Origin of the sequence: Thermoflexus sp., assembly GCF_034432235.1 — a bacterium.
Lineage (GTDB): Bacteria > Chloroflexota > Anaerolineae > Thermoflexales > Thermoflexaceae > Thermoflexus.
Window position 1 is genome coordinate 1 of the sequence record NZ_DAOUCJ010000106.1, and the last position, 52,565, is coordinate 52,565.

Annotated in this window: 45 protein-coding genes; 14 read left to right on the forward strand and 31 right to left on the reverse strand. The window is 66.2% G+C overall.

Annotated elements, in window-relative coordinates:
* Positions 1-267 precede the first annotated feature (267 nt).
* The gene (gene cax, locus VAE54_RS12525; protein WP_322802311.1) at positions 268-1,311 is read left to right on the forward strand and encodes a calcium/proton exchanger; all 1,044 of its coding nucleotides are present in this window, start codon (positions 268-270) and stop codon (positions 1,309-1,311) included.
* Between the two features lie 51 nt (positions 1,312-1,362).
* Here cax and VAE54_RS12530 read toward each other — a convergent pair whose 3' ends face one another.
* The 8 genes from VAE54_RS12530 to VAE54_RS12565 form a co-directional block, all read right to left on the reverse strand.
* On the reverse strand, positions 1,363-1,848 hold the full coding sequence (locus VAE54_RS12530; protein WP_322802312.1) for an OsmC family protein: 486 nt from the start codon (positions 1,846-1,848) through the stop codon (positions 1,363-1,365).
* Positions 1,849-1,930: 82 nt separating this feature from the next.
* On the reverse strand, positions 1,931-2,059 hold the full coding sequence (locus tag VAE54_RS12535; RefSeq protein WP_322802313.1) for a hypothetical protein: 129 nt from the start codon (positions 2,057-2,059) through the stop codon (positions 1,931-1,933).
* Positions 2,060-2,227: 168 nt separating this feature from the next.
* The gene (locus VAE54_RS12540) at positions 2,228-2,494 is read right to left on the reverse strand and encodes a metal-sensing transcriptional repressor (protein WP_322802314.1); all 267 of its coding nucleotides are present in this window, start codon (positions 2,492-2,494) and stop codon (positions 2,228-2,230) included.
* A 431-nt stretch (positions 2,495-2,925) separates the two neighbouring features.
* Positions 2,926-3,636: an ABC transporter ATP-binding protein gene (locus VAE54_RS12545; protein ID WP_322802315.1), complete on the reverse strand. Its 711-nt coding sequence runs from the start codon at positions 3,634-3,636 to the stop codon at positions 2,926-2,928.
* A gap of 2 nt (positions 3,637-3,638) precedes the next feature.
* Complete coding sequence (locus VAE54_RS12550) at positions 3,639-4,394, reverse strand: ABC transporter ATP-binding protein (RefSeq protein ID WP_322802316.1); 756 nt, start codon at positions 4,392-4,394, stop codon at positions 3,639-3,641.
* Positions 4,391-5,359: a branched-chain amino acid ABC transporter permease gene (locus VAE54_RS12555; protein ID WP_322802317.1), complete on the reverse strand. Its 969-nt coding sequence runs from the start codon at positions 5,357-5,359 to the stop codon at positions 4,391-4,393. Before VAE54_RS12555 ends, VAE54_RS12550 begins: the two co-directional genes overlap by 4 nt.
* A 112-nt stretch (positions 5,360-5,471) precedes the next feature.
* Positions 5,472-6,341: a branched-chain amino acid ABC transporter permease gene (locus VAE54_RS12560; RefSeq protein ID WP_322802318.1), complete on the reverse strand. Its 870-nt coding sequence runs from the start codon at positions 6,339-6,341 to the stop codon at positions 5,472-5,474.
* Positions 6,342-6,432: 91 nt separating this feature from the next.
* Positions 6,433-7,764, reverse strand: coding sequence for an amino acid ABC transporter substrate-binding protein (locus VAE54_RS12565; protein WP_322802319.1), 1,332 nt, complete (start codon positions 7,762-7,764; stop codon positions 6,433-6,435).
* Positions 7,765-7,913: 149 nt separating this feature from the next.
* On the opposite strand from VAE54_RS12565, the gene VAE54_RS12570 reads away from it, so the two are divergent.
* The 3 genes from VAE54_RS12570 to VAE54_RS12580 all read left to right on the forward strand — a co-directional run bounded on the left by VAE54_RS12570 (position 7,914) and on the right by VAE54_RS12580 (position 11,907).
* Positions 7,914-10,553: an ATP-binding protein gene (locus tag VAE54_RS12570; protein ID WP_322802320.1), complete on the forward strand. Its 2,640-nt coding sequence runs from the start codon at positions 7,914-7,916 to the stop codon at positions 10,551-10,553.
* Complete coding sequence (locus VAE54_RS12575) at positions 10,525-11,208, forward strand: response regulator transcription factor (RefSeq protein WP_322802321.1); 684 nt, start codon at positions 10,525-10,527, stop codon at positions 11,206-11,208. The genes VAE54_RS12570 and VAE54_RS12575 overlap by 29 nt, the downstream gene beginning before the upstream one ends.
* 126 nt (positions 11,209-11,334) lie before the next feature.
* Positions 11,335-11,907, forward strand: a complete 573-nt coding sequence (locus VAE54_RS12580) for an elongation factor P (protein WP_322802322.1) — start codon at positions 11,335-11,337, stop codon at positions 11,905-11,907.
* A 326-nt stretch (positions 11,908-12,233) separates the two neighbouring features.
* Here the strand turns inward: VAE54_RS12580 and VAE54_RS12585 are convergent, their stop codons facing one another.
* Positions 12,234-12,623 carry a metallopeptidase family protein gene (locus tag VAE54_RS12585; protein WP_322802323.1) on the reverse strand — a complete coding sequence of 130 codons (390 nt, stop codon included), beginning with the start codon at positions 12,621-12,623 and terminating at the stop codon, positions 12,234-12,236.
* Complete coding sequence (locus VAE54_RS12590) at positions 12,592-13,305, reverse strand: metal-dependent transcriptional regulator (protein WP_322802324.1); 714 nt, start codon at positions 13,303-13,305, stop codon at positions 12,592-12,594. The genes VAE54_RS12585 and VAE54_RS12590 overlap by 32 nt, the downstream gene beginning before the upstream one ends.
* A gap of 409 nt (positions 13,306-13,714) precedes the next feature.
* Here VAE54_RS12590 and VAE54_RS12595 point away from each other — a divergent pair, with 409 nt between their 5' ends.
* The 4 genes from VAE54_RS12595 (at position 13,715) to VAE54_RS12610 (ending at position 22,086) form a co-directional block, all read left to right on the forward strand.
* Positions 13,715-14,611, forward strand: coding sequence for a response regulator (locus VAE54_RS12595; RefSeq protein WP_322802325.1), 897 nt, complete (start codon positions 13,715-13,717; stop codon positions 14,609-14,611).
* A 179-nt stretch (positions 14,612-14,790) separates the two neighbouring features.
* Positions 14,791-20,676, forward strand: a complete 5,886-nt coding sequence (locus VAE54_RS12600) for a GAF domain-containing protein (protein WP_322802326.1) — start codon at positions 14,791-14,793, stop codon at positions 20,674-20,676.
* A gap of 71 nt (positions 20,677-20,747) precedes the next feature.
* Entirely contained in the window at positions 20,748-21,131 is a 384-nt protein-coding gene (locus VAE54_RS12605) for a response regulator transcription factor (protein ID WP_322802327.1), read from the forward strand.
* 160 nt (positions 21,132-21,291) lie between these two features.
* Positions 21,292-22,086 carry an alpha/beta hydrolase gene (locus tag VAE54_RS12610; RefSeq protein ID WP_322802328.1) on the forward strand — a complete coding sequence of 265 codons (795 nt, stop codon included), beginning with the start codon at positions 21,292-21,294 and terminating at the stop codon, positions 22,084-22,086.
* A 401-nt stretch (positions 22,087-22,487) separates the two neighbouring features.
* Here the strand turns inward: VAE54_RS12610 and VAE54_RS12615 are convergent, their stop codons facing one another.
* Both VAE54_RS12615 and VAE54_RS12620 read right to left on the reverse strand, forming a co-directional pair.
* On the reverse strand, positions 22,488-22,868 hold the full coding sequence (locus tag VAE54_RS12615) for a putative toxin-antitoxin system toxin component, PIN family (protein ID WP_322802354.1): 381 nt from the start codon (positions 22,866-22,868) through the stop codon (positions 22,488-22,490).
* 42 nt (positions 22,869-22,910) lie between these two features.
* The gene (locus tag VAE54_RS12620) at positions 22,911-23,165 is read right to left on the reverse strand and encodes a hypothetical protein (protein WP_322802329.1); all 255 of its coding nucleotides are present in this window, start codon (positions 23,163-23,165) and stop codon (positions 22,911-22,913) included.
* A 392-nt stretch (positions 23,166-23,557) separates the two neighbouring features.
* On the opposite strand from VAE54_RS12620, the gene VAE54_RS12625 reads away from it, so the two are divergent.
* Entirely contained in the window at positions 23,558-25,447 is a 1,890-nt protein-coding gene (locus VAE54_RS12625) for an aldehyde ferredoxin oxidoreductase family protein (RefSeq protein WP_322802330.1), read from the forward strand.
* A 313-nt stretch (positions 25,448-25,760) separates the two neighbouring features.
* Positions 25,761-26,219, forward strand: a complete 459-nt coding sequence (locus VAE54_RS12630; protein WP_322802331.1) for an Hsp20/alpha crystallin family protein — start codon at positions 25,761-25,763, stop codon at positions 26,217-26,219.
* A 45-nt stretch (positions 26,220-26,264) separates the two neighbouring features.
* On the opposite strand, the gene VAE54_RS12635 is transcribed toward VAE54_RS12630, so the two are convergent.
* The 5 genes from VAE54_RS12635 to VAE54_RS12655 form a co-directional block, all read right to left on the reverse strand.
* The gene (locus tag VAE54_RS12635; RefSeq protein ID WP_322802332.1) at positions 26,265-28,985 is read right to left on the reverse strand and encodes a valine--tRNA ligase; all 2,721 of its coding nucleotides are present in this window, start codon (positions 28,983-28,985) and stop codon (positions 26,265-26,267) included.
* A 379-nt stretch (positions 28,986-29,364) separates the two neighbouring features.
* Positions 29,365-29,676, reverse strand: coding sequence for a hypothetical protein (locus VAE54_RS12640; RefSeq protein WP_322802333.1), 312 nt, complete (start codon positions 29,674-29,676; stop codon positions 29,365-29,367).
* A 107-nt stretch (positions 29,677-29,783) separates the two neighbouring features.
* Positions 29,784-30,008 carry a hypothetical protein gene (locus VAE54_RS12645; protein WP_322802334.1) on the reverse strand — a complete coding sequence of 75 codons (225 nt, stop codon included), beginning with the start codon at positions 30,006-30,008 and terminating at the stop codon, positions 29,784-29,786.
* A 98-nt stretch (positions 30,009-30,106) separates the two neighbouring features.
* Positions 30,107-30,583 (reverse strand): NYN domain-containing protein, encoded by a 477-nt coding sequence (locus VAE54_RS12650; RefSeq protein WP_322802335.1) that lies wholly within the window; start codon positions 30,581-30,583, stop codon positions 30,107-30,109.
* 49 nt (positions 30,584-30,632) lie between these two features.
* Positions 30,633-33,104 carry an ATP-dependent Clp protease ATP-binding subunit gene (locus VAE54_RS12655; protein WP_416223810.1) on the reverse strand — a complete coding sequence of 824 codons (2,472 nt, stop codon included), beginning with the start codon at positions 33,102-33,104 and terminating at the stop codon, positions 30,633-30,635.
* Positions 33,105-33,676: 572 nt separating this feature from the next.
* Here VAE54_RS12655 and VAE54_RS12660 point away from each other — a divergent pair.
* Complete coding sequence (locus VAE54_RS12660) at positions 33,677-34,510, forward strand: hypothetical protein (RefSeq protein WP_322802337.1); 834 nt, start codon at positions 33,677-33,679, stop codon at positions 34,508-34,510.
* Here VAE54_RS12660 and plsX read toward each other — a convergent pair.
* The 3 genes from plsX to VAE54_RS12675 all read right to left on the reverse strand — a co-directional run bounded on the left by plsX (position 34,486) and on the right by VAE54_RS12675 (position 37,142).
* Positions 34,486-35,592, reverse strand: a complete 1,107-nt coding sequence (gene plsX, locus VAE54_RS12665; protein WP_322802338.1) for a phosphate acyltransferase PlsX — start codon at positions 35,590-35,592, stop codon at positions 34,486-34,488. The two genes, VAE54_RS12660 and plsX, sit on opposite strands and share 25 nt — an antisense overlap.
* A gap of 86 nt (positions 35,593-35,678) precedes the next feature.
* Positions 35,679-36,695 carry a methylmalonyl Co-A mutase-associated GTPase MeaB gene (gene meaB, locus VAE54_RS12670; protein WP_322802339.1) on the reverse strand — a complete coding sequence of 339 codons (1,017 nt, stop codon included), beginning with the start codon at positions 36,693-36,695 and terminating at the stop codon, positions 35,679-35,681.
* Positions 36,696-36,704: 9 nt separating this feature from the next.
* On the reverse strand, positions 36,705-37,142 hold the full coding sequence (locus VAE54_RS12675; protein WP_322802340.1) for a cobalamin B12-binding domain-containing protein: 438 nt from the start codon (positions 37,140-37,142) through the stop codon (positions 36,705-36,707).
* A 181-nt stretch (positions 37,143-37,323) separates the two neighbouring features.
* On the opposite strand from VAE54_RS12675, the gene VAE54_RS12680 reads away from it, so the two are divergent.
* Positions 37,324-38,271: a hypothetical protein gene (locus tag VAE54_RS12680; protein ID WP_322802341.1), complete on the forward strand. Its 948-nt coding sequence runs from the start codon at positions 37,324-37,326 to the stop codon at positions 38,269-38,271.
* The gene (locus VAE54_RS12685; protein WP_322802342.1) at positions 38,172-38,861 is read left to right on the forward strand and encodes a DNRLRE domain-containing protein; all 690 of its coding nucleotides are present in this window, start codon (positions 38,172-38,174) and stop codon (positions 38,859-38,861) included. The genes VAE54_RS12680 and VAE54_RS12685 overlap by 100 nt, the downstream gene beginning before the upstream one ends.
* Before the next feature lie 413 nt (positions 38,862-39,274).
* Here the strand turns inward: VAE54_RS12685 and acs are convergent, their stop codons facing one another.
* The 9 genes from acs to VAE54_RS12730 form a co-directional block, all read right to left on the reverse strand.
* Positions 39,275-41,188, reverse strand: a complete 1,914-nt coding sequence (gene acs / locus VAE54_RS12690) for an acetate--CoA ligase (protein ID WP_322802343.1) — start codon at positions 41,186-41,188, stop codon at positions 39,275-39,277.
* 81 nt (positions 41,189-41,269) lie between these two features.
* Complete coding sequence (locus VAE54_RS12695; protein ID WP_322802344.1) at positions 41,270-42,466, reverse strand: cyclase family protein; 1,197 nt, start codon at positions 42,464-42,466, stop codon at positions 41,270-41,272.
* 120 nt (positions 42,467-42,586) lie between these two features.
* The gene (gene dprA, locus VAE54_RS12700) at positions 42,587-43,666 is read right to left on the reverse strand and encodes a DNA-processing protein DprA (RefSeq protein ID WP_322802345.1); all 1,080 of its coding nucleotides are present in this window, start codon (positions 43,664-43,666) and stop codon (positions 42,587-42,589) included.
* A gap of 71 nt (positions 43,667-43,737) precedes the next feature.
* The gene (locus tag VAE54_RS12705; RefSeq protein WP_322802346.1) at positions 43,738-44,598 is read right to left on the reverse strand and encodes an NAD(+)/NADH kinase; all 861 of its coding nucleotides are present in this window, start codon (positions 44,596-44,598) and stop codon (positions 43,738-43,740) included.
* A 20-nt stretch (positions 44,599-44,618) separates the two neighbouring features.
* The gene (locus tag VAE54_RS12710; RefSeq protein ID WP_322802347.1) at positions 44,619-45,344 is read right to left on the reverse strand and encodes an SDR family NAD(P)-dependent oxidoreductase; all 726 of its coding nucleotides are present in this window, start codon (positions 45,342-45,344) and stop codon (positions 44,619-44,621) included.
* A gap of 169 nt (positions 45,345-45,513) precedes the next feature.
* Positions 45,514-46,131 (reverse strand): type II toxin-antitoxin system VapC family toxin, encoded by a 618-nt coding sequence (locus VAE54_RS12715; protein ID WP_322802348.1) that lies wholly within the window; start codon positions 46,129-46,131, stop codon positions 45,514-45,516.
* A gap of 302 nt (positions 46,132-46,433) precedes the next feature.
* On the reverse strand, positions 46,434-47,390 hold the full coding sequence (gene arcC, locus VAE54_RS12720; protein WP_322802349.1) for a carbamate kinase: 957 nt from the start codon (positions 47,388-47,390) through the stop codon (positions 46,434-46,436).
* Positions 47,391-47,410: 20 nt separating this feature from the next.
* Positions 47,411-48,391 carry an ornithine carbamoyltransferase gene (locus VAE54_RS12725; RefSeq protein WP_322802350.1) on the reverse strand — a complete coding sequence of 327 codons (981 nt, stop codon included), beginning with the start codon at positions 48,389-48,391 and terminating at the stop codon, positions 47,411-47,413.
* A 96-nt stretch (positions 48,392-48,487) separates the two neighbouring features.
* Positions 48,488-49,702 carry a YgeY family selenium metabolism-linked hydrolase gene (locus tag VAE54_RS12730; RefSeq protein WP_322802351.1) on the reverse strand — a complete coding sequence of 405 codons (1,215 nt, stop codon included), beginning with the start codon at positions 49,700-49,702 and terminating at the stop codon, positions 48,488-48,490.
* Positions 49,703-49,915: 213 nt separating this feature from the next.
* On the opposite strand from VAE54_RS12730, the gene mntA reads away from it, so the two are divergent.
* Complete coding sequence (gene mntA / locus VAE54_RS12735) at positions 49,916-50,389, forward strand: type VII toxin-antitoxin system MntA family adenylyltransferase antitoxin (protein WP_322802352.1); 474 nt, start codon at positions 49,916-49,918, stop codon at positions 50,387-50,389.
* Between the two features lie 276 nt (positions 50,390-50,665).
* On the opposite strand, the gene eno is transcribed toward mntA, so the two are convergent.
* Together eno and VAE54_RS12745 are read right to left on the reverse strand one after the other, a co-directional pair.
* Positions 50,666-51,985: a phosphopyruvate hydratase gene (gene eno / locus VAE54_RS12740; protein WP_416223809.1), complete on the reverse strand. Its 1,320-nt coding sequence runs from the start codon at positions 51,983-51,985 to the stop codon at positions 50,666-50,668.
* Positions 51,982-52,398 carry a hypothetical protein gene (locus VAE54_RS12745; protein ID WP_322802353.1) on the reverse strand — a complete coding sequence of 139 codons (417 nt, stop codon included), beginning with the start codon at positions 52,396-52,398 and terminating at the stop codon, positions 51,982-51,984. The genes eno and VAE54_RS12745 overlap by 4 nt, the downstream gene beginning before the upstream one ends.
* Positions 52,399-52,565 lie beyond the last annotated feature (167 nt).

Sequence of the window (52,565 nt, forward strand, 5' to 3'; positions counted from 1 at the left end):
GGCGGTCCTCATTCTGTATCTCCGGTAGAGCCGATGATGGCATCCCATCCGCCTCAGGCGTCGAAGGAAGTCGACCTTTAGAGGCCTCCGGCCGATGGCCGGCCTCCGCCGGCCGAAAGACCTCCCGCGTCGGGGCAGGCCGACGCGGGGCGCGAAGCGCCCAATGAGGCCGATTTCCATCGGCGCGCCCGCCAACGCCTGGCGCGGAGGGCGCGCCCTGCGTTCACCCACACCGGAGGTCAAACACCTATGTCCTGGAGTCCTGGAGTGCGGTGCCGAGGCACCGCAGTCCATCTGCTGATCGCGGTTCCGCTGGCCGTGCTGGCCGCCGTGGGGAACGCCGGGCCCATCCCCGTGCTGATCCTCAGCGCCCTGGCCCTGATCCCGCTGGCGGCCCTGATCGGGGAAGCCACGGAGGAGCTGGCGGCGCGAACGGGCCCGGTGGTGGGCGGCCTGCTGAACGCCACCCTGGGGAACGCCGCCGAACTGATCATCGCCCTGGCCGGCATCCGCGCCGGACTGCTGGATCTGGTGAAGGCCTCCATCACCGGATCCATCCTGGGGAACCTGCTCCTGGTGATGGGGCTCAGCCTGCTCGTCGGAGGATGGCGCCATGGGCTCCAGCGGTTCTCCCGCCAGCGAGCCGGGGTGCTGACCACCATGACCATCCTCGCCTTCATCGCCCTGGGGATCCCTTCCCTCTTCAGCCATACGATCGCGGTGCACCATCCCGAGGCCGTGGAAACCATGAGCCTGGGCGTGGCCGGGCTGATGCTGGCCCTCTATGGCCTGAGCGTGCTTTACACGCTTCGCGCCCGGGAGCCGCTGGCCGCCCATCCCCCCTCCCACACCCGCTGGACCCTCCCCCAGGCCCTTGGGGTCCTGGCGGTGGCCACGATCGGCGTGGTGGGGATGAGCGAGCTGCTGGTTCACGCGCTGGAGCCCACCCTTCACATCCTGGGCCTCACGGAGCTCTTCGTGGGGATCATCCTGATCCCCCTGGTGGGCAACGTCGCGGAGCACCTGGTGGCGGTCCAGATGGCCGCGGAAAACCAGATGGACCTCTCGCTGGAGATCGCCGTGGGCTCGAGCCTGCAGATCGCCCTGCTGGTCGCCCCCGCCCTGGTCTTCGCCAGCCTGGCCCTGGGACGGCCGATGGATCTGGTCTTCCATCCGCTGGAACTGGTGGCCATGATGATGGCGGGGGCGATCGCGGCCTTCATCGCGCTGGATGGGGAAACGAACTGGCTGGAGGGCGCGCAGCTCCTGGCCGTTTACGGGATGTTGGGGATCGCCTTCTTCTTTGTGTAGATCGATGGGGCCGCCGGGACCGGATCGGGGAATCCGGAGCGGCCCCCCGTTTCATGCGGAGGCGGGAACTTCCTCGATCCGGTATTCTCCCTCGATCGGCTCCGCCCCGGGCGCGACGGGCTCGATCCGATAGCGATACCGGATGCGAGCGGTCTTGCGCAGCATCGCGCTGACGGAGCAATACTTGGTCACCGAGAGCTCAACCGCCCGAACGACTGCCTGGGGATCCACATTCCCTTTCACGATGTAGAGCACATCGATATCCGTGTAGACCTTCGGGTGCTCCGGAGCCCGCTCCCCCCGGACCTCCATCGCGAACCCTTCCAGGGGTTGGCGCTTCTTTCGCAGGATGGAAAGCACATCCATCGCCGTGCAGCCCGCCAGGGCGACCAGCAGCAGCTCCATCGGGCGGGGCCCCTGATTCGTTCCCCCCACATCGGGAGCTGCGTCCATGATCACCGAATGCCCGCTCGGCGTGAGGGCTTCCATCTTCATGCCCTGGACGTCCAGTAAATTCAGGCGGATCTCTGTAGCCATGGGGACGCTCCTTCCGCATGGGTTCATCGCGCCGGTGGGCGATCGCGAGGGGCGCCGCCCCTCGTCCCTCCCGGGCGCCTTATCAGGTGCACACCCCACGGGCTCCCGTGCGGAACCCGCAGATCGGGCAATACACGTTGAAGTATCCATCGTATTCCAGACGAGCGAAGCCACAGATGGGGCAGAGATCCCCCGCCCGGTAGATCTCCACCGCGCCCTCCGCCTCTGCAGGGACATGAAGCTGAAAATCCAGAGAGGATCCCGGATCGGCAGAGACACGCCGCGAGGTCGTTTTCCGGCGAGGCTGCGGTTCGGATCGGGATTTCCGCCACCAGTATTCCATGCCCCCCACCCCAGCCCCCTCGCCTCAAGGAAATCCTCAGGAAAGCCGACCCAGGGTTTCCAGAAGGGTTCCCACGGCACGCGCGGATCGGACAGGATCCTGGTCCGCGCATGCCTGGAGGTAAGCCCGCGTCGCGAACAGGAGGGCATGATGGGCGGCCGCCCGCAGGGCGGCCAGCTGCTCCAGCACCTCCTCGCAATCCCGCCCCTCCTGGATCATCCGCTCCACCCCCCGGGCCTGCCCCTGGATCCGTCGGAGACGGCGGATCAAACGCTGTTCTGCATCCTGAGAAAGGCGAAGCATATGGCGGCTCCTCCGCGCAAGCTCTCCCCCATTCCCGTTCCCAGGGCCCCCGGCCCTGGATCAACGGACCCCTGGAAGGGTTCCCCCATGGTTCCCGGCCACCGGCTCCCACGGCGGCGAAGATTGAGAGCCGCTTCTCCGCCTCCCGACGGCCGCAGCGCGGGCATTCGATCTCCTCCACCGGGGTGTTCCATCGGACCAGCCGCTCGAACTCGGCGCCGCACCCACGGTGGAATGCGGCGCCTAGGCACCGCACCCCAGCCGTAAAGCGGCATGGCCTGGCTTCCACCTCCCGCGAGATCCCTAACGTCCACCAGGCGAGGGCGGAAATACCCAATACCCGTATAGAGGATAATCCGGATATCCCGGGCTGTCAAAATGGGGGATGGCCTGGGGAGGGTTCCCGCCTCATGAACGGGCAGCCGGCGGCCTCACAGCCCCAGGTAAGCCTTGCGCACCCGATCCTCCCGGGCCACCTCCTGGGCCGGGCCCTCCAGCTCGATCCGACCGCCGCTGAGCACATAGGCGTAGTCGCTGATGGCCAGCGCCAGATGCACGTTCTGTTCCACCAGCAGCATCGTCAGCCCCTCGGCCTTCAGGCGGCGGATGATCGCAAAGAGGCTCAGCACCAGAAGCGGCGAGAGGCCCAGCGACGGCTCGTCGAGGAAAAGGATCCGGGGCTCCGCCATCAACGCCCGGGCGATGGCGAGCATCTGCTGCTCGCCCCCGCTCAGGGTGCCCGCTTTCTGATTCCGGCGTTCCTTCAATCGGGGAAACAGATCGAAAACGCGCTCCAGGTTCTGGCGAAATCGGGGGCGCGCCCGCCCGGTCACGGCCCCCATCTCCAGGTTCTCCATCACCGTCATATCCGCGAACAGCTGCCGTCCCTCCGGGACCAGGATCAATCCCATGGCCGCTTTGCGATAGGGAGGGAGCATGGTGATGTCCTGGCCTTCCAGGAAAACGGCCCCACGCCATGGCCGGATCAGCCCCATCACGGCGCGCAGGGCGGTGGTTTTGCCCGAGCCGTTCGCTCCGATGAGGGTGGTGAGCCGCCCCGCCTCCAGCCGGAACGAAAGGTCCCACAGGATCTGCACTTCCCCATAGCCCGAGGACAGGTGATGGACTTCGAGCATGGCCATCCTCAACCTCCATGGGCCTCCAGCAGGCTCTGAGCGAGCCGGGGATCCCCCAGATACGCCTCGATCACCCGGGGGTGGTGGACGATCTCCGAAGGGGCGCCTTCCGCGATGACCTCCCCGTAGTCCAGCACCACGATACGGTCGGAGACGTTCATGATCGCATGCATCAGATGCTCGATCATCAGGACCGTGATCCCGCTGGCCCGGATGGCGCGGATCACCTCCAGCATCGTCGCCACTTCGGTGGGGTTCAAGCCCGCCAGGACTTCGTCCAGCAGGATCAGGTAAGGGCGCGCGGCCAGGGCGCGGGCCAGCTCCAATCGTTTTTTCTCCGCCACGTTCAACCGGGCGGCTTCCACGTCCCGCTTCCCGGCCAGCCCGACCTGCTCCAGGACGGCCAGGGCGATCTCCCGGGCTTCGCGGAGGGATCGGTTCTCTCGCCCGAAACAGGCCCCTACCATCACGTTCTCCAGCACCGTCAGCTCATTCAGGGGGCGCACGATCTGATGGGCGCGGGCGATCCCCAGCCGGGCGATGGCATACGGCGGCCGCCCGGTGACGTCCTGGCCCCGAAAGATCACCCGCCCTTCCTCCGGGCGATAGACCCCGCTGATCACATTGAACAGGGTGGTCTTGCCTGCCCCGTTCGGGCCGATCAGCCCCAGGATCTCCCCCTCGGACACATGGAGGGAAACCCGGTTCAAGGCCTGCAGGCCTCCAAAGCGCTTGGAAACCCCCCGCACCTCGAGCAGGCTCATGGGATCACCCTCCGGGTCGCCGGGAAGCGCGCCCGCAGCCAGCCGATCACGCCCGCCGGGACGAAGAGGATGATCAGAAGCAGGAGCACGCCGGCGAAGGTCAGATGCAGGCTCTTAAACAACGGGCTGGTCAGCAGATAACCCCGCAGGCGCTCATAGAGCGCCGCCCCCAGGATCGGCCCCCACACCGTCCCCTGGCCGCCCAGCATCACCATGACCAGGGTCTCGATGGACAGGTGCAGCCGGAAGGCATCCCCGGGCTCAATGTTCCCGTTCTTGAAGAAGAACAGCACGCCCACCATGCCCGGGAACAGCGCCGAAAGGGCATAGGCCATGGTCTTGGCCCACGGCCCCCGCACACCCAGGACCAGGGCGGCATCCTCGTCCTCCCGGATCGCCATCAGCCCCAGCCCGAACTTGGAGTGCTTGACCGCAAAGCTGACGCCCACGGTGAGCAGGGTGACGGTGAGCAGGGCACCATAAGCGATCCACAAAGCCTGAGCGGCCCCTCCATAGGCCTGGTATACGGCGAAATTCAAAGACATCCCGGTAGCGCCCCCGAAGGGCTCGAAGTTGGCCACGAAGGCGCGCACCGCTTCATGGATCCCAATCGTCGCCAGGGCGAAGTAAGCCCCCCGCAGCCGCAGGATGATGGCCCCCAGGGCCAGGGCCAGGGCGGCCGTCGCCAGCCCTCCCGCGATCATCGCCGTCCAGAGGGACCAGCCCTGGCGGTGCATCAGGTAGAAGCCGATGTATCCCCCCAGCCCGAAAAAGACGATGTGGCCGAAGTTGACATAGCCGGTGTAGCCCAGCAGGATGTTCAGGCTGGAGGCCAGGGTGACCAGCATCAGGATGAGGAACATATCCTCCCGCCCCATGGCGGATCCCGTTAGGATCGGCCACAGGCCGGCTCCGAGAAGCCCGACCAGCGTCACCCACCCGGAGATAGAACGCCCTATGCCCATCGCGCTTTCCCCTACCGAAGGGATGTTCCCGGCCTGACCCCCGGGCCTTCTCATCGGATCGTGCGAAAGAGGGTGAATCCGGCTCTTCGATCGGCCGGGGGGCCGGCACCGCTCAGCGCTCCCCCAGCAACCCCTGCGGGCGCAGCAAAAGGAGCAGGACGAACAGCAGGAACTCGATCACCGGCACCCAGCTCACCGGCAGCACAATGGGGATCAGCCCTTCCAGCGCCCCGAGGATCAGGCCCCCGAGCAGCGCTCCCGTGGGGTTCCCCAGCCCGCCCAGCACGCAGATCACAAAGCTCTTCAGCTCGTAGGCCCCCCCCGAGAGGATGGTGAACGGGAAAAAGGTGGCGATGAGCCCCCCGGCGACCGCTGCCAGCATGGTCCCCAGGCCGAAACTGAAGGCCAGCACCCGCGCGGAGGGGATCCCCATCAACTCCGCCGCCGCGCGGTGGCTGGCCACCGCCCGCACCATCTTCCCCGGGATGGTCCGATACAGGAAGAGGTAAAGCCCCGCGGCGATCAGGACGGCGGCCAGCGCCGCCAGCATACGGGTCCCCAGGAGAACAACCGGTCCAAAGGTCAGGCGGCCCAGCGAGATGTCGATGTTGCGGGGGGTAGTGGTGAAAAGGGCCGTGCCCGTCCCGATGATCATCATGTTGACCGAGAAGGTCGCCAGGAGGGTCGAGAGATGCGGGGCGTTCAGCACCCGATGGACCGCGACCTCGTAGATCAGGATCCCGACCAGCAGCCCGAGGAGGGCGACGGCGAACAACCCCAGGTAGGGATGCACCCCGGCGTAGGCGAAGAGCAGATAGACGCCGAACATCCCCAGGGCGATGATCGGCCCGTGGGCCAGATTGATCACCCGCATCACCCCCCAGATCAGGGTAAGCCCCATCGCCGCCAGGCCGTAGACAAACCCCAGCAACAGGCCATCGATCAATGAGGCGATCCATACGCCCGGGTTCACCATCGCCATCGCCCTCCCATGGAAAAGATCGGGTTGGTGACCAAGAGGCTCCTTGCGACGGTCGTCGGGCTCACGGACGCTCGGGGGAGGCCCCGGCGGCTCAGCGGCTCAGGGGATAGATCGGCTTCGCCGCCTGCGCGGCCTCCGGCCAGACGATCGGACGGATCAGGTTGCCCGAGGCGTCCTTCTGCCACTGGAGATAGACCATCTCATGGCCGATCTGCTTGCCGTGGGCCTTCCCCGTGTCGAATTTGATGCGGCCGTAGAAGGTCATCAGGTCCATCTTCTCCAGAGCCGCCTTCACCTTCTCGGTCTCGATGGATCCGGCATCCTCGATGGCCTTCTGCAGGACCAGGCCGGCGGCATAGCCCCCGGCGGCGTGATAGCCGGGCTCATAGCCGTATTTGGCCTTGTAGGCGCTGACGAACTGATCTACCGTCGGGCCATACCAGGGCAGCCCCGCCGCCTTCGCTGAATCCGGCGAGTATTTCGCGCCGGGCTCCCACTGGCTGGGGCCGATCACGCCCACCGCGGCGTCGCCCAGCTGGGCGAACTCCGGCACCGCGGGGGCGACCAGCAGGGCGATCATCTTCACCGGCACCTTCTTCTCGAACAGCTGCTTGGCCAGCGTGGAGCCATCCTGGAAGTGCCCGCCGCCGATAATGGCATCGGGCCTGGCGGCCGTGATCTTATTGATGAAGGGCCCGAAATCCGTGGTGCCGGTCTCATAGCCCTCGAAGAGCACGACCTCGAACCCCTGGCTCTCCGCATACGGCTTGGCCGCGTTCACCACATCGGTGGAGAACTTCTCGTTCTCATAAACGATGGCGATCCGCCTGGCGTTCGGGTCCATCTTCTTGAGGAAATCGATGGCGCCCGTCAGGTAGCGGCTGGCCGGCGTGTAGATCTGGAAGATATGCCGATAGCCTTTCTCATAGGTGCTGTCGGAGGCCGCGCCGATGGTGATCATGATCTTCCCGTATTGCTCGGCGATGACCGCCGCGGCGTCGGCGAGGCCGCTGCTGTAAGGACTGATCAGGAAATCGGCCTTGTCCTCGTTGATCAGCTTGACATAGAGTTGCTGCACTCGCTCCTTGGTGCTCTCATCGTCATAGAACTTGAGCTCCACCTGGATCACCGTGCCGTCCGGCAGCCGGATGCCCCCCGCCCGCTGGAGATCGTCCAGCCACAGCTGCAGCCCCTGGACCTGTTCTTTGGATTCCTTGGTCAGCTTGCCGGTCTGAGAGGCCGTGAAGCCCAGGATGATTTTCTTCACGGCGGGGGTGGGAGAGGCCGCCGGTGTCGGGCTGGGCTGGGCGGCCGGTTGAGCCGGCCCGGCCGGCGTCGCCGTGGGGGCTGGCGGCGCAGGCGCGGCGCACGCCGCCAGCATCGCCAGAACGACCAGGATCCCGCCCCATTTCATCCAGCGCATCATCCCGACCTCCTGATTCCCAGGATAGGGCAACGCCCTTCACCCACTCAGGTTAGCCGGATACGGTAAAATTTCCACAAACAGACGCTCGTCAGGCGTAAAAATCCCGTAAACGCCACGCTCTTCCCGTTCCTCGGGGGGAGGTTCGCATGGGGAAGCTCACCGGTTCCCGGGATCTGAGGACCACATTGCTCCTCGCTTACGGCCTGCTCATCGGGTGGATGCTGGCCATGGGCTTCTCCTTTAATTTGTGGAGCACAGATCGGCTGCTTCAGGATGTGGAATCCTCGAACCGGGCCCTGGCCCATGCGATCGGGCTGGAAACCGAAGCCTGGCTCCAGGATGCGATGCAGGCGGTGGAGACCCTGGCTCATATGGAAGCGGTGCGCCGGCATGACCTGCAGGCCCTCCCCGCCATTTTTATGCCGGCTTTCGCTGCCCGCCCGGATGCCCTGATGGTCTTCCTCCTGGATCGCCATGGGGTGATGCGCTATCACTATCCGGAGGGTCCCGGCAGCACCGTGGGCTGGGATTTCAGCTTCTGGAACTATTTCCAGGCCGCCGCTCAGGCGGATGGCCCGGTGCTCTCCAAGGGATGGCTTTCCCCCAAGACCGGGAAACCCGTGGTGACCATCGCCATGCCGTTAAAGGATGAAGGGGGACATTTTAATGGGCTGGTGGCCATCAATCTCTCGCTGGAACGCTTGAGCGACGTGTTGAGGACGGTGGCCGGGGAGCATCTGGATCTCCGCCTGTATGACGCCACCGGCCAGCTCATTGCCGCCTCCGGTCCGCTCATCCCCCTCGATCCCACCTTCCGCCTGGCCCCGGAGGAAGCGATCCCGCCGCGCCTGTCTTCGGATCCGCAGGGGCGGACCTGGCTGGTGACCTCGCTGTTCCTCCCGCGGACGGGATGGCGCATCCTGGTGCGTCGCCCAGCCGATGAGGCGCTGGCCACCCTCTATATGTTCCAGCGGGCGATGCTCCTGCTGCTATTGCTGGTGCTGGTCAGCGGCTTGGGTTTCTGGCATCTCCTCACCCATCAGGCCCTGCACCCCCTGGGGGCGATCGCCCGCTTCAGCCGGGAGCTCGGCGAGCGGCCCGCATCCGCCAGCGCCTCCGCCATCCTCCGCCTGACCGACCGGAGGGATCAGATCGGACACCTCGCCCGCTCGCTGCTCTGGATGCAAGGGGCGATCCAGCAGCGCCTGAATGAGCTCCGCACCCTTCTGGAGACCGGCCGCACGGTCCTGGGATCCCTGGAGACCGAAGAGGTCATCGCCACGATCCTGGAGCAGGTGCAGCGGCTCCTCCAGGTTCGCACATGCGCCCTTTTCACCCTGGATGAGCGGACCGGCTACTACCGTGTGCGCGCGGTGCAGGGGTTGAGCCCGGATTACGCGCGAGGGCTCTCCTTCCATCCCGATGATCCCCGCTCTCCCACCATGCAGGCCATTCGCACCGGCCGTCCGGCCCAGATCGCTGACGTCGAGGTCGAGGGCTATCCGGAATTGCGGGAGCGGGCGCGGCGGGAAGGCTTCCGCGCCCTCCTCGCGGTGCCTTTGATGGCCCGCCACGCCCCCCCGGCCGCGCTGGTGATTTACCGACCGGATCCGCACCAATTCACGGAGGATGAGATATCGCTGGCCTGGAACTTCGCCAACCTGGCGGCTTTTGCTCTGGAGCACGCCGTCCTGTATGCCCGCAGCGATATGCTCCTCCAGCAACAAACCCGTCGCCTGGAGACATTGATCGAGCACCTCCACGATGGATTGATCATGGAAAGCCGGGATGGCGAGATCCTCTATATGAACCGGCGGGCCGCCTGGTGGTGCGGGCTGGAGGAGCCCTGCCCGCCGGGGTGCGCCTCCCGTGTCGCCTATGAGTCCCTGCTCCAGCGCTTCTCCCCTTCAGGAGATATCCCCTGCGTGCTGGAGAAAGCCACCGAGGGCGTCATCGAGGGGCTGTGGCGGGCGGGGAATACCACCCGCGATCTGCGGATCCAGAGCATCCGGATCCAGGGGGCGGGGGACGAACCCCTCGGACGCATCCTGGTGTTCCAGGACATCACCTCGGAGCGAGAGCTGGACCGCGCCAAATCGGCGCTGCTCTCCGCGGTTTCCCATGAGCTCCGCACCCCGCTGGCAGCCATCAAGGGTTATACCACGACCCTGCTGGCGGAAGATGTCGATTGGGATCCCGCCGCGCGCCGGGAGTTCCTCCAGGTCATCCTGGAGGAAACCGAGCGCCTGACCCGGCTGGTGAACAACCTGCTGGATCTCTCCCGGCTGGAGGCCGGGGCTCTGGTGCTCCAGCGACAGCCATACCCCCTGGATGCCATCCTCGCCCGGGTGAAGCGGGATCTGCGTGGGGAAAGCCACCCCATCTCCATCCAGCTTCCTCCCGATCTGCCCCCCGTGGACGTGGATCCAGCGCGGATCGAGGTGGTGTTCCGCAACCTCCTGGATAACGCGATCCGCTATACCCCGCCCGGAACCCCCATCGTCGTCTCCGCCACAGTGGCCGATGGCATGGTGATCGTTCGGGTTCACGATGAAGGACCGGGGATCCCACCTGAACATCGGGAGCGGATCTTCGATCGCTTCTATCGGATCCCGGGCCATATCCGCACCTCCGGAGCTGGCCTGGGGCTGGCCATCTGCAAAGGGTTTGTGGAAGCTCACGGAGGTCGGATCTGGCTGGCCGAGGACGGCCCGGGCGCCACTTTCCTCTTTACCCTCCCGATATGGGAGGATAAGGATGGCCGAGCGGATTCTGATCGTGGATGATGAGGAACCCCTGCGGCGGTTTATCGGGCGCAACCTGGCCGCGCGGGGATATGAAGTGCTGACCGCACAGGATGGCTGGGAGGCCCTGCGGCTGTTCGAGCAGAGCGCCCCCGATCTCATCATCCTGGATATCCTGATGCCGGGTCTCAACGGCCTGGAAGTATTGAAGCGAATCCGCCAGGTCTCCCTGGTCCCCATCCTCGTGCTCACCGCCCTGGACCAGGAGGCCGACAAAATCACCGCTCTGGATCTGGGGGCGGATGATTACCTGACCAAACCCTTCGGGGTGGGGGAACTGCTGGCCCGGGTGCGGGCCGCGTTGCGCCGGGTGCGGTGGAGCGAGGGGGCCGGAGGGACCGGGATGTTGCGGATCGGCGATCTGGAACTGGACTCCGATCAGCGGCGGGCATGGCATCGGGGGGAAATCCTTCGCCTGACCGGGAAAGAATTCGACCTGCTCTACCTTCTCGCCCGCCACGCCGGCCGGAATCTCTCCCACCGGTTCCTCCTGCAACGCGTCTGGGGGCCCGAATATCAGGACGAGGTGGAATACCTCCGGGTCTACATCGGGCGTCTGCGGCGCAAACTGGAGGAGACCGAGGATCATCGCCATCTGTTCACCGAACCCGGATTTGGTTATCGCCTGGAGGCGTAATCCGATCGCTGAGCCAGCGACGCAAGTCCGAATAAAATTAAAGGGAAGGAAGGGGTATCCGGCCTTCCCCATTCGAGACCAACGGCCCGGTTCCGAACGCCATCCTCAAGGGCTGAGGAGGATGCTATGCCGGTGGCCAGCGAGCTTCGCCCTGGGATGACGATTCAGCTGGAGGGAACGCTATTCCGGGTGATCGATGCGGTGTATCACTCCGGAACCGCCCAGCAGAAGGGGGTTGTGCACGCCAGGCTGCGCAACCTGCGCACCGGGGTCGTAACGGATCGACGCTTCCGGCCAGAGGAGCGTGTGGAGGAGGTCTCCCTGGAGCGCCGGATGATGGAATATCTTTACAATGATGGCGAGATGTTCTATTTCATGGACCCCGAAACCTACGATCAGATCCCCATCCCGGCCGCGATGATCGGGGATCTGGAGATCTTCCTCCAGCCCAACCAGCGGATCCCGGTGGAATTCCACGAAGGGCAACCCGTTGCGGTGGCCTTCCCGGAAACGGTGGATCTCCGCGTGGTCCACACTTCCCAACCCCTGCGCGAGCGCGAGAGCCACGTTTACAAGCCGGCCATCCTGGAGAACGGGCTCGAAGTGCTGGTCCCCCAGTTCATCGCCGAGGGGGACATCGTGCGGATCAATGTCTACACCCGGGCGTATGTGGATCGGGTGGGGAAGCGGAGCAGTTAATGCGACAGCCGCCGCAGCTGCAACCGAAGAGGCCATCCGGGAGGTCGCCGCTAAAGCGGCTCCTGCAGGCCGCGATGGACAACCCTCTCCCACAGGAGAGGCATTCGCCCCGACGCTTCCGCCTCGACCGATATCACCGCTTGCGCCCCGTGGAGAGGGATACGCCGATGGAAATCGGCCTCGCAAGGCGCTCCGCGCCGGGCGTCGGCCTGCGCCGATGCGAGGATGCTTTCTGGCCGGCGCAGGCCGGCCGTTGGCCGAAGGCCTATCCCGGTCGAATTCATTCGACGCCTCTCACGCTTCAGGAAAACCCACGGCGTCGCTCGTTACTCCAGACCGAACCGGCTCAGGTCCTCCTCGTTCAGGCCGAAGTAGTGCCCCAGTTCATGAAGCAGTGTGCGTCGGAGCTCGGCCCGTAGCCGGAACGGATCATCGCCGAAGTCGGCTTCGAGGGGGCGACGGAAGATCCGGATCCGCGACGGCCAGGCGATGGGCGCCCGATCCCGCTCCGCCCATGGGGGGCCCTCGAACAGGCCATACAGGTTCTCCCCCGGCGGAAGGCTCAGGGCCCGCCGATGCTCCCGATCGGGCTCCTCCTCCAGCAGGATGACCAAGTTCTCTACCGCCTGCCGCAGATCCGGCGGCAGGTCCGCGAGGATCTCGGACCACACGCGCTCGACCAGCTCAGGGGTGATCCGGAGCCGCCGTCGTCGCATCCGGCATCGTTTCCCGCGAGGATTCCAGGGGGGGCACCCGCACAAAGACCTGCTCGGCCAGGCGGCGCCGAATTCGATGCTCCTGATCGCCCACCCGGATGCGCAGGCCAACGCCTGGCACCTGCTCTTCCACGATCACCTGAGCGCCCGGTCGCAAGCCCGCCCGGGCGGCTTGCCGCAAGGTCGAGGCTTCGTCGATCACCCGCAGCACCTCACAGGCCACCCCCAGAGGGACCTCGCTCAGCCGCCGGGCGGCCGGGAGCGGGATCTCCCCCGCTCGGGTGGGGATGGGATCCCCATGGGGATCATACGCGGGGTGGCCCAGCATCGTTGCAATCCGTTCCTCCAGGGCCTCGCTGATCGCATGCTCCAGGCGATCCGCCTCCGCGTGGACCTCGTCCCAATCATAGCCCAGGGCTTCCATGAGGAAGAGCTCCAGCAGGCGATGATGCCGGATCACCTCCAGGGCGATCCGGCGGCCCGTTCGGGTGAGGGTCACTCCCCGGTAGGGGGCGTAGTGAACCAGGCGGAGCCTCGCCAGCTTCTTCAGCATCCCGGTCACCGACGGCGGTGCCACATGGAGATATTCCGCCAGCCGGGTGGTGGTGACCGTTCCCTCTCGCTCGGCGAGGATATAAATCGCTCGCAAATAATCTTCCATCGAAGCGCTCAGCCGGGGCATGATCCCTGCGTCCCTTCCCGAACTCTTTGCTCCTCATCTTAACACAGAAACCCTTCCCGCGGAACATCATCCCGCCCCGCCTGCCCCCATCCTTTGCTGGAGGAAAGGGAACCGAGCAGCCAGCCGGTTCGATCGCTCCTTCCGGGGTCCCGGAGGCCAGGCGATGCAGGCCCTCTCGACCGGAGCTTATGCCCCAGGGAAGCGGGTTAAAGCCTTCATACACTTCCCGCGAATTTCCATTTCTTCTATACTGGAGTTAGAATAATCCACAAATTGGGGAGATCGCTGGGGGGCGGGGTTCCGAGAGGCTGGCGCGGCCTCTCACCCAAGCCGGAGTTTGGGAAACCGTGGGCCTGGTCTCCTCGGTTTCATATTTTGAACCGAGAGCGGGCGCAGGGAGGAGGGTTCGATGAGCAAAGCACGGATTCTGGTGGTGGAGGACGATCCGGACATCGCCCGCATGCTCCAGCTGTATTTTGGCTCGCTGGGCTATGAGGTTCAGACGGCCGCGCGGGGGCAGGAAGCGCTGGAGAGAACCCGCCAGCAGCTTCCCCATCTGATCATCCTGGATATCGTGCTCCCCGATATCGATGGCTACGAGGTCTGCCGGAGGCTGCGCACCCACCTGCGCACCAGCCACATCCCCATCATTTTCCTGACCCAACGGGACGAGCGCAGTGACCGCATTGCTGGCCTGGAGCTGGGGGCGGATGATTACATCACGAAGCCCTTCGATATCGAGGAACTGCGCCTGAGGGTCCAGAACGCCATCCGGCGGGCGGAACGGGAGAGCCTCACCAACCCGGTCACCGGCCTGCCCAGCGGGCGCCTGATCGAGGATCAGCTGCGCGCCCTCCTCCGCCGCTCGGACTGGGGCCTGCTGTATATCGGGATCAACGGCCTGGATGCTTTCCAGGAAGTTTACGGATTCGTGGCCGGTGACGAGGTCCTGCGGTGGACGGCCATGCTGATCGGGGAGGTGGTGGACGAGCTGGGGACGCCGCAGGACTTCATCGGACATGTCGGGGGGGATGATTTCGTGGTGATCACGGAGGCCGGACGGGCGGAGGGCATCGCCCAGGAGCTCCGCCGTCGCTTCGCCGAAGGAGTCGGGACCCACTACGCCTTCCCCGACCGGGAACGAGGGTATCTGGTGCTCATCGATCGCGATGGGAATGAGAAGCGTGTCCCTCTGATGAGCCTGGCCATCGGCATCGTCCGGGCCGGGGATTCGATCTTCAACGACATCCGGGAGCTCACGGAGGTCGCAGCGGAAGCCCGGCGGAAGGAGATCCTGCTGCTTTGAAGGAAGATCTCCCCACCATGCCGTAAAGCGGCACCGGAACGGCAAAGAGAAGCGGAGGGAAACCCGGGATGGTCTGGCGCCAGCGCCTGCGTTGGCTTTTGAGACCGGCTCGCCCATCTTCCTCGAAACCGGCGACGCATAGGGAGGATGTTTCCTTCCTGGAGCGGTGGGCGGAACCGATGCTGTGGATCGAGGCCGGGAGCGGCCGATTGCTTCTGAACGCCGCAGCGCGCGCCTGGCTGGGGGATCCCCCTCCCTTCTCCTGCCAGGATCTGGCGAGCCGTCTTCGCCCGCCGGGCGTGCTGGAACGATGGCTGCTGGGCTCCCGGGAGACGGCCACCATCGGCCAGCGAAGCGCGCAGGCCAGCGCCCTCCCCCTCACCCTGGATGGGCATCCAGGCTTCCTGGTCGTCCTTCGGCCTGTTCCCGAGGGATCCAGATCCGCCCCGGAACCCCCCATCTACCCCCGGGAGCTGGCCCTGGTCACAGGGATCGCCCGTCTGCTCAGTGCCTCCCTGGATCTGGACTCCACGCTGGATGCCATCCTATTTGCGATCCGGCAGGTGATCCCCTATGAGCTGGCCGAGATCAACCTGTGGGAGCCCGGAGACCGCCGGCTCTACACCCGGGCCCGCGGTGGGGATCCCCAGGCGGTGGCTCAGCTCGCGGAGCTGGGAGGGGTTTACCGGCCCGACGAGGGCCTCACCGGATGGCTGGCCACCTACCGGCGTCCCCTGCTGATCCACGATCTGCGCGACTTCACCGGCGCGCGCCCTCGCCTGAACCTCGAGCGCTTCCCCGCGCGCGCCTTTCTGGGCGTCCCTCTGCAAACCCGGGAAGAGTTCATCGGGACGCTGGAACTCGTTGCGTATCGCCCGGGGGCCTTCACCGAAGAACATCTGCGCCTCCTGGAGGCGATCGCCGCCCAGGCGGCCATCGCCATCCACAACGTCCGGTTGTATGAAGCCACGCACCATTACGCCGAAGGGCTGAAGACCCTGTTCCGCATCGCGGCGATGAGCGCCGCCTCCCCATCCCTCGAAGATTTCCTCCGCCGATCCGTCGCCGAGCTCGCCGAGTGGTTCCGGGTGGAGCGGGTCGTGGTCCTGCTCTACGATTCGAAGCGTCAGGAGTTAACCCCCCACCCCGCCGGCGTCTACGGCCCCTGGCCGCCGGATGCCCTGGGGTTCCGCCTTCCGGTGCAGGACCCGGTGTTCGCGGAAAGCGTGTTCCGGAGCGGACGCCCCTTCCGCTCCAACCGGGCGTCAGAGGACCGCCGGGTGATCCCGCCGTATCGGGAGCTGATCGCCCGCTTCGGCGTCCGATCCGTCCTCTCCATCCCCCTGACGGCCCGGGAACAGCCCATCGGGGAGATCCACCTGATCAATCGGATCGAGGGCCGGTTCGCCCCGGATGATGAACGTCTGGGGATGGCGATGGGCGTCGTGCTGGGCACCACCCTCCATAACCTTCAGGTAATTGAACAGGCCCGGCGCCGCGCCGCCCGCCTGCGGGCCCTGGTGGAGATCGGCCAGCGGATCGCCGCAACGCTGGATCTGGATAGGATCTTTGAAACCATCCGGGAAGCGCTCGGGCGGATCCTGGATGCCCGGAATTTCTACGCCGCCCTCTATGATCCGGAGAACGATGAGGTCTCATTTGTGTTCTATGTGCATCAGGGACAACGGTTGCGGGAGCGGCCGAAGCGCCGGGGCGGCCATGGCCTGACCGAATATGTGATCCGAACCGGCCAGCCCCTTCTGCTGCGAGGCGATGTCGCCGGCCAGGCGCGGGCGCTGGGGATCGAGCCAGTGGGAACCCCCGCCCGGCTCTGGATGGGGGTTCCCATGCGGGTCGGCGACCGGGTGATCGGCATGCTGGCCATCCAGCATGAGACGGACGAGAACGCCTTCGACGAGGAGGACCTGGAGCTCCTTCAGGCCATCGCGCACCAGACGGCCATCGCCGTGGAGAACGCCCGGCTTTACGGAGAGATCCGCGAGCGCCTGGAGGCCCGGATCCACCAGCTGACCGCGCTGAACCGCATCGGCCAGGAGCTGAACGCGAATCTGGATCTCGATCACATCCTGAACCTGGTGCTGGACTCGGCCTTCCATGTCACAGGGGCGGATTACGGGGAGATCCTCCTTTACGATCCGACAAGCGATCTGCTGCGCCCCCGTCTGCTCCGCAACCTTTCCATGGAGCAACTGCAAGCCCGCGGGCTGGATCGCCAGCGACCCGGAGAAGGGCTGATCGGGCAGGCCTTCCAGAGCGGCCGCGTCGTGCTTGTCCCTGATGTCCGGCAGGACCCGCATTACATCGCCGGGACGCCGGATACCCTCTCCGAGGTGGCCGTGCCGATCTGGTATGGGACACTGGTGGTGGGGGTGCTGGATCTCCAGAGCCGGCGGCCCCATGGCTTCAGCGAGGAACAGATCGCCTTTCTGGAAGCCCTGGCCGCTCAGGCCGCCGTGGCCATCGGCAACGCCATGCGTCTGCAGGAGGAGGCGCAGCGGAGCGAGCGCTACCGCCAGCGCATCGAGCTGATGCGCGGGATGCTGGAGGTGGGCCAGGCGCTGCGCTCCGAGCGGCCGCTGGAGAACGCCCTCGACGCCGTCGCCCACACCATTCAGGAGTCCCTGGGCTTCGAGCGGGTTCTGATCAGCCTGCTGGAAGGAGAGCCCCCCGTCCTCCGACGGGTGGCCCAGGCCGGGCTTCCCCTGCCGGTGTTCGAGCGGATGCGGCAGATCCCCCAGCCGTGGCGCAATATGCAGATCTTCCTGCGGGAGGAATTCCGACTCGGGGCCTGTTATTACATCCCATATGAGCGGCAACCCGAGAACCTGAGCGAGATCCTGGATACCTGGACGGCGACGCCGACGCGGGAGCCCCGGCCGGATCCCACCCGCTGGCATCCAGAGGACCTCCTGATTGTGCCCATTCACGGGACAGGCGGGCGCTTGCTGGGGATCATCTCTGTGGATGAGCCGCGGGACGGGCAGGTGCCCACCCGTGAGACGGCGGAGATGCTGGAGCTGCTGGCCAGCCAGACCGGCATCATCATTGAAAACGCCCGCCTGTATGAGGGGCTGAAACAGCGGATCGAGGCGCTCACCCGTCTGAACGAAGCCAGCCGGCAGATCGCCGCCCGGCTGGAGCTGGGCGCTCTGCTGGAAGCCATCGCCCAGGCCGCCGCCTCCCTGAGCCATGCAGCCTGGGCGGGGGTGATCCGGATGGAGAAAGAAGCCCCTCAGCTGATCGCTCAATTCGCCCCGGATGGCCTGGAGGTCTCCTCATTGGAAGCCCTCCTGGGCTCCTCCCGGATGATCCAGGCGATGATGTCCGGCCGTGCGCTCTACCTCCGGGATTTAGCCGAGGCCCTGGACGAGGAGATCCCGGAAGTGCGTTCCCTGCTCCTTGTCCCCATGCGGGCGGGCGGAGAGATCGTCGGATGGATCGCGGTGGCCCATCCGGAACGGGGCGCCTTCGATGAGATCGAACAGATCCTGCTCCAGACCCTGGCGGAACAGGCGGCGGTGGCTCTGGAGAACGCCCGGCTCTACGAGCAGACCCGCCGCTTCAGCGAGGAGCTCGAAGCCCAGGTCCGCGAGCGAACGGAGGCGCTGGAGAAGGCCCTGGCCGACCTTTCGGCTCGCCATCGCCAGCTGGAGCGGTTGTATCGGGTGACCCTGGCGCTGACCGCCAGCCTGGAGCTGGAGGCTACCCTTCAGCAGGCGCTCTCCCTCCTTGTTGAGGAAGGGGAAACCGCGGCGGTGATCCTGATGGATCCGGAGAAGGGACGCCTGGCGGTGCGAGCCGGGATCGGGCCGGGCAGTGCCGATCTGATCGGACAATCCTGGCCCCTTCACGAAGATCCCGGGGCGATCCAGGCGGCCATCCGCCAGCGGCGAACCCAGAACCTGTTCGCGTTCCCCCTCGATCTCCTCCCGGCGCCCTGGCGGGCCCTGCGTCCAGGCGCGGCCCTGGTGGTTCCTCTCACCCTGGGCCTGGACGTCCTGGGGGCCCTGGTGTTCGCCAGCCCGGAAGCCCGTGGGTTCGATCCAGAACGGGTTCAGCTGCTGGAGACCGTGGCCGCTCAGATGGCTCAGGCCATCCATAACGCAGCCCTTTATCAGCTGATCACCCAGCAGGCGGAGCAGCTGGGCAACACCCTGCGGGCCGCCCAGGAGGAGGTTTCCAAGCGCCAGGCCATCCTGGAGTCCATCGCGGAAGGGGTGATGGTGGCCGATGCCCGGGGCGAGGTGATCATGATGAACGCTGCCGCCGAACAGATCCTCGGGTTGCGCCGGGAGGAGGTCCTCGGTCGGCCCATCCATCATTTCACCGGCCTTTATGGGCCCGCATGGCAGGAATGGATGGCCTCCCTGCGGCGATGGCTTTCCTCCCCGCGGGGCCAGCCCCCCACCCTGTTCATGCGCCACGAGCTCGCCCCTGAGGGCCGCTTCATCACCGTCCACGCCGCGCCGGTGATGATGGGCACCGAGTTCCTGGGCACCGTCTCGGTCTTCCGGGATATCACGCCGGAGGTGGAAGCCGATCGCGCCAAGACAGAGTTCATCTCCACGGTGTCCCACGAGCTCCGCACGCCCATGACCTCCATCAAGGGCTACGTGGATCTTCTGCTCCTCGGATCCGCCGGGCCCCTTTCCGAAATGCAGCGCCGCTTCCTGCAGATTGTGAAGTCCAACGCCGACCGACTCAAACTGCTGGTGGATGACCTGCTGGACATCTCGCGGATTGAGAGCGGCCGCCTCCAGCTGGATCTCCGCCCGGTGCCCCTGGAGGCGGCAGTGGAAGCGGTGGTGGCTTCCCTGAAGGCTCGCCTCGACGAAAAGAACCAGCGCCTGGAGCTCGATCTGCCGGCTTTCCTCCCTCCGGTCCAGGCCGATAAGGATCGCCTGATCCAGATCCTGATGAACCTGGTCAGCAATGCCCACAAATACACGCCGGAAGGCGGGCAGATCCGCATCCGGGCCTGCGTGGAGGGAGAAGCCGTCCATGTGGCAGTCAGCGATACCGGGATCGGCATTCCCCCCGAGGCTCTCCCGCGCATCTTCGAGCGCTTTTATCGGGTGGATGACCCGCGGGTTCAGGAAACCCCCGGGACGGGCCTGGGCCTTTCGATCGTGAAAGCCCTGGTGGAAATGCATGGGGGGCGGATCTGGGTGGAAAGCGAGGTCGGCCGGGGATCGACGTTCCACTTCACGATCCCCATCGCCCGTGAGGCGCCCTCTCCCGTTGATCGACCCCCCGCGCCAGCGCCGGTCCCCGTCCGGGGGGATGGCGCTTCGCCCATCCTGATCGTGGAGGATGACCGCCATATCGCCGACCTGCTGGTCCAGCACCTGGAGCGCGCGGGATATCGAACCCTGGTCGCCCATCGGGGTGAGGAGGCCCTGCGCCTCGCCCGGGAGGAGCGTCCGCAGCTGATCACCCTGGATATCTACCTGCCGGACCTGGACGGCTTCACGGTGCTGGAACGACTGAAGGCCGATCCGGCCACCGCCGAGATCCCGGTCATCATCGTCTCCGTCCTGGCTGATCGCCAGCGAGGGGTCCACCTGGGAGCGGTGGATGTGTTGGGCAAACCGGTAGACGTGGAACGATTGCTGGAGGTGGTCGGCCGGTATGCGCGGCGCCATGCCCGCATCGTCATCGTGGATGACGACGCGGGGACCCGGTCGTTGCTCCAGGACACCCTGCGCAACCATGGGTTCGAGGTGACGACCTTCGGGAACGCCATCGAGGCGCTGGCCTGGATCGAAGCCCATCGCCCCGATCTGGTGCTGATGGATCTCAAGCCGGCGGGGATGAGCGGACTGGACGCCCTGGCCCGCATGAAGGCCAGCCCGAAGATGGCGGACGTCCCGGTGGTGATCATGACCGCCAGCGCCACGGACCCGATGGGCAAACGCCGGCAGGCGCTGGCCCTGGGGGCGGCGGATTTCTTCCTCAAGCCGTTCCCGCTGGAGGAGTTCGTCGCCGCCATCCGGCGCCTTCTCGGCGAATCCTCCGAGGGAGAATCCGGCAACGCGGAGTAGAAACGGTTTCCGTTTCCGCTCCGGGGAATCCGGGCAGCCGGTCCCGCAATCGGACAGGAGGGATCCGAACGATGGCCAGGATTCTGATCGCAGAGGATGAACGGGATATCCGGGAATTGATCGTCTTCACCCTGGAGTTTGGAGGCTTCCAGGTGATCGCCGCCACCAACGGCGAGGAAGCGGTGGAACTGGCCCGTCAGCATCGCCCGGACCTGATCATCCTGGATGTCCGCATGCCTCGAATGACCGGCTACGAGGCCTGTCGCATCCTGAAATCCCAGGAAGAAACCCGCGCCATCCCGGTGGTGTTTCTATCCGCCAAAGGGCAAGAGGCGGAGATCCGCCAGGGCATGGAGGCGGGGGCCGATGCCTATATCCTGAAACCTTTCGCCCCCGATGAGCTGATCCAGCAGGTCCAGGCCCTTTTGAACCGGCATGGCATGAGATCAGGGTGAAACCAACGGGCTGGATTTCCGCGGTCCGGCTCTGATTTGGGGAAGCGAGAACCTCCCTCGCACCCCCAAGAGGGAGAAGGAGCGGTCTCGGCTTTCTCACTCAAGCTCAGCAGCGCAAGCCCGATCCCGATCGAATTCCTGAGGCAGGGAACGGCAAGCGGTGAGCATTGCGACTGTCGGAGAGTATCTGATCCATTATGAGGCGCTGGGTCGGGGCCAGCCCGTGGTCTTCCTGCACGGGTGGGTGGGGTCATGGCGCTACTGGCTGCCCACGATGCAGGCCCTCTCCCATCGATTCCGGACCTATGCCGTCGACCTGGCGGGGTTTGGGGATTCCGCCAAGCCGCGGCAGGGGGCCGACTCCGTCTACCGCCTGGAGCGCCAGGTCGAGCTGGTCCGGGAATGGATGGATCACCTGGGGATCCTCCGGGCGCACCTCATCGGCCACACCCTGGGCGCTATGATTGCGATCCGGCTGGCCTTGAAGCATCCCGATCGGGTGCAGCGGATCCTGGCCGTCGGCTATCCGACCGCTCTGGAGATCCCGAAAGGCGCCCGTGGATGGATGGGGAAGGGGATCCTGATGGAGCGGTTGAGCCGTCTCGCCCAGGAGTATCCCGAGGTGCAGCGGGAACATCAGCGGGCGGATCCCGAGGCGATCGTCCTCAGCCTGGAGGAAGCCCTGATCCATCAGGAGGCGCTCGGGGAGTGGCTTCGCCTGGTGGATTGCCCGCTCCTCCTGGTTTACGGTCGGCGGGATCCGCTGATCGCCCCCCCGCTCTTCCTGAACGGCGGCCTGGACGCCTCCACCCGTCTGATCCTCCTGGAGGAAGGCCGTCATTTCCCCATGCTGGATCTCCCTGCCGTTTTCCAGCGCCTGACAGAGGATTTCCTCACCCTGCCCGATCCCTCGCAGATCACCCTGAAGGAAGAATGGCGCCGGCGGTTCCGATAGAAGGGCCATCCTGTTGGATCAACGCGCCACCGCATCCCATGATCTCCACTGCTCCCGCATGGCCTCTTCACCCCATTCCACATCCATGGGATTCTGGCCATATTGCTGTTGGCGGCAATGCACGGGGAGACCCCCTGCGCGGGATGTGGCCGTGGGGGAAGTGACGGGCGGAACGGTTGCGGCATCATGTCAGGATTGGGGTTATGGGCGAGTGGATATCCAGCTTTAAGCACGGTGTGGACGGTACTGCGGCAGGTGGACGTGGAACGGGGCCGACCCCGGCCTGCAAGCGCCCGGTCGATGAAGCAGGAAGCGGCCGGTCGTCTATGGATCTCCCTCGGGTGAAATCGCTGACGATGGATCACGGAACGGAAGCCCGCCCTTTCAGGGGTGGGAGGAGATCACGGACGCCTGCCATGGGCAGAAAGGATGGCGAGAAACTCCGGAACACCCACGATGTGAACACCATATCGCTCGCGCATCGTGGCCTTGAGTTCTTCGTCCCCTTTGAGGTCCTTATCTCCGGTCACCAAGTATAGAACTCTGCCGGAGATGGCCACGTTCAGAAAGATGTCGTCTTTGGGGTCGCGGCACAATGTCACATGAACTGACGGTTTTACCATTTCCGCTCGTTCGTAGATGAGCCTGCCCAGTTCCTCGATGTCCTCCCCAGTGAAATACCGGCGAAATTTGGGACGAGCCAGCACCTCAAACAGTTCGGCAAGCAGCTCCTCTGATGTTACGAGGATGAATTGCCCATCTTTCCACGCTTCTATAAGAATGTCGCCGGCCCTTTTAGCAAACCTCGGACGAACAGGTTCGTATCAACCACCGCTCTGGGTGTGGATAGCCGTTCGGGCGCGTTCGACTTCGGCATCGACCTCTTCCTCGCCGATGGGGAACTGATCCACGCGAGCCCATACGCGCGCCAACAGCGCTTCCAGGCGCTCGTGCCATGGCCGTGACTCAATGGCCTGCCGAACGATCTCCTGCTCCTCGGGTTTCAGTTGACGAACTATGGCCAGAATCTGATCCAGGGTCAGTTCCAGTTCCACCTGTTGGATCCTTACCTTCGGCATTCCGATAACCTCCTTTCATAAAAGCCGTGCGCAGGGGGCGGTCGGCAGCTCACCTGATCCCAGTCGCTTAAATTATATGCCCTTGTCCGGTCAGCTGCCATCGGCCTTAGCCGGCGGCTTGCCGTAGCGGGACAAGCGCACCACCCGCCAACAGGCCGGCTGGCGGCGGCCCCGGCGGCGATATGGATCGCCGCCACCCGGGCGACGGGGGCGGGGTAGCCACACGACCAGATGCGAGCTCGGATCGCGATCTCCGGTTTTTCTTCTCCGTATGCCTGCATATGGGGCAAGAGTTTGAAAAGCTCCGGGAGAACCCACCCTGCAGACCGCAAGCCCGTTCACCGGATTAAAATACATACATACTCGAGGCATTCTGTCGCAGGAGGGGTCGGATGTTCGGTTACGCCGGACGCATTCTGCATGTCGATCTCTCGGCCGGACGTCTGTGGGTGGAGGAGCCGGACGAGGCGTTCTACCGGACTTACTGGGGCGGCAGCGCGATGGGGCTGTATTACGTGCTGAGGCACACACCGCCCGGCATCGATCCTTTCGATCCCCGCAACACCCTCACGTTCTTCCTCAGCGCGGCCACCGGCCTCCCCATCTCCGGTCAGAGCCGGGCCACCGCCAACGCCAAATCCCCCCTTACCGGCCTGATCGGCGACTCCCAGGCCGGCGGCTTCTGGCCCGCCGAGCTCAAGTTCGCCCGATTCGACGGCATCGTGATCTACGGGCGGGCGCCGAAGCCGGTCTACCTCTGGATCCACGACGGAGAGGCGGAGCTGCGGGACGCGACCCACCTCTGGGGGCGCACCACCGGCGAGGTGGAGGACATCCTCTATGAAGAGCTGGGCGACGACCAGATCGAGATCGCCCAGATCGGCCCGGCCGGCGAACGCCTCGTTCGATTCGCCGCCATTATGAACATGCGCAATCGCGCCCACGGCCGCACCGGGATGGGCGCGGTGATGGGCTCCAAAAACCTCAAGGCCATCGCCGTGCGGGGCCGCTGGCGCCCGTCGGCATACGACGCCCGGGCCCTTCAACAGTTGAACAAACAGGGTCCGGCCGCCTACGAGGCAAACCTGGCGGTCAAAAACCTGGGGATCTATGGAACCGCCAGCGTGCTGGCGGCCCAGAACGCCGCCGGCGGCCAGCCGACGCGCAACTACACCAGCGGCTTCTTTGAGGAAGCCGATCGCATCACCGGCGAGCGGATGGCCGAGACCATCCTGAAGGAGCGCGATACCTGTTACGCCTGTGTGGTCCGCTGCAAGCGGGTGGTGGAGACGGAGTGGCGGGGCCGCTCGGTGGACCCCCTCTATGGCGGGCCGGAGTATGAGACCCTTTCCACCTTCGGCTCCTACTGTGGGGTCAGCGATCTTGAGGCCATCGCCCTGGCGAACCAGATCTGCAATCAGTATGGGGTGGATACGATCTCCTGCGGGGCGACCATCGCCTTCGCCATGGAGTGTTTCGAGCGGGGGATCCTCCCGGAGGCCGAGGTGGGCTTTCCCCTGCGCTTCGGCGACGCGGAGGCGATGATCCGCCTGCTGGAGCGGATCGTGCGGCGCGAGGGCATCGGGGATGTCCTGGCAGAAGGCTCCGCCCGGGCAGCTCAGATCATCGGCCGCGGGGCGGAAGATCTCGTGGTCGCCGTGAAGGGCCAGGAGCTCCCCGCCCATATGCCCCAGGTCAAGCGCTCCCTGGCCCTGATCTACGCCGTCAACCCCTTCGGCGCCGATCACCAGTCCAGCGAGCACGACACCCTCTACATGCCCAAATCCCCCCGCCTTTTCCTGGACCGGCTGGCTGTCCTCGGCCTGACCGACCCGCAACCGCCCCGGGTTCTGAACGAGGCGAAAATCCGCTTCGCCTATGAGACCCAGAAGTTTTACAGCTTTCTGGACACGGCGGACCTGTGCCAGTTCGTCTTCGGGCCTTCCTGGCAGCTCTACGGGCCGGAGGAGCTGGTGGCGCTCATGCGCGCGGTGACCGGATGGGAGGTGACCCTGGAGGAGGTGATGCGGGTGGGCGAGCGAAGGCTGAACATGCTGCGGGCTTTCAACGCCCGGGAAGGGGCGGGGCGGGATCGGGACACTTTGCCGAAGCGGCTGTTCGAGCCCCTGCGGGGCGGCAAAACCGATGGGCTGAGCGTGGATCGGGAGGAATGGGAAGCAGCCCTCGCCCGCTATTATGAAATGGCCGGCTGGGATCCCCAGACCGGGATGCCCACCCCGGAGAAACTGCGGGAACTGGGTCTGGAATGGATCCTCTCGTAGGAAACGTCCTGCAGTGATTCCTCACCGCACCCGGGCAGGGGTTCCGTCGCTGGCCCCTCCCGGGAGGCATTCAGGGCTGCGGGGTGCCTCTGGAACTCCTCGCAGCCCTGAATTTTCTGGCGGCCCCGCCGCCCGCCCCATGACCCCGAAACCCGATCGGTATGCTTCTGCGAGCCCGCTGATCTTCCTTTAACTCAACGTTTGCGGATCTTTTATCCCCCGCTAACGCTCCTCTTAGGCCTTCCGCTTACGATGAAGGCTGGAAAAGCCCCAGGGGTGCAGGCAAAACCGCCCCCGAAAGGAGGTGAGGCCTATGGCGCGCGAGCTGATGATCCGGGATCCGTTCGACGCGGCGTTCATGACCCTGCGCGAGGCGATCGACCGCCTGTTCGATCAGGCGTTTGTGCGGCCCTTCGACGGGTTCACCGCCCTGGGCGTGGGGATGCCGGTGAATATCTATGAGCTGCCCGACCGCTATCATGTGGCCATCCTGATGCCGGGCGTGCGGCCGGAGAGCCTGGAGGTGCAGGCGCTGGGCTCCTCCCTGACCATCCGGGGCGAGGTGGCCCTGCCGGAGATCGAGAACGAGAAGAACGTGGCCGTCCTGCGCCGGGACTGGACCGGCGGGCGCTTCGCCCGGACGATTGAGTTCGGCGACCCCATCGACGCGGAGCACATCGACGCCCGCCTGGAGAACGGCGTCCTGCACCTGATCGTCCCGAAGGCGGAGTCCGTCCGGCCGCGGGTGATTAAGGTGCAGGTGGCCCGTTGAGGGGCCAGAAGGAGATGGGGGGACGCGGAAGAGCGTCCCCCCTTTTTATTCTTCCCGCAGGCGCTCCCATTCCACCCGCAGCTGCTCTCGCCTCGTCCGGAGCTCCTCCAGCTTGCGGCGCTCCTTTTCCACCACATGGGCCGGCGCCCGGCGGGAGAACTCCGAGGCGAGCAGCGCCTCCGTCTTCGCGATCCGGTCCTCGAGATCCGCCAGCTCCCGCTCCAGCCGGGCCCGCTCCGCCGCGCGGTCCACCATGCCGGCGAGGGGCAGGTAGACCCGAACCGGTCCCGCTGGATAAACCAGGGCATCGGCTGGAGGCTCCATGAGGTCAACGGCCAGCACGAGCCGGTCCGGATCCAGCCGGGCCAGCGAGGCCAGCAGGCTCCGGTGCGCCTCCAGAACCGGCTGGAGCTCCCCGGCGGCGATCCACGCCGGGATCCGCCGATCGGAAGGCACCCGATGTGCCTCCCGAGCGTTCCGGATGACGCGAACGGTCTCGATCAGGGCCTGCATCGCCGCTTCCGCCGCCTCGTCGACCGGCCCGGGGGTCGGCCAGGCCGCCACGATCAGCGCCTCCGCGCCGTCCACCGCCCCAGCCTGTCGGAGATATCCCCACAGCGCCTCGGTGATAAAAGGCATGAAAGGATGCAGCAGCCGCAGGATCCCATCCAGGACGTAGACCAGGATCCCCCGGGTGCGCGCGGCATCGGCGGCGGATCCCCGGTAGAGCGATTCCTTCGCCATCTCGATATACCAGTCGCAGAACTCATCCCAGGTGAACTCATAGATCCGTCGCCCAGCCTCCCCGAAGTCGAACTCCTCCAGGGCCTGGGTCACCGCTGCCACCGTGCGATGATAACGGGAGAGGATCCAGCGGTCCGGCAGGGTGAGCGAGGGGTCATCCCAGGAAGGACGCGGCGCCGGCCCGGAGAGCGCCCCCAGGATGAAGCGGGCCGCGTTCCAGAGCTTGTTGGCGAAGTTGCGGCTCCCCTCCACCCGCTGGAGGGAGAGGCGCATGTCGTTGCCCGGCGTGGAGCCGGTGGCCAGGGTGAAACGCAGCGCGTCCGCCCCGTAATCCCGGATCACCACCAGAGGGTCGATGACGTTGCCCTTCGTCTTGCTCATCTTCTCGCCCTTCTCGTCCCGCACCAGGCCGTGGAGGTAAACGATGCGGAAAGGGACCTCCCCGGTCATGGCCAGGCCCATCATCACCATCCGGGCCACCCAGAAGAACAGGATGTCATAGCCGGTCTCCATCACCGTGGTGGGGTAAAAGTAACGCAGATCCTCCGTATCGTCCGGCCAGCCCAGGGTGGCGAAGGGCCAGAGGGCGGAGGAGAACCAGGTGTCCAGCACATCCTCGTCCTGGCGGATCCGGGCGCTGCCGCAGCGGGCGCAGGCGGCGGGATCCTCCCGGGCCACCGTGATATGTCCGCAATCGTCGCAATACCAGGCCGGGATGCGGTGCCCCCACCACAGCTGGCGGCTGATGCACCAGGGGCGGATGTTCTCCAGCCAGCGGAAGTAGTCCTTCTCGAAGCGCTCGGGCAGGATGCGGATGCGGCCCTCCTTCACCACCCGGATGGCCTCCTCGGCCAGCGGCTTCACGTGGACGAACCACTGGAGGGAGAGCAGAGGCTCCACGATGGTGCCGCAGCGCTGGCAGCGGCCCGGGGCGTAGCGATGGGGCTCGATCTTCTCCAGCAGCCCCTCTCGTTGCAGATCGGCCACGATGGCCTCGCGGGCCCGGAAGCGGTCCATCCCGGCGTAGGGGCCGCCGTTCTCGTTGATCGTGGCGTCCGGGTTCATCACGTTGATGCGAGGCAGCCCGTGCCGCTCCCCGATCTCATAGTCCGTCGGGTCGTGCCCGGGGGTGACCTTCACCGCACCGGTCCCGAAATCCCGATCCACCGCCGGGTCGGCGATGATCGGGAGACGGCGGCCCAGGGCCGGCAGCACCGCGATCCGGCCCACCCGGTGGGCGTAACGCTCATCCTCCGGATGCACCGCCACAGCGGTGTCCCCGAGCAGGGTTTCCGGCCGGGTGGTGGCCACCGTGATGAAATCCGGCGCGCCCTCAGCCCATCGGCCGCTGCCCCATGGTGCTGTCGGACCCTCCCACCCGTTCCCCAGGAGGGGATAGCGGATGTAATAGAGGAAACCCTCTTCCTCCTCTTCCCGCTCCACCTCGAGATCCGAGAGGGCGGTCTCGCAACGGGGGCACCAGTTGATCAGGTATTCCCCGCGGTAGATCAGGCCCTGCTCGTATAGGCGGACAAAAGCCTCGCGCACCGCCCGGGAGTAAACCGGGTCCATCGTGAACCGCTCCCGGGTCCAATCGCAGGAGGCTCCGAGCCGGCGGAGCTGGCGGGTGATGGTGCCCCCGTATTTCTCCTTCCAGGCCCACACCCGCTCCAGGAAGCGCTCCCGGCCCAGCTGGTGTCGGGTGAGGCCCTCCTTCGCGATCTCCCGCTCCACCATCACCTGGGTGGCGATGCCCGCGTGATCCGTCCCGGGCACCCACAGGGTGGGCTCTCCTTTCATCCGGTGGTAGCGGATCATCAGGTCCTCCAGGGTCACGAACATGGCGTGGCCCATATGGAGCTCGCCGGTGACGTTGGGTGGAGGCATGGAGATCACGAAGGGCCGCCGGGCGGGGTCGATGCGCGGCGTGAAGAAGCCCCGCTGTTCCCACCACTGATAAATCGGCTCCTCGATCTCCTGGGGGTTGAAGGTTTTGGGAAGGGCCATCGCCTTCGCGGTCATCCGCCACCTCCTCTTTTTGGCGCCTCGCATTATAAAAACGCCCCCTCCCGTCACAAGGACGAGAGGGGGCGGACCTCCCGCGGTACCACCTTGCTTCAGGGGGATGGGCGATCCCCCTGCCCTCGCGCTGCGGTAACGGGCAGCGCCCGGGTCGGGCTGAGGCCGGGGCTTCCAGCGTTCACCCGACCGGCTCCGGGGCGACCTTCCGCGCGGCGAACGACAGGGGCTTGCACCGATCCCCCCTCGCTGACGTCGCCGCCTGCGCCTACTCCTCCCCTTCCCCGCCTTTCGGAACTCCCGCTCGATTCCCGCGCCGGGCCGCGCTGAACCCCGCTCATTGCGCAGAGGGGTCCGATCGGAGGCCGCCGGATCCCGGTGTTCAGATGACCTGGAAGCGGCCGGTCGCCCGGACGATTTTCTCCTTATAGTTGCGGACGTGGCGGAAGAGCTTCTTCTTCAGCTCCTGCCACTCCGGGCTGGCCAGGATGCGCTGCAGGGTTTCCATGTCCTGGGCGATGGCGCCGGTGAGGATCTGGGGGCCTTCCCCATACATCGTATACCAGGCGTCCGTGGGCTCCATCCCCAGGCGCATCATCCCCGGCGCGAATTCCCGGACGATGAACTCAAAGTATTCCTGCTCGTGGCCGGGCTTGATGTCCCAGGCCATCAGCAGCTTCACCATCTCCGCCATCGCAGCGCTCCCTCCATTCGCACGGAGGCTCCCGGACCGGTGCCACAGGCTCAGGTTGCTTCTATTGTAGCAAACCCGGACAATCCCCGGCAAAACGAGGCCAGACTTCATCCCAGGCGCAGGGCTCCGGCAAGGAGGAGGAGGAAGAACCCCAGCAGGAACAGATCGATCAACAGCAGCCCCAGCAGGACCAGGCGCTGGGAGGAAGTCAGCTGCCGGAGAGAGGAGGAAAAGCGATTCAGCAAAGAGGGGGAAGAACGCTCCTCCACGCTCTCTTCGATGATCTCCCCCTCCGGAACCTCCGAAAGGTGCTGGCGGATGTCTTCGAACATCGAGCGCCTCCTGCCGGGATGGTTTCAGGTCCGAACTCACGGACATGGCCCGGGAAGGGAGATGCCTCCCCGGCCGCCCGTTGGGCCGCCGGCCTGGCTCAACGCTTTCCCTGGAACAACCGCAGCCAGTGTTCCAGCTCCGCCGGATCGACCTGGCCCGGCTTCTCCTCCTCTGCGTCCGTCACTGAGGCGGCTTCCCCCAGATGGCGCTGCATATAGGCCCGGAACTCCACGGCGGACCAGACGGACGCGCCGTAACGCCGGGCCGCCTCCTGCACGCTCCGATCCGAGGAAACAACAATCAGCCCCCGGGGGTTGCGCTCCGATCGGATCTGCCGGATCAGGAGCTCATCCGCCGTCACGCCGGAGGGAGCGAAGCGCACCGTTACCCCGCCCCGGGAGAGGGCGGAGGCGCCGCCCGGAGCGCCCCGATCGAACACCACCGTGATCCGCCGCCCCGTCCGCATCGCCAGGCGCTGGAGCCGCTCCACCAAGCGCGCCTCATCATCCGGATCCTCCAGCCGGAGATCCGGCATCGCCCCGATCAGATTGTGCCCGTCGATCAGAAACGGCATGGATCGCGTCCAGGTCCGATGGGGAACCGAATCCGCCGCTGTCGGACGCCTACACCTGCGGCACCCGCTCCACCAGCGGAAGCGCCTCCGCGGGTTGCCGCTGGAAGATCAACCCCTGCTCCCCCACATCGACGACGATCCCATCGCCCGCCCGGAATTCCCCGCGGAGCAGCCGGACCGCCAGGGGGCTCTCCACATGTTTCTGGAGCACTCGCTTGAGCGGGCGCGCGCCGAAAGCGGGATCGTAGCCCTCTTCGGCCAGCCAGCGGCGGGCAGCCTCGGTGAGGACCACCTGCAGCCCGTGCTCGGCCAGGCGCGCCTGGATCTGGCGCATCTGGATATCCACGATCTGCATGACATGCTCCGGCGTCAGCCGGTTGAAGATCACGATCTCGTCGATCCGGTTCAGGAACTCCGGCCGGAAGGTCTCGCGGAGCGCCCGCTCGATCCGCTGGCGCTCCTCCATGCGCTCCCGCTCGGAGGTCGCCGGGAGGAACCCGATCGTGGCGCTGCGGCGGAGATGCTCGGTGCCCACATTGGAGGTCATGATAATGATCGTATTCCGGAAATCCACCGTGTGGCCCTGGCCATCCGTCAGACGGCCATCGTCCAGGATCTGAAGCAGCGCGTTCCAGACGTCCGGATGGGCCTTCTCGATCTCATCGAACAGGATCACCCGGTAAGGCCGCCGGCGCACCGCCTCGGTGAGCTGCCCACCTTCCTCATAGCCCACATACCCTGGCGGCGCCCCGAAGAGACGGGAGACGGTGTGATATTCCCGATATTCGCTCATATCCAGCCGGACCAGGGCGTCCTCGTCGCCGAAGAGGTATTCCGCCAGCGCCTTCGCCAGCTCGGTCTTCCCCACGCCGGTGGGCCCCAGGAACAGGAAGGAACCGATGGGCCGCCGGGGATCCTTCAGGCCCGCCCGGGCCCGCCGGATGGCGTCCGCCACCACGGCGATGGCTTCGTCCTGGCCCACCACCCGCTCCCGCAGCCGCTCCTCCATGTGGAGCAGCTTCTCCGCCTCCGTCTCCATCACCTGGGACACCGGGATACCCGTCCAGGCCGCCACCACCTGGGCCACATCTTCCTCGGAAACCACCTCATCCAGGTTGCGCTCCCGCTGCCATTGCGCCCGACGGGCCTCGAACTCCTTCTGAAGGCGCAGGCGGCGCATGCGGATCTGCGCCGCCCGTTCGTAATCCCGGTTCAGCCCGGCGTGCTCTTCCTCCTGCAGCAACCGCTCGATCTCGGTCTTGATGGCCTTGAGCTCCGGCGGAAGGGTGTTCAGGGCCACCCGCAGCCGGGCCGCCGCCTCGTCGATCAGATCGATGGCCTTGTCCGGAAGCCGGCGATCCGTGATGTAGCGGTGGGAAAGACGGACGGCGGCGACGATCGCCTCATCGCTGATGCGAACCTGATGGTGGGCCTCATACCGCTCCCGCAGCCCCTGAAGCATCTGGATCGCTGACTCCACCGAGGGCTCTTCCACGAAGATCGGCGCGAACCGCCGTTCCAGCGCCGGATCCTTCTCAATATATTTGCGATACTCATCCAGGGTGGTGGCGCCGATGCAGCGGAGCTCCCCCCGGGCCAGGGCGGGCTTCAGCATCGATGCCGCGTCCAGGGCCCCGGAGGCCGCCCCGGCGCCCACCACCGTGTGGATCTCATCGATGAAAAGGATGACCTCCCCCTCCGCCCGCTGCACTTCCTCGATGACCGCCTTCAGGCGCTCTTCGAATTCGCCCCGGAACCGTGCCCCAGCCACCATGGCCGCCAGATCCAGCTGCACGATGCGCTTGCCCATCAACAGCTCCGGGACGTCATGGGCGACGATCCGCTGGGCCAGCCCCTCCACAATGGCCGTCTTCCCAACCCCCGCCTCGCCGATCAGCACCGGGTTGTTCTTGGTCCGCCGGCACAGCACCTGGATCACCCGCAGGATCTCCGCCTCCCGGTTGATCACCGGATCCAGCTTCCCCTGGCGGGCCAGCCGGGTGAGATCCCGCCCATAGCGATCCAGCATCCGGTAGCGGCCCTCCGCCCCCGGATCGGTCACCCGAGCCCCGCCCCGCAGATCCTTGATGGCCTCATAGATCCGATCCCGGGTCACGCCGGCATCCATCAGAACGCGGGCCGCGGGGGTGTTCCGCTCCGTAGCAATGGCCAGGAAGAGATGCTCGGTGGAGATGTAATCATCTCCCAGGCGGCGCGCCTCCTCGTTGGCCAGGTCCAGGATGCGCTTCACCCGGGGGGTGATGAACACCTGGCCGGTGCCGCCGAATCCGTAAATCGAGGCGCGCGGGCTGGCCCGGAGCACTTCGTCCAGCCGCCCCCGCATCCAGTCGACGCTGATCCCCATGCGCTGAAGCAGCTGCGGCACCACGCCATCCGGCTGTTCCAGGAGGGCCAGGAGGAGATGCTCCGTATCCACCTGGTTGTGGCCGTAGCGCTGGAGGATCTCATAGGCCCTCGCCGCCGCATCCTGAGCCCGTTCTGTGAAATGATCGAAGCGCATCATCGTGGAGAGCCTTCCTTTAGTGGGAATAGGACCTGCGCCGTTGGGCTCAAACCCGGGAAGGCCGGATGGCCTCCCCCTTTCCCCCCAGGATCCAGAGGGGTCTTGCCGGGAGCCTGAAGGGACACCGAAGGCGTCCCCACGATCCCGGCTTTGTTTGCGAGCACCCATGACCTACTGCTGAGCTGGACCGTCCAACCTCATTATAAAGGATCCGGGACGCGAAACCAAACCGGGGATCTCCTTTCGCACCCCATGGGCGAACTGGCATCCCCGCTGCGAAGGAGGCCTTCTCTTCTGCCCGCCCCCCGAGCGGCTTCGCTGGACCCCGGACAACGGGGAAGAGATCTTTTGGGGTGGACAGGCGCCGGATGCGGATCGCTTGCATCTCCGGGCGTTTGTCCGCATGATGAAAGGCGCCCAACGAACTCGCACGGCGCTGTGCAACCGCCCGCGGGGGTCGGGGCTGAACGTCGGGTCGAAAGTCCCTCCCGCCGACTCTATGGCGAAAGGGCCGTGGGGAAGGGAGGGGCAGGACTTCCCACATCCCTCTATGGAGGGGAAGATCCACCATGCGAGGCCTGGAGCAGCTGATCGGCATCCTGTTGATTGGGGTGGGCTTGATCTCCTTCCTTCTGACGCGACCGGGAGGGGCCAGGGTCTTTCAAGAGCGACGGGGGAAAGCGCTGTTCGCCCTTCCCCATCGCCGGGAGTGGCAGGTGATGCTGACCGGCTTCAGTTTCCTGGTCGCGAGCGTGGGCTATGGTCTTCTCCTCTATCCCTACTTTATGGGCCCATCCCCTCTCCGGCCCTCGCCGACCCCGCCGGGCGTGGCGCAAGCTCCCACCCCTTCCCCTACCCTGCAGCCCTCCCCATCGCCCATCCCTCCGCGCTCTCCGGAGCCCTCCCCTCCGGCGCCCACACGGGCCGCGTCGCCCTCCCCGATCCCGGCCTCGCCCACGCTTTCCGCGCTCCAGTGCGACCCCGGCGTGCTGCAGGCGATCAAGCAGGCGAACGCCGCGCAGGAAGCCTATATCCTGGGCCAGGGAACGCTCGACTCGCTCACCGCGGCATGGGGAGACGCCGCGCCGGAGGCCCGACGGCAGGCAGACCGCCTGCGACAGGCCGCCCAGGCGATCCGGGCCACGATCCAGGAGATCCGGTGGGAGATCCGCTCGTGCGCTCCCGCCTCGCCACCCGGCCCCGATCTCATCGAGGTGCGGACGGAGGAGACCTGGGTCTATCGAGCGGGCCTGGTCTGCCCTCCGGGCCAGCGCGTGATCGTCGACCGCGTGGTCACCTATCCGGGGGAGATCTACCGGCTGGCCGCCCAGGGAGGCCGCTGGCGGATCACCCGATGGTCCCCCGGGGAGGGAACGCTTCAGCAGGATTGGCGCTGTCCCTGAATCCGCGCGCCCTCCACGCTGGCCCCATGCGGGGAGCGCGCCGGGGGGATCGACTCCAGACCTTCCCGGATCCGCTCCAGCATTCCTTCCCTCACCGCCCGGACCGCCATGCGGATGGCATTCTTCACGGCCTTCGCATCGGAGCGCCCGTGCCCGATCACCACCACGCCGTTGACCCCCAGCAGCGGCGCGCCTCCGTATTCCCGATAATCCAGCTGCTGGAAGACCCGCCGGAGGCTGGGCAGCAGGCACAGCAGCCCGGGAGCGGCGAGGATCAGGCCCGGCAACGCCAGCGCCAGGCCGAGCCGATCCAGCGCCCCATCGGTCAGCTGCGCCTTCAGGAAACGGGCCAGGAAGGATACCGTGCCCTCGAGATGCTTGATCACCACGTTCCCGGTGAAGCCGTCCGTGACCACCACCTCCGCCAGACCACGGGATAGATCCTTCCCCTCCACGTTCCCGATAAAATTCAATCCGCTTTCCTGAAGGAGACGGTAAGCCTCCTGAACCCGGATGGATCCCTTGCCCGGCTCCTCGCCGTTGGAGAGGATCCCCACCCGCGGGTTCGGCCAGCCCAGCACCCGCTCCGCATATACGACGCCCATGATGGCGAACTGGAGCAAATGCCATGGCTGGGGATCCGTGTTCGCGCCGATATCGAGGAGAAGGCACGGCCGGTGAGCGGTGGGGTAAACCGTGGCCAGGGCCGGGCGATCGATGCCCGGGATCCGCCCCAGATGGAACAGGGCCGCCGCCATCACCGCCCCGGTGTTCCCCATGGAAACGAACGCCTCAGCTTCCCCGGAGCGCACCAGGCGCATCCCCACCCCCATGGAGGAATCCCGTTTGGTTTTCACCGCGATGGTGCGCTCATGCATCTCCACCACCTGGGAGGCATGGACGATGGAAAACGAGAGGCCTTTCGGGGAATGGCGGGCCAGCTCCGCGCGGATCCGTTCCTCCTGGCCGACCAGGATCACGTGAAGCTCCGGGATCTCCCGCAGCGCCCATAGCGCCCCCTCCACCGGGACCCGTGGGGCGTGATCACCCCCCATCGCATCCAGGACCACTCGAACCGTCATGGGGGCATCGCTCCGTCTCCTGCTCCTGTTCACGAGAGGATGAAGCGGGCGGCTTCTCCGCCCGCTCCCCGCTCTCCTTCGATGGGCTATCGGATATCCTCCAGCAGCCGCTCCACAGCGGTGTGCAGATCGATCTCCCGACGGAGCAGCTGATCCACCAGGCCGTCCAGACGGGCGCGACCGACCTGACGCACCACCCGCGCCCACAGACGCTCCCGGGCGAGGGCGGCCAGCTCCTCCGCGATCCGCCGCCGCCTCCGGGCTTCCCCTTCCCCGCTTTCCTCCAGATAAGCCCGGTGGCGCTCAATGGCCTCCACCAGCTCCGGGATCCCCCGGCCGGAAGTCGCTACCGTCTGAAGGATCGGCGGCGTCCATCCTTCCCGGGACGGCTCCACGCGCTGGATGGCCATCGCCTGCCCGTGGTGGCGAACCACCGCGGGCTGGCCCAGGGAGAGCATGGATCGCAGGATGTGCAGGGTGGCCGCCGCCCCCTCCCGATCCGCCTTGTTGACCACCAGGATGTCCGCGATCTCCAGGATCCCCGCTTTGATGGCCTGGATATCGTCCCCAAGCCCGGGGGCCTGAACCACAACGACCGTATCCGCGGCCTGGGCGATATCGACCTCGACCTGTCCCGCCCCCACCGTCTCCACCAGGATCCGGTGGAAGCCGACCGCATCCAGCGCCCGGATGATCTCCCGGGTGGCGCGGGCCAGGCCACCCAGGCTGCCCCGCGTGGCCATGCTGCGGATGAAGACCCCCGGATCGCCGGCCACATCCTGCATCCGGACGCGATCCCCCAGCAGGGCCCCGCCTGTAAAAGGGCTGCTGGGGTCCACTGCGACGATCCCCACCGTCTCCCCTCGCTCCCGGTACGCGCGGGTTAAAGCGTTGACCAGCGTGCTCTTCCCGGAGCCCGGAGGGCCGGTGATCCCAATGACATAGGCGTTTCCCGTGAAGGGGAAGAGGCGCGCGCTGAGCTGAACAGCGGCCTCGCCCCCATCTTCCAGCATGGAAATCAATCGCGCCAGCGCCCGGCGATCCCCTGCACGGGCGCGCTCGAAGAGAGCCATGGGATCTCGCGTCAAGGGCCGTCCCCCCATATGGCATCCTCAGGGAAGCGCCGGCTCGCCGGCCGCTTTGAGATCCTCCGGACGGATGCCGAAATGCGCGCAGATGAACTGCACAATGGTCTCGGTGCTGGTGCCCGGTCCGAAAACCTCCCGGATGCCCGCGGCCTTTAGCGCGGGGATATCCTCCTCGGGGATGATCCCCCCGGCGATCACCAGCACATCGTCCAGCCCCCGTTTCCGGAGCTCCTCCACCACCCGGGGGAGCAGCGTCATATGGGCTCCGGAGAGGATCGAGAGGCCCACCACATCCACATCCTCCTGCAACGCCGCCTCGGCGATCATCTCGGGGGTCTGCCGCAGGCCCGTATAGATCACCTCGAACCCGGCATCCCGCAGGGCGCGGGCGATCACCTTGGCGCCCCGATCATGGCCGTCCAGCCCCGGCTTGGCAATGAGCACACGGATTTTACGACCCATAGCCGACCTCGCCGGATGGGATCGATCCAGCGTTCGCCTGGCCTGCTTCATTGATTTTAACCCACTCCGTCCCTGGAGTTTGATTCTCCCATCCTCCTGATCCACCGCCGGGCTCCCCTTCCAGGGGGAGCCCTATCGCTGCTACGCCGCGAGGAAAGGCTCATTTGCGCTGGAGTAAAGAATGCAGGGAATAATCATAGCGATGGGCGCCCTGCAGGGAGAGGAGACGATGGCCGCAAATCCCCGGAGCGCTGATGCCGTCCCCATCCGAGGAATGGCGTGGCGGAGCCTGGTGACCCTGATGCTGCTCTTTCCCGCCGCCTGCTCCGGTCGCCCCCTGCGGCCCCCCGCGCACCTCGTCGAGGGGACGCCGATCCCATCCTCATCCCCAGGGCCGACGCCCCTCCGCGCCAGCAGGAGACCGTGCGCCCCGGAGACACTGCCGCGCATCAACGCCCCTCGCTTTGAAGGCCCCATCCCCTTCGAGCAGACCGCCATCGCCTGGTTCGGCCGGGTTTCCCCCACGCAAAATTATACGGATATCCGCGTGGGCTATAACGAACAGGAGCTCTATATCTACCTCGCCATCTTCGACCGTCAGCTCGGGTATGATGAGAACCCGACGCCCCAGGCGCTGACGCAGTGGGACGCCGCGACGGTGATGCTGGATACGTCGGGCGGCGACACGCTTTCCCCCGCATCCTGGCGCTTCGTCGCCCAGCTCTACGTCGAGCCCAGCCCCGCCCGGCGCGCCGCTTATCGAGGAAGCGCCTCCGGCTGGCAGCCGGCCGACCCGCCCTTCCAGGCCGTCCCGGGCTGGCGCGGGAACGCCCTCAACGACGATCGCGAAAGCGACCGGGGATGGGCGATGGGCTTCACCATTCCCTTCGCCAGCCTGGGCCTGGCCGCTGCGCCCCCTCAAGGCACCCTCTGGCGGCTGGCGGTCCAGGTCCACGACCGGGATTCCCCCACCGATCCTCCCGTCGGCGATACGTCCTGGCCGCCCGCCGTCTCCCCGGAGAGCCCATCGTGCTGGGGCTTCCTGCGGTTCGGCCTTCCCGTCTACCACGCGGAAGGCGTTCCGACCGGCCACGTCCGGATTCGCGCCCCACCCGGAACAGCCCGCTGATCCCTGACGCCAACGTCGGCGGGATCACCGCGCGCCAGTGCCCCGACGATGAACACGAGATCTGGAACGAGGGGGGCAATCGCAACGACGGCCACGCGCCCGACTTCAACATCCAGAACCAGTCCGATGTCGCTGACTGGCCGTGCTTCGCCAAATACGATGTGACCTTTCCCCTCGATGCGATCCCGCCGGGCCATGTGATCCTTTCGGCCACATTGACCCTGCACCAATTCGGCAACGCTGGGGCACCCGGCCAGGCGCAGCCCTCATGGATCCAGGGGCTGATCGCCGACGGGGACTGGGAGGAAGAGGCGATCACGGGGAACAACGCGCCGCTGGCCCGGGAGAACATCGGCGGCGCGTGGGTGGACCCCCTCGCGGACTGGCCGGGCTGGCCCGGCGTCCCGCGGGTCTGGGATGTCTCGTATGCGGTGGCCCAGGCGTATGCCCGGGGCGAACCGCTGCGCCTGATCCTTTACAGCGCCGACGGGGCCTATCACAGCGGCAAATACTTTGTGTCTTCAGATACAGAGGACTGGAATACAGAGGGCCGCCCGCTCCTCGAGGTGTGGTGGGGCAAGCCCCGCTGAGCCGGGAACAACGAAAAGCGCTCACGGAGACACGGGGAACACCGCGGCTTTTCTCCCCTCCGTGTTCCCCGCGCCTCGGGGTGAGCATCCTTTCCTGAGAGGCCTCCGGCCAATGGCCGGCCTTAGGGCGTCGAATGAATACGACCTCGAGAGGCCTTTGGCTGATGGCCGGCCTCCGCCGGCCAAGAAGCCTCTCGCGTCGGCGCAGGCCGACCCGGGGCGCGAAAGCGCCCATGAAGGCCGATTTCCATCGGCGTGAGAGGCCGACGCCCGGCGCGGAGCGCCTCACGAGGCCGATTTCCATCGGTGCCAGGGATCGGGGATCCGTGCCAGCCGGAAAAAAGCGGGGGGTCGGCCGATGCGCCGCCGACCCCCCGTTGTCCTCCCCTCGGAACCGACGAGCCGCCTTCCCCTCATTCCTCCAGCGTGGAGAGATCCCCTTCCGGCAGGCCCAGGGCGCGAGCCCGCAGCACCCGGCGCATGATCTTCCCCGACCGGGTCTTGGGGAGCTTGTCCACAAAGTGGATGGCTTCGGGCCGGGCGATGGGGCCGATCAGCTGGGCCACATGCTGGCGGAGCTCCTCGGCCAGGGCCTCGCTGGGGCTGTAGCCCGCCTTGAGGATCACATAGCAGTGGATCCCTTCCCCCTTCACCTCGTGGGGCAGGCCGATGGCCGCCGCCTCGGCCACCGCCGGATGGGCCACCAGCGCCGACTCGATCTCCGCCGTGCCCAGGCGATAGCCGCTCACCTTCAGCACGTCGTCCACCCGCCCGATAATGTAGAAGTAGCCATCCTCATCCCGCCGGGCGGAATCGCCCGTGAAGAACCAGCCGGGATACCTGGACCAGTAAGTCTTCACATAGCGCTCGGGATCGCCGTAGAGCGTGCGGGTCATCCCGGGCCACGGCGTCTGGATCACCAGGTAGCCCTCCACCCCAGGCGGGCAAGGGTTGCCGCTCTCATCCACCACATCGGCCCGGATGCCCGGGAAAGGAAGGGTCGCTGAGCCCGGCTTGAGGGGGATGCAGGGCATGGGGGTGATCATGAAGCCGCCGGTCTCCGTCATCCACCAGGTATCCATGATGGGGCAGCGCCCCTTCCCGATCACCCGGTAATACCAGCGCCAGGCCTCCGGGTTGATCGGCTCGCCCACCGTGCCCAGCAGGCGGAGGGAGGAGAGGTTACGACGGTTGGGCCATTCGTCCCCGAACCGCATCAACCCCCGGATGGCGGTGGGGGTCGTGTAGAGCACCGTCACCCCGTATTTCTCCACAATGCTCCACCAGCGATCCGGATACGGATACGTCGGCGCTCCCTCATACATCACGCTGGTGGCCCCCAGCATCAATGGCGCATAGACGATATAGGAGTGCCCCGTTACCCACCCGGGGTCCGCCGTGCACCACCAGATGTCCTCATCCTTGATGTCAAAGACCCATTTCATCGTGGTGTAGATGAAGACCGCATAGCCGCCGTGCACATGGACCTGGCCCTTGGGGGCGCCGGTGGTGCCGGAGGTGTAAAGGATGTAAAGGGGATCCTCGGCGTCGGTGACCTCCACCGGGCACTCGCCCTGGGCGAAGGGGAGCCGCGCCAGCTCATCGTAGAAATAATCCCGCCCCGGCTCCATGGGCACCTCGTGGCGGGTGCGGCGGACAACCAGCACATGCTCCACAGAGGGAGCACGGCGGACCGCTTCGTCAACGGTGCGCTTGGTCTCCACGATACGCCCGTTCATGTATCCGCCGTCGGCGGTGATCACCAGGCGGGATTTGGAGTCCTCGATGCGGGTGTGGAGGGCTTCCACCGAGAAGCCGGCGAAAACCACGCTGTGGATCGCCCCGATGCGGGCGCAGGCCAGCATGGCGATGGGCAGCTCGGGGATCCGGGGCATATAGATGGTCACCCGGTCGCCCTTGCGCACCCCCAGGGCCTTCAGGACGTTGGCGAAGCGATTGACTTCCTTGTAGAGATCATAATAGCTGAGGACCCGGCGCTCGCCGTTCTCCGCCTCCCAGTAGAGGGCCACCTTGTTCTTGCGCCAGGTCTTCATGTGGCGGTCCACGGCGTTGTAGCAGATGTTGATCTTGCCGCCGACGAACCACTTGTAGAAGGGCTTCCCGCTGTCATCCAGAACGCGATCCCATTTCCGGAACCACTCCAGCTCCTCCGCGCGCTCGGCCCAGAACGCCTCGAGGTCCTGCATCGCCCGCTGGTAGAGGGAGGGGTAATCCTTGATGTAGGCGCGCTCCAGGACCTCGGGGGAAGGATAATACACCTCGCCGCTCAGGTGGCGGATATCCGCCACAATCTCCTTCACCGCCATGGTCACCCTCCTTAAGAAAAAATTCCCCGCGGCGGGGATCGTCCCCGCCGGGGATGGTTGCCCGTTTCTTTCCACACCTCGCTACCACACCGCGATCAGCCGGACCGGACCCCCGGAGGCGCCTTCAATGCGCAGGGCGCCGACGAAGACCATCGCCCCCGCGGGCGGGATCCGCCCCAGGTTGGCGACGTTCTCCAGCCCCCACTTGTTGGCGGGGAGGATGGTGTAGTGCGTCTTGAAATCCCGGGAGGCCCCATAGTCCAGGCTCAGGGTGTCCACGCCGATGCCGACGATGTTGCGCTCCTTCAGGAGGAACTCCGCTGTGTCCGGGTGGAAGCCCGGGAAGTGCATCACCCCCTGGGCATCCATGTTTCGATAAGCCGCCTCATCGCCCACCCGGGCCCCCCATCCGCTCCACATGAACACCACGGCGCCGTCCGGCAGCCGCCCGTAACGCCGCTCCCAGGCCCGGATGTCATCGGGAGTCAGCTGGGCGTCCGGGTTCCGCCGCGCCCGGTCCCGGATGTCGATGACCGCCGCGGGGGCGACCAGGACCTCCGCCGGAAGGCGCTCGATCGTCAGGGCGTTCTTCCCGAAGTGAACCGGGGCGTCCATATGAGTGCCGTGGTGCTCGTAGATGTGCCAGCGGTTGGCGTAGAAGCCGTGTTGCGCGTGGTTGAAGACGTTCTCGATCTCCAGCCGGGGAGCGCCGGGCCAGATGGGGAAGCGGGGGTTCTGCACATAGGTGAGGTCCACCTTGCGCTGGAAGACGCGGACAGCGGTCCGCACCACCACGCCGACGGGGGCGGAAGCGGCCTCGCCGTAAGCGGGCTTCTGCCAGGAGACGAACCCGTGGGCGCTCACCAGGGTAGCAGCCGGATGCGGGGCCACCTGATAGCCGAAGGGTCCCAGAGTGCCTTTGGGGGGGATCGCCTCCGCCAGCCAGACCGCCGACTGGAGATCCCCGCCTTCCGCCTCAAAGCCCCGGAACCATGCCCTCGGAGGGGTGGCCGTGGCAGCGACGAAATCCGCGTTGCGGGGGACGTGGCCGGCGATATAGAGGTCGGAGATCGTCTCTTCCGTGAGGTTGCGGATGGTGAGGGTAAAGGAAACAAGGTCGCCTTCGCGCGCGCCGTGGATTTCCACAGTCAGCCAGGGCCAGACCGTTAGACGTGGAGCAGGGAGCATCGCGGCGGCCATCGCGCCGCCCATCATTTTGAGGAAATCCCGGCGGCTCCAGGCCCGCGCCATCGCCTCGTAGACCTGCGGCCCACACATGGCTCCCTCCCTTCCACGACTTGCTTTTTACCATATTTAGCAATGGGCGGCAGCTTTCTGTCAAGAGCCATGCGCCATATGTGAGGCCCGGAGCCGGATCTCCCGCGTGCGCCTTCCCGATCACGCGCGCACGTAATGCATGGCGCCGAGATGACGGGCCATCCCCTTCAGCTCCATCATCGTCAACGCGCTGCTCACCTGCGCCACCGACAGCCCGGCCGCCCGCGCGATGTCATCGATGTGCTGGGGCTCCCGGCTGAGCACCTCCAGCAGGCGCGCTTCGGTCGGATCCGCAGGCAGCTGAAGCTGGGCTTCCACCTGCTGGGCCGCCGTCGACCAGTTGAGGGCTTCCAGAAGCTCATTCGGGGAAGTCACCGGGGTCGCTCCATCCCGGATCAGCCGGTTGGTTCCCTGGCTGGCCGGGGAGAAAATGCTTCCCGGAACGGCGAAGACCTCCCGCCCCTGATCCGCCGCATGGGACGCCGTGATCAGCGCCCCGCTGGTCGCCCCGGCCTCCACGACCAGCACGCCCACCGCCAGGCCGCTGATCAATCGGTTCCGGGCCGGGAAGTTCCCCGGCTCGGCCGGCGCCCCCAGCGGGAGCTCGGAGATCAGCGCCCCGCGCTCCATGATCCGCGCCGCCAGATGGGCATGCTCGAGGGGATACACGCGATCCACCCCGCACGGCAACACCGCCAGGGTTCGCCCGCCCGCCTTCAGCGCGGCCTCATGGGCGATGGCATCGATCCCGCGGGCCAGCCCGCTGACAATGGGGATCCCGGATCGCGCCAGCTCCCCGGCGAACCATTCCGCCGCCTGCCGCCCGTAGGCCGTCGGCCGGCGGGTCCCCACAATGGCTAGCGCCCATCGATCCGCCTCCGTGAGATGGCCCCGGATGAACAGCACCGGCGGCGGATCCGGGATGCGGCGCAACAGCAGGGGATAGGCGGGATCTTCCCACGTGAGGGCCTTCGCCCCCGACCGCTCCAGCTGCTCCCGCTCCCGATCCGGATGGAGCCGTCGCCTCGCCTCCGCCAGGTTCCGGATGGTGCGCTGATCCAGCCCGGCGGCCCGCCATGCCCCCTCGTCCGCTTCCCACGCCGCCCGCAGATTCCCGAAATACTGCAGCAGGGCCCGCAGGCGCGCTGGCCCAATCCCCATCACCCGGTTGAACGCCAGCCAGTAGCCCAGATCATCCACAGGAACCCCCCCGAGATGGCTTCTCCTCCTGAAAAGATGATAGCGGGCACAAGGAGCGACCCGGGGAGAGATCAAGGGGTGTTCTCATCCGCGACCATACGCCGGAGACGGGTTGCCAGGAGACGATAGAAATAGGAGCGGTCCCGAAGCCGGAGGAAGCGCGCGCTGAACGGCGCCGCCGCGATCTCCACCCAATCTCCTTCCGCCATGGGTTCCTCTCCGGCCCCATCGATGGTCAGGGCGGCTTTGCCCTCGGTGTGCACGGTGAGCGTGAGCCGAACGCCTTCATCCAGCACCACGGCCCGATCCAGGCTGAGATGGGGGGCGATGGGGACCAGAACAATGTTCTTCAGCTCGGGAGGGAGGATGGGGCCGCCGGCGGCCAGGGCATAGGCGGTGCTGCCAGTCGGCGTCGCCACGATCAGGCCATCCCCCACATACGTGGTGAAGTAGCGCCCGTCGATCTCCACTCGAACCCGCACGATGCGCCCCAGGCCCATGCGACCGATCACCACATCGTTCAGGGCGTAAAAGGGCCCCTGACGGTGACCCTCCCGGACCCAGTAGGCCTCCAGCATGAGCCGGTGCTCCACCCAGTAATGGCCTTCCCACACCCGGCTCAGCTGCTCCAGCCACTCCTCCGGCGGGATTTCCGTCAGGAACCCGACCCGCCCCAGGTTGATCCCCAGGATGGGCACGCCGGCAGGAGCGGCGTAGCGAGCGACCCGCAGCACCAGCCCATCCCCGCCGAAGGTGATCGCCAGATCCCACCCGGCGACGATCTCCACGCGATCCAGCGCTTCGGCCGGAACCAGGATCGGCTCCCGACCGATCTGCCGGAGGTGCTCCGCGACGGCCTCGGCCAGCCCTCCGGCATGGGGACGCTGGGGATGGAGAACCAGTCCGATGCGCTGGAAGCGAGCTTCCGACACAGGGCATCTCCTCTTGACGTTCAGGGCCAGCGGAAAGAACGCGCATCCAGACTCTGCCCGGTGATCCCCCGGCTCTCATCGGAAGCCAGATAGACGAAGAGGGAGGTGATCTCCTCCGGCGCGGGGAGGGAAAGGGGATCCTCTTCCGGATAGGCTTGGGCCCGCATTCGAGTGCGGGTGGGGCCGGGGTTGACGGCGTTTACCCGGATGCCCTCCGGGGCCAGCTCCTCCGCCAGGACCTGGGTGAAGATCTCGACCGCGCCTTTGGAGACGGCATAGGCGCCCCAGCGCGCCCGCCCTCGGCGGCCCACGCCCGAGGAGAGGTTGATGATGGAACCCCCGGAGGACCGGCGCAGCAGGGGGAGGGCCGCCTGGGTAACCAGGAACATGCCGGTGACGTTCACTTCCAGGACCTCCCGCCAGGCCTCCAGAGGATATTCGGCGATGGGAAGGCGAGGGCCCAGGATGGCGGCGTTGTTCACCAGGACGTCCAGCCGCCCGAACCTCTCCCCAAGGACCGCCATCAGCGCCGCCACCTGGTCCGGCCGGGTGACGTCGCACGGGCGGGCGATCACCTGAGCCCCTTCCCGCAGCCTCTCGATCTCGCGGGCCGCAGCGACAAGGGCCTCCGCGTCCCGGGCGCAGAGGACCACATCGGCGCCCTCCTGGACGTAAGCCTGGGCGATGGCCCGGCCGATCCCCCGGCTGGCTCCGGTGATCAACGCGACTTTCCCGTGAAGATGCATGCGTTACTTTCCCATTCAGACACGCATCGCACTGCTGAGCTCCTCACCCCAAAAGCCCCGGAAGGAAACGCCGGTTCGGACCCATCGGTTTCCCCCCAACCCGGTCATGGGCCCAGGGAGAGCGACCCGATGCGTTCGAAGGCACGAATCGTTCATGAGCCCCGAGGGGTCATTTCAGAAGCTGAAATCCCTCCCGCTCGAAGTCTTCATCGAAGGCGAAGGCGGTGATGATCCCATATCTCTTCATCCGGACAAAGCTTACACAATCCACCAGGCTGAGCGTAGGCTTTCCCCGGGTCGTCAGCAGGCGAACGGCCTCTTCGTGATCCCGGCTGATCACCCAGTGGATGCGGAAGGCCCGAGCATCCTCCAGAAAGCGTAAGGCGACCGCCAGGCCCAATCGCCGCTGCAACAACGCGGTCGACTCCGCCAGGATGTAACTGTGCACAAACAGGGTATGGCCCTGGGCCTCCAACTGACGCAATCGTTCCACCGCACCGCGGTGATTCGGATCGCCCCGGTCGGCCGGGGCATAAATCGCGGAAGTGTCCAGTAAAATCACCTCCTCCAGCGCCTCATCGTGCCGTTCGGAAACCGGCGCGAGGGAACCCTGCTCGCTCTCCCCCATTCCGACAAAACCCAACGAGCCCTGGGGCTCCCCGCCCGCCATCCGGTGCTGGCGGAGAATGGAGCGCACCAGCTCCGAGATGGACACCCCCCGTTCAAAGGCCTCCTGCCGCAGCAGTTCGTAAAGCTCCTCTTCCAGCTGCACCTGGGTCCGCTTCATCCCATTTCGCCCCCTGAAGCCACAGCGTGCAGGCATGCTAACATGCTGTAATCCACCGGGCAAGACGATTTTCCACTATTGAAGAAGCTGGGGAATCCGCCGGGAGGTTGGAGGACGTTCGTGATCCAGCGCGAACCCCCATTCGCACGGGGGGTTCTCGGACCTACCCCCCCTCCCCGTTTCGGGGAGGGGCCGGGGGGAGGGGTCCTCAGACCTAACCCCCCGGCCCCCTTCCCTACGAGGGAAGGGGGAGCCTGAAAATCCCCCCTCCCTGTTTCGGGGAGGGGTCCCCAACCGGAGCTTCACTCATCCTGGACAAACCATGTGCCGGTCTCGCCGCGCAGGGCCGCTGGGATATGGGGTGGATCGGTGATCAGCGCGGCCTTCCCCCCGTGTTCCAGATACTGGAGGATCGCTTCGATCTTGGGCCCCATGGAGCCCGAGGGGAAATGGCCTTCCGCCAGATAACGGCGGGCCTCGGAGACCGTGAGCCGATCCAGCCAGCGCTGTGCCGGCTTCCCATAGTGCAGCGCCACCTTCTCCACCGCCGTCGAGATCAGGAAGAGATCCGCCCCGATCTCGATGGCCAGCAGCGCGCTGGCCAGATCCTTGTCGATGACCGCCTCGACACCCACCAGGTTCCCCTCTTCATCCTCCACGACCGGAATCCCCCCGCCGCCCACTGCGATCACGACGAAGCCGTCTTCCAGCAGAGCCCGAATCGCCGGCAGCTCGATGATCCGCCGGGGGCGCGGGGAGGGAACCACCCGCCGCCATCCCCGGCCGGCGTCCTCCCGAACCACCCATCCCTGTTCCGCAGCCCGCCGTCGAGCCGTCGCCTCATCCATCCAGGAGCCGATGGGCTTGGTGGGATTCTGGAAGGCGGGATCGTTCCGATCCACGAGCACCTGAGTGACCACCGTCACCGCCAGCCGGTTCAGCCCCCGGCGCCGGAATTCGTTGTAAAGGGCCTTCTGGAACATGTATCCGATCGCCCCCTGCGTGTCCGCATCCGCAGCGTCCAGGGGAACCGGGTGGAGCTCGTGAAGGGCGAGCTCGCTGCGCCGGAGGATGAAGCCCACCTGAGGGCCGTTTCCGTGGGTGATGACCACCCGCCAGCCCTGGGCGATCATCTCCGCGATGTGGACCATGGTCTCGCGGGCGGCTTCGTATTGATCGGGAACAGTCATCCGATCTGGCCCTTTGATCAGAGAGTTGCCGCCGACGGCCACGACCGCCAGTCCGGGTTGCAGACGCATCCGAGCCTCCAGGGGCAGGTTCAGCGCATGACCAGGGCCATCACGGCTTTCTGAACATGCAGGCGGTTCTCCGCCTGATCGTAGACCACGGACTGGGGGCCGTCGATCACCGCATCGGTGACCTCCAGGCCGCGGTCCGCAGGCAGGCAGTGCATATAGATGGCATCCGGGCGGGCCAGCTGCATCCGTCGTTCGTCGGCGATCCAGTCCTGATACTTGCGGGCGATGCGGGCGCTTTCCTCCGGATCGGTGGTAGTCAGCCAGCATCCCCAGCTCTTGGGGTAGACCGCATCGGCGTCCCGGAAAGCTTCATCCATGCGGTCGGTGATTTCGAAGGCCCCGCCGAAGCGTCGGGCGTTCTCCCGGGCCTGCTCCACGATGTCGGGCATCAGCTGGAACTCGGGGGGGTGGGCCAGCACCACGTGCATCCCGAAGCGGGTGAGCTGCAGGATCAGGGACTGCGGGACCGAGAGGGGCTTCTGGTAGCTGGCGGCGTAGGCCCATGTGACGGCGATCTTCCGGCCCCGCAGATCCCGCCCTTTCTTCTCCACCAGGGTCATGAGGTCGGCGAGGATCTGGAAGGGATGGTAGATGTCGCACTGCATGTTCAGGACGGGGGCACGGCTGTAGCGAGCGACCTCCGTGATGTAACGGTTCCCCACCCCCCAGTCCACGTGGCGGATGGCGATGGCGTCGAAGTAACGGCCGTAGATCTCCCCGATCTCCTTGGCGGTATCCCCATGGGCGATCTGGGTGGTCTTGGATTCGATGAAGGCGGGATGCCCGCCGAGCTGGGCCAGGCCGGCCTCGAAGGAAGCGCGGGTGCGGGTGCTGCTGTAGAAGAACAGCATGGCCATGGTCTTCCCCTCCAGATAGCGATGGGGGATCCCCATGGCCTGCTTCATCTTCAGATCGAAGGCCACCTCCAGCACCGTCTGGACCTCCTCCACCGAGAGATCCAGGTCGCTGATGACATCACGGCCACGCAGATGGGTTTGCATGAGAGGCCTCCTGAGAGATTTTATGAAGATCGCATCCCGTTGGAATTATAGAAGCTCGCTGTAGGGCAACTGCAAGCAGTTGCCCTACCGTAGTATTTAAGGAAAATGGCGCTGGAGCATGGAAGGGAACAGCGCATAGAACGCCGTGGCCTCCACCACCTCGCTCAGGGAGATATGCTCGTCCACCCGATGGGCATACGTTTCATCCCCCGGCCCGAAGCCGATGCTGGGGATGCCGGCTTTCCCGGCCCAGTAGGTGCCGTTGGTGGAGAAATCCCATTTCCCGGTGGGACGCCGCTCCCCCCAGAGGGCCTCGATAGCCGCCTGACCCGCCTGGACCAGAGGATGGGATTCCTCCAGCGCCCAGGCCGGGAAGTATTTCTCCACCGGATACCGGAAGCCGGTGTAGCTGGGATCCGCATACTGCAGGATCTCCACCCGGATCGCCTCCCGGTGCTCGGGGGGGATGCACGCCTCGACCTGGGCCAGCGCTTCCTCTTTGGTTTCCCCAAACGTCAGCCGGCGATCGATATAGATGGTGCACTCATCCGGGACGGCGTTGATCGACGGGGTGCGGCTTTCGATCATGGTGACCGTGATGGTGCCCCGCCCCAGGAAGTCATGGGATTTCAGATGGGGATCCAGATCGCGGATCGCAGCGATCACCGGCAGCATCTTGTAGATCGCGTTATCCCCCAGCCAGTTGGAGGCGGCGTGGGCGCTGCGCCCCTTGGCCACCACCTTCAGCTCCACCCGCCCCCGGTGGCCCCGATAGACCCGCAGGCGCGTGGGCTCCCCGATGACCACCGCGTCGGGCCGGATCTTCGGATCGACCTCGACGAAGACATTGGGGGCCAGCCCGTCGCACCATTCCTCCATATTCCCGAAGTAATAAACCGTCCAGCCCTCCAGCAGCCCCAGGTCCCGGGCGATGGCCAGGCCGTAGATCATCCCGGGAGTGGATCCTTTCTCATCGCACGATCCCCGGGCATAGAAGCGATCCCCCTCGAGGCGGCCCCGGAACGGATCCCAGGCCCACTGTTCCGGATCCCCGATCCCGACGGTGTCGAGATGGCTGTCATACACCAGCACGCGGGGGCCGTGGCCGATGCGCCCCCGGATGTTGCCCATCACGTCGAAGCCGATCTCCTCGAAGCCCAGGCGGGCCATCTCCTCCGCCACCCGCTCCCCCACCGCCCGGAGCTGGGCGTCATAGCTGGGGATGGCCACGATATCGAAGAAGAAGCGCAGGATCTCCTCGCGGCGGGCTTCCATCGCCTGGCGGATCCGGGAAACGGTTTCAGCGCTCATCGGGGCTCTCCTCCGAAAAGGGTGGACAGCTGGCAATCCTAATGAGGGCGCGGATTTTGTCAAGGCGCGTCGGGGGAGACCTCGCGGGAAGCCGGCTGGGTTATCATGGGGAGATGGATGTTCCAATGAGGGGCCTGGGGAGGAGATTTCGCCCCTTGGGAATTCGATTCCCGCAGCGCAGGTCCCGATCCTGCCGGTTCGGAGGATGAAACCGTGCGATCCCTTCGATCTCCGGATCCGCCCGAACTCCCATCGGCGCTGCGCTCCAGGCTCAAAGAGCTCCAGGATCTTCTATCGGCCCATGGGATTGAATTCGCCCTGCTTTTTGGATCCTTCTCCCGGGGGGTCGAACGGCCATGGAGCGACATCGACATCGGAATTTACCCCTCCACCTCCCTCTCACCGCTGGAGCTCGGAGAGCTGATCGCGTTGCTGGAGCAGGCCCTCGGGCGGGATGTGGATCTGATCCCCCTGGACGCCGCGCTGGAGCATAACCCGGCCCTGGCTTATCAGGCGATCGCCGGGGGCATCCTGCTCTTCTGCAGGGATCCCCAGCGGTTCGTTGAATTCAAGCGCCAGGCCATCATGCGCTATCTGGACACCGCATACCTGCGGGCGATCGTGGAGCAGGCGTTCCGGGAACGCCTGCCGGCCCGCCCGCTCCGGGAGAGGCCGGAAGATGCGTGAGCGCCTGCAACGGCTGGAAGGCACCCTCCGGGAGCTCCGGCGCTTCCGACAGCGCTACACCCTGGAGGATATCGATCGGGATCCCCACCTGGAGTGGGCATTGCGCGATGGCCTGCTGGAGGCCATCCAGATGGTCATTGACAGAGGTCCTATCGATCCTTACCGTGGGCCCAAAAGGGCTCAGAAAGCATGGGGCCCGGGGGGGCGCCGAAGGAGCCCCCCCGGGCCCCGCGTGCTCCGGGCATCGACCGGCTGGGCATGGATCAGAAGCTGCGCTCATCCCTCCATCCGGGAAGCCCAGCCGGGGAAGGCGGAGCGGCCGGCATACTGCGCGCTTTCCCCCAGCTCCTCCTCAATGCGCAACAGCCGGTTGTATTTGGCGACCCGATCGCTCCGGCATGGCGCTCCGGTCTTGATCTGTCCGGCGTTCAGCGCCACCGCCAGATCCGCGATGAAGGTGTCTTCCGTTTCCCCGCTGCGATGGGAGATGATCACCCCCCAGCCCGCCCGCTGGGCCAGCCGCGCCGCCCGGATGGCCTCGGTGAGGGTGCCGATCTGATTCACCTTGCACAGCAGGGCATTGCACGCCCGCTCGGCGATGGCGCGGCGGATACGGTTCACATTGGTCACCAGGAGATCATCCCCCACCAGCTGGATCCGATCCCCCAGGCGCTCCGAAAGATGCCGCCACCCCTCCCAATCATCCTCCGCCATCCCATCCTCAATGGAAACGATGGGATACTCCTCAACCCAGCGGGCATACAGCTCGACCAGCTCCGCAGCCCGCAGCGTCCGCCCCTCTTTACGAAGGACATAAACGCCGTCCTGATAGAACTCGCTGGCCGCCGCGTCCAGCCCCAGGGCGATCTGATCGCCCGGCGCATACCCGGCCGCCTGGATGGCCTCGAGGATCAGCTCAACCGCCTCCTGGTTGGACCGCAGGTTGGGCGCGAAGCCGCCCTCATCCCCCACGTTGGTGCTGTAACCCCGCTTCTTGAGAACCTTCTTCAGATGATGATAAACCTCCGCTCCCCAGCGCAGGGCTTCCGAGAACGAAGGGGCGCCCACCGGGAGGATGAGGAACTCCTGGAGATCCGCCGAGTCATCGGCGTGCTTGCCGCCGTTGAGGATGTTCATCATCGGCACGGGGAGCACCCGCGCCTCCACGCCCCCCAGGTAGCGATAGAGGGGAAGGCCTAAGGAGCGGGCGGCGGCCACGGCCACCGCCAGGCTGACGCCCAGGATGGCGTTGGCCCCCAGCTCCCGCTTGTTCTCGGTGCCATCCAGGCTGATCAGCGCCTCATCGATCCCGACCTGATCCAGGGCATCCCACCCCACGATCTCCTCGGCGATCCGGCTGTTGACGTTCTCAACGGCCCGGAGGACCCCCCTGCCCAGATAGCGGTCGGGGTCCTCATCCCGGAGCTCCCAGGCCTCATGGGCGCCGGTGCTCGCCCCGGAGGGCACCGCCGCCAGGCCAACGGTCCCATCGGCCAGATGCACTTCCACCTCCACCGTCGGGTTGCCACGGGAATCCAGGATCTCCCGCGCCCGCACCATCTCGATCCGCGTGGGGAAATCCAGCGCGCGCCTCATCGTTGGGCTTCCTCCATGAAGGCTTGGCTTTGATTATAGCCGCATCGCTGAGGTTTGAGGATGAGGCCGGCCGCTTTCCGCACCATGCGGGATCCCGCCGCGCGATCTGGCGCTTGGATTTGGATCCCTCGCCCCCCCTCCCAGAGCTCCCCCTCCCCTGAGCCGAGACGAGGAGGGGCCGAACTGGCGGAACCGGTGGTTCGAGGGGCATGGGTCCCTCCGGGGATCCATCGCAGCAGGGCCAGCCCGGCCAGGGCCAGGCTCTGGCGCAACAGCCGTCGCCTCTCCCAATCCACGCCCAGCACCGGCCCGCCGTGCCGGGCCACGACCTGGGCCACCCGCTGCACCAGGCGCCAGCGCATCGCCAGCCCCGTGAAGACCCGCACGCGCTCCCCCTCGATTTCCAGGAGCATCGGCTCCCAGCGCTAGCCGGGGCGGGCGCGGTCCAGCAGGGCTCGGACCTCGGGGTCCCGCAAACTTCGCACCCCCAGCCGCCCGCCGCTGAGCGTTTCCACCTCCCGGGCCAGGGCGGCGCACACCGCACACCCGCTGTCATATAACCGCCACCGGTTCGACATGG

Coding starts and splice junctions, on each gene's coding strand:
- VAE54_RS12530 (WP_322802312.1), bottom strand. CDS start 1,848: ATGGCTACAGAGATCCGCCTGAATTTACTGGACGTCCAGGGCATGAAG.
- VAE54_RS12540 (WP_322802314.1), bottom strand. CDS start 2,494: ATGCTTCGCCTTTCTCAGGATGCAGAACAGCGTTTGATCCGCCGTCTC.
- VAE54_RS12545 (WP_322802315.1), bottom strand. CDS start 3,636: ATGGCCATGCTCGAAGTCCATCACCTGTCCTCGGGCTATGGGGAAGTG.
- VAE54_RS12550 (WP_322802316.1), bottom strand. CDS start 4,394: ATGAGCCTGCTCGAGGTGCGGGGGGTTTCCAAGCGCTTTGGAGGCCTG.
- VAE54_RS12555 (WP_322802317.1), bottom strand. CDS start 5,359: ATGGGCATAGGGCGTTCTATCTCCGGGTGGGTGACGCTGGTCGGGCTT.
- VAE54_RS12560 (WP_322802318.1), bottom strand. CDS start 6,341: ATGGCGATGGTGAACCCGGGCGTATGGATCGCCTCATTGATCGATGGC.
- VAE54_RS12565 (WP_322802319.1), bottom strand. CDS start 7,764: ATGCGCTGGATGAAATGGGGCGGGATCCTGGTCGTTCTGGCGATGCTG.
- VAE54_RS12570 (WP_322802320.1), top strand. CDS start 7,914: ATGGGGAAGCTCACCGGTTCCCGGGATCTGAGGACCACATTGCTCCTC.
- VAE54_RS12575 (WP_322802321.1), top strand. CDS start 10,525: ATGGCCGAGCGGATTCTGATCGTGGATGATGAGGAACCCCTGCGGCGG.
- VAE54_RS12580 (WP_322802322.1), top strand. CDS start 11,335: ATGCCGGTGGCCAGCGAGCTTCGCCCTGGGATGACGATTCAGCTGGAG.
- VAE54_RS12585 (WP_322802323.1), bottom strand. CDS start 12,623: ATGCGACGACGGCGGCTCCGGATCACCCCTGAGCTGGTCGAGCGCGTG.
- VAE54_RS12590 (WP_322802324.1), bottom strand. CDS start 13,305: ATGCCCCGGCTGAGCGCTTCGATGGAAGATTATTTGCGAGCGATTTAT.
- VAE54_RS12595 (WP_322802325.1), top strand. CDS start 13,715: ATGAGCAAAGCACGGATTCTGGTGGTGGAGGACGATCCGGACATCGCC.
- VAE54_RS12600 (WP_322802326.1), top strand. CDS start 14,791: ATGCTGTGGATCGAGGCCGGGAGCGGCCGATTGCTTCTGAACGCCGCA.
- VAE54_RS12605 (WP_322802327.1), top strand. CDS start 20,748: ATGGCCAGGATTCTGATCGCAGAGGATGAACGGGATATCCGGGAATTG.
- VAE54_RS12620 (WP_322802329.1), bottom strand. CDS start 23,165: ATGCCGAAGGTAAGGATCCAACAGGTGGAACTGGAACTGACCCTGGAT.
- VAE54_RS12625 (WP_322802330.1), top strand. CDS start 23,558: ATGTTCGGTTACGCCGGACGCATTCTGCATGTCGATCTCTCGGCCGGA.
- VAE54_RS12630 (WP_322802331.1), top strand. CDS start 25,761: ATGGCGCGCGAGCTGATGATCCGGGATCCGTTCGACGCGGCGTTCATG.
- VAE54_RS12635 (WP_322802332.1), bottom strand. CDS start 28,985: ATGACCGCGAAGGCGATGGCCCTTCCCAAAACCTTCAACCCCCAGGAG.
- VAE54_RS12640 (WP_322802333.1), bottom strand. CDS start 29,676: ATGGCGGAGATGGTGAAGCTGCTGATGGCCTGGGACATCAAGCCCGGC.
- VAE54_RS12645 (WP_322802334.1), bottom strand. CDS start 30,008: ATGTTCGAAGACATCCGCCAGCACCTTTCGGAGGTTCCGGAGGGGGAG.
- VAE54_RS12650 (WP_322802335.1), bottom strand. CDS start 30,583: ATGCCGTTTCTGATCGACGGGCACAATCTGATCGGGGCGATGCCGGAT.
- VAE54_RS12655 (WP_416223810.1), bottom strand. CDS start 33,104: ATGCGCTTCGATCATTTCACAGAACGGGCTCAGGATGCGGCGGCGAGG.
- VAE54_RS12660 (WP_322802337.1), top strand. CDS start 33,677: ATGCGAGGCCTGGAGCAGCTGATCGGCATCCTGTTGATTGGGGTGGGC.
- plsX (WP_322802338.1), bottom strand. CDS start 35,592: ATGACGGTTCGAGTGGTCCTGGATGCGATGGGGGGTGATCACGCCCCA.
- meaB (WP_322802339.1), bottom strand. CDS start 36,695: ATGGGGGGACGGCCCTTGACGCGAGATCCCATGGCTCTCTTCGAGCGC.
- VAE54_RS12675 (WP_322802340.1), bottom strand. CDS start 37,142: ATGGGTCGTAAAATCCGTGTGCTCATTGCCAAGCCGGGGCTGGACGGC.
- VAE54_RS12680 (WP_322802341.1), top strand. CDS start 37,324: ATGCAGGGAATAATCATAGCGATGGGCGCCCTGCAGGGAGAGGAGACG.
- acs (WP_322802343.1), bottom strand. CDS start 41,188: ATGGCGGTGAAGGAGATTGTGGCGGATATCCGCCACCTGAGCGGCGAG.
- VAE54_RS12695 (WP_322802344.1), bottom strand. CDS start 42,466: ATGTGTGGGCCGCAGGTCTACGAGGCGATGGCGCGGGCCTGGAGCCGC.
- VAE54_RS12710 (WP_322802347.1), bottom strand. CDS start 45,344: ATGCATCTTCACGGGAAAGTCGCGTTGATCACCGGAGCCAGCCGGGGG.
- VAE54_RS12715 (WP_322802348.1), bottom strand. CDS start 46,131: ATGAAGCGGACCCAGGTGCAGCTGGAAGAGGAGCTTTACGAACTGCTG.
- arcC (WP_322802349.1), bottom strand. CDS start 47,390: ATGCGTCTGCAACCCGGACTGGCGGTCGTGGCCGTCGGCGGCAACTCT.
- VAE54_RS12725 (WP_322802350.1), bottom strand. CDS start 48,391: ATGCAAACCCATCTGCGTGGCCGTGATGTCATCAGCGACCTGGATCTC.
- VAE54_RS12730 (WP_322802351.1), bottom strand. CDS start 49,702: ATGAGCGCTGAAACCGTTTCCCGGATCCGCCAGGCGATGGAAGCCCGC.
- eno (WP_416223809.1), bottom strand. CDS start 51,985: ATGAGGCGCGCGCTGGATTTCCCCACGCGGATCGAGATGGTGCGGGCG.
- VAE54_RS12745 (WP_322802353.1), bottom strand. CDS start 52,398: ATGCTCCTGGAAATCGAGGGGGAGCGCGTGCGGGTCTTCACGGGGCTG.